Source organism: Mycobacteriales bacterium (genome assembly GCA_035550055.1).
In the GTDB taxonomy this organism is placed as follows: domain Bacteria; phylum Actinomycetota; class Actinomycetes; order JAFAQI01; family JAFAQI01; genus DASZTV01.
This window is the reverse complement of the sequence record DASZRO010000024.1, coordinates 1-51,614: the sequence shown is the minus strand read 5'-3', so window position 1 is coordinate 51,614 and position 51,614 is coordinate 1. Positions and strand designations below refer to the sequence as shown.

Below are 51,614 nucleotides of genomic sequence, written 5' to 3'. Positions count from 1 at the left end.
CATTCAGGGTCCGTGCGCGGAATGGTCGCGCCTGTTAACGTCGCGCGGTTGCGCGCCTAGGAGCGAGGTGCGGCAACCCCGTGGTCGACGACTTCCCCCGATCGGTTGACCCCGCCTCGCTGCGGATCGCGCTGCTGTCCTACCGCAGCAAGCCCCACTGCGGCGGCCAGGGCGTCTACGTCCGCCACGTCTCCCGTGAGCTGGTCGAGCTCGGCCACCGGGTCGAGGTGATCAGCGGCCAGCCGTATCCGGAGCTCGACGCCGGCCCGTCGCTCACCAAGCTGGCCAGCCTCGACCTCTACCGCGAGCCGGACCCGTTCCGGATCCCGCGGCCGAAGGAGTACCGCGACTGGATCGACGTGCTCGAGTTCCTGCACATGGGCACCGGCGGGTTCCCCGAGCCGCTGACGTTCTCGCTGCGCGCCGCCCGTCTCCTGAAAGCCCGCGTGGCCGACTTCGACGTCGTCCACGACAACCAGACGCTCGGCTACGGCATGCTCCAGATCCAGAAGATCCTGCCGCTGATCGCGACCATCCATCACCCGGTCAGCGTGGACCGCGTCGTGGAGATCGAGAACGCGCAGGGGATCCGCCAGAAGCTCGGCAAGCGGCGCTGGTACGGCTTCACGAAGATGCAGGGCAAGGTCGCAAGCCAGCTGTCCTCGATCGTCACGGTCTCGACCAACTCGGGTCAGGACATCGCCCGCGACTTCAAGGTCGACCCGGGCGTCATGAAGGTCGTGCCGATCGGCGTCGACACCTTGACCTTCCGCCCGCCGAAGGCCCCGCGGGTGCGCGGCCGGATCGTGGCGGTCTCCAGCTCGGACTCCCCGATCAAGGGCGTCAAGGTGCTGCTCGAGGCGGTCGCCAAGCTCCGCACCGGGCACGACGTCGAGCTGGTCGTCGTCGGCAAGCCGAACCCGGACGGTCCGGTCGCGCGAGCGGTGAAGGACCTCAATCTCGGCGACACCGTCCGCTTCGTCTCCGGACTGTCCAACGACGCGATCGCCGAGCTGCTCGGGTCGGCCGAAGTGGCCGTGGTGCCGTCGCTGTACGAAGGGTTCTCGATTCCGGCGGTCGAAGCGATGGCCTGCGCCACTCCGCTGATCGCGACGACCGGTGGCGCGCTGCCGGAGGTCGTCGGCACTGACGGCAAGAGCGGGGTGCTGGTCGAGCCGGGCAACCCTGAGGAACTCGCCGACGCGCTCTCGGCGCTGTTCGACGACGACCAGCGCCGCAACGCGATCGGGGCCGCCGGCCGCAAGCGGATCGAGACGTCCTACACCTGGCGCCGGGTCGCCGAGTCGATGGTCGAGGTCTACACCGAGGCGATCGAGCGCAAGGCGGCAGAGGCAGCGCGGAAGTAATGCTCACCGTCGACTTCGAGCAGTTCCCGGTCAACCCCGGCGACCGCGTCCTCGATCTCGGCTGCGGTGGTGGTCGGCACGCCTTCGAGCTGTTGCGGCGCGGCGCCAAGGTCGTCGCGTTCGACTACAGCCTCGACGAGCTGCGCCAGGTGCAGACGATGTTCTACGCGATGGCCACGGGTGGCGAGGCGCCCGAGGGCTCGTCGGCGACGGTCGCCCGCGGCGACATCCTGGCGCTGCCGTTCCCCGACGGCGCCTTCGACGCGGTGGTCTGCGCGGAGGTGCTCGAGCACATCCCGAACGACGAGCGTGCGATGGCGGAGATCGCGCGGGTGGTCAAGCCGGGCGGTCGCGTCGCCGTCACCGTGCCGCGGTGGTGGCCGGAGCAGCTGAACTGGGCGCTGCCCAAGGAGTACCAGCACGTGCCCGGGGGCCACATCCGGATCTACCGCGGGGACCAGCTCAAGGCACGGTTGACCGAGTCCGGGTTGGTGCCGCGAAGCCAGCACCACGCACACGCGCTGCACTCGCCGTACTGGTGGCTCAACTGCACGTTCGGCCGCGAGAGCCTGCCGTCGCGGACCTACAACAAGTTGCTCGTGTGGGACATCATGTCGGCGCCCTGGTTGACGCGTACGGCGGAGAAGCTGCTCAACCCGGTCATGGGAAAGAGCCTCGTGGTCTACGCGGACAAGCCGGCGGCATCCTCGGAGACGGCCCATGCCGCGGCGTAGCGCGACGGCAATCCCGGCGGTGGCCGGCATCATCAGCGCCGAGCAGATCGTGGCGACCGCGGAGTCGATCGCCCGCGCGCAGGAGCCGGACGGCGCGATCCCGTGGTTCGTCGGCGGGCACACCGATCCGTGGGACCACATCGAAGGTGCCATGGCGATGACCGTCGCCGGCCTCACCGAGCCGGTCGCCGAGGCCTACGAGTGGCTGCGCCGTACCCAGCTCCCGGACGGTTCGTGGGTGTCGAAGCGGACCGGCGGGGTCGTCGAGGACGACACGATCGAGACCAACCAGTGCGCCTACATCGCCGTCGGGGCCTGGCACCACTACCTGATCACCGGCGACGACGCCGAGCTCGACCGGATGTGGCCGCACGTGCGCGCGGGCTTGGACTTCGTCACGTCGTACGCGACCGATCGCGGCGAGATCGCCTGGTCGGTCACGAAGGACGGTGAGGAGCGTGACGGCGGTCCGCTGCTGACCGGCTGCTCGTCGACCTACCAGTCGCTTCGGGTCGGGCTGCGTCTCGCCGAGCACTTCAACGAGCCTCAGCCGGAGTGGGAGATCGCGGCGGGACGGCTCGGGCACCTGATCGCCGAGCACCCTGAGGTCTTTGCCGAGAAGGACCGCTTCTCGATGGACTGGTACTACCCGGTGCTCGGCGGGGCGCTGCGCGGCGCCGCTGCCATCGAACGGTTCAAGACTCGCTGGGACCGCTACGTCGTACCGGGTCTGGGCATCCGATGTGTCGACGACGAACCGTGGGTCACCGGGGCGGAGACCGCGGAGTGCGTGATGGCACTCGACACCGTCGACCTGACCGAAGAGGCGCTGCAGATGTTCGCCGACATCCAGCATCTGCGTGCCGAGGACGGGTCGTACTGGACCGGTTGGCAGTTCGAGGCCCAGGTCAACTGGCCGGCCGAGCAGTCGACATGGACCGCCGCCGCCGTCGTACTGGCCGCCGACGCGCTGTCTCGCGCGACCCCTGCCTCCGGGATCTTCCGGGCCGACGAGCTCCCGCTGCCGGTCCGCCTCGAAGCGGTCGCCTGCGGCTGCGAAGAGCGCGCAACCTCGCACTAGTCGCGACCGACTCCTACTTACGCCCTGTCGCCCGTCACTTCGAGGTACGCCGCAGGACTCTGAGGCTGCCGACGTGCCGGACCTCGGTGAAGCCGTCGGTGATCGCGCGCTGGTAGATGTGCAACGGCGCCTGCCCGCCGTCGGCCGGGTCCTCGAACACGTCGTGGATCGCGAGCACGCCGTCCGGCATCACGAAGCCGGACCAGTTCGTGTAGTCGGCCTGCGCGTGCTCTTCGGCGTGGCCGCCGTCGATGAACAGCATCGCCAGCGGCGTCGACCACAGCGCGGCTGCGGTCGGGCTCTTGGTGAGCACCGCGACGACGGTGTCTTCCAGACCAGCCGCGTGCATCGTCCGGCGGAAGAACGGCAGGGTGTCCATCAACCCGGTCTCGGGATCGACCACTTCGGCGTCGTGGTGTTCCCAGCCGGCCTGGTTCTCCTCGGACCCCCGGTGGTGGTCGATCGTGACCACGGTGCCGCCGCGCGCCGCTGCCGCCGCGCCCAGCCAGGTGGCGGACTTCCCGCAGTAGGTCCCGATCTCGAGGATCGGACCGTACGGCGCCACCGCCCACGCCGCGTCGTACAACGCCTCGGCCTCGTCCAGGGGCATGAAGCCCTTGGCTTCGTCGGCGACCTGCTTCAGGCGAGGATCAATGCGTTCGGGCGCAACGGCCGCGGGATCTTCCACGCTGTAGACACTAGGGAATCACTGATCAATGCATGTCCTGCTGCGCGTCGCCCGCTCGCGACGGACGGCATTGATCAGTGATTCCCTAGGGCCAGCCAAACCGCCGACGGCGGCGTCAGATGCCCGCGCAGCGGATGCCTGACCCCGCCCCTGATGACGGTCTACCCGTGACTGTGGACCGCGTTGCCGGTCACGTGGACACCCTCGGCGAACGCCACGATCTGGGCGTCGGTCCAGTGCAGCGCCGGCGGGGCTTGGATGTCGACGCCGAACCCGTTCGGGTCGTTGTAGCGCAGCAGCAGCGTGCCGTCCTGCAGGTCGACCCGGCCGGGCTGGCCGTTGACCGTCACCGGGTCGCCGCTGCCGAGGCCGTGCTCGTCGACCGAGGAGGTCAAGACGGCAAGCTTGCCCACGAACGCGTCCGGATCGTCGTCCGTCGACCCGTCGGGGGTGATGAGCAACGCGTACTGGGTGGACGTCGACAGGTGCCAGCCGGCCGGGACCTCGTCGACGGTGAAGCCGTTGAGCTGTGCCCCGGTCCAGTCGACGAGCTTCACCGCGCTCGCGTGGTGGGCGCTCACGATGGGAGCCGGTCCGCGCGGGGCAGCGTTGGTCGTCGGGCTGCTGCCGCCGAGCTGGGTCGCGGTCACCGCGACAACCGCGGCCACGACCAACCCGCCGGTCGCGACCATCGAGCGGCGTACGACGGAACGCCGGTGTGCCCTGACGAGGGCGGCATGGCCCCGCGTCAGGTCCCCGTCGACGGTCGCGTCGGCGGCGATGCTGGTGCCGTCCGGGCCGATTCGCCGGAACAGGTCGGTGATGTCACTCATGAAGTCCTCGCAGTCGCTGGTACGTCGTGATCGCGGGCGCCGAGCGGCAACCCCGCGGCGGTCAGTGACTCCCGTAGCTGATCCAGGGCTCGGGAGGTCTGGCTCTTCACGGTGCCCTCGCTGCAGCCGAGTGCCTCCGCGGTCTCAGCAACCGTCAGTTCGCTCAGGTGCCGAAGGATCACGGCTGCCCTCATCCGCGCCGGCAGCGCGGCGAGGGCGGCGAACACGGCGTGCTCGGTGTCGGTCGGCGCCGGTGGTTCCAGCGCCGCGACGTCGGGAAGCTCAGCTCGGGAGTGCTCGTGGCGCGCGAAGCCGCGACGCTTGGTGTCGATCAGCGCGTTGACCAACGCCTTGCGGGCGTAGGCGTCCACGGTGTCCTGGCGCACCCGCGGCCATGCGACGTACATCCGCATGAGCGCGGTCTGGACGAGATCTTCGGCGACGTGATGGTCGCCGCAGGCCAGGAAGGTCGCCGTGCGCACGAGCGAGGCCCGTCGGGCCACGACGTACGCGCGGTACTCCTCGTCGCGGTCGGTTGCCACCAGCTACCTCCGTCTGTCTTCCCCGTCCTGGTACGACGACGAAGCCGCCAAGGTTGCCTCCCCGTTCGAAGTAGCACACAACCCGAGCCGATCTGTACGGGTTCCGCGCTTCCTGTCCGGTTCCGGTGGGTGGTTGTGTGCTACTTCGAACCGGGGGAGGGCTTGTCCGGGCGCTGGCCGACCAAGGCCAGCTGGCGGGACTGGGCGACCAGGCGGCCGGTCGAGTCCCACACCGACGCCTCCTCGTCGAACCAGCCGTCGGACATCATCCGGGTCGTCGACTCACAGCGCAGCCAGCCCGGCGCCGGCAGGCCCCGCAGCAGGACGGTCAGCTCGACGGTCGGCGCCCAGCCGTAGCGCTGCAGGTTGAACACGGTCGGGGGTGCTGCGTCGACGGCGACGAGCAGCGAGAACGGATCGGGCTCGGAACCGTCGTGCAGCCGGAACCAGTAGCGGATCGTCGGGTCGCCGGTGAACTTCGGGAAGGGCGAGGTCGCCGGGTCGATACGCAGGTCGACGCGGTCGAAGATCTCGAGGACGAACTTCTCCGTCCCGGGCGGTACGCACTCCTCCGGCGGGGGCATGTCCGGTGCCTGGCGTGCGGCGTACTCGGCAGGGCCGGCATGCAGCTCGCCGGTGCTGACCAGCGCGTCGATCTGCGGCTTGTCGCCTTGCCACAACGTCGCCCTCGCCGTCGACACCCGCCGACCGGTCCGCACCACCTCGGTGCGCACCTCGGCTGCCGCGGAGTCGGGCGCTCGCAGGTAGTGCGCGGACACCGCCATGGGGTGTGCGGCACCGACCGCGTCACATGCGGCGCGGGCGATGATCGACAGCGTGTAGCCACCGTTCGGCTTGCCACCGATCGCCCAGTGCGGGCTCAGCGAGGCGTCGTACGCCGGGCCGTCCGCGCGTCGCTGGACCGCCGATTCGGCCTGGAACTGGCTCACAGCGACAACAACGCCGGGGCGAGCTCGGTCCACTCCCGCCGCGGCAGCCCGCGGCGGTCGTCGACCAGGATCTGCAGCGCCACATGGTCAGCGCCGGCGTCGAGATGGGCCTTGACGCGCGCGGCGATCGCGTCGGGCGAACCCCAGACGCAGATCGTGTCGACCAGCCGGTCGTTGCCACCGTCGGCGAAGTCGGATTCCTCGAAGCCGAACCGCTGGAGGTTGGCGGTGTAGTTGGACAGTCGCAGGTACGACGAGGTGTGGCGTCGTGCGATCTCCCGGGCGACCGACGGATCCTCGCTGACCACGCACACCTGCTCGGGCACGAGCAGACGCTCCGGACCCAGGACCTCGCGCGCGAGCGCCGTGTGCTCCGGCGGCACGAAGTAGGAGTGGACGCCGTCGGCGCGTTCGGCGGCGAGCGCCAGCATCTTCGGACCCAGTGCCGCGAGTAGTCGCGGCGGCCGCTCTGCGGGCAGCACGGCGCGATACACGCCGTACGCCGAGTCCATCCCGTCGAGGTAGTCGCGCATGAAGGTCAGGGGCGTGCGGTAGTCCTCGCCGCGTACGTCGAGCAGCGGCTTGTGCGAGACGCCGATGCCGAGGACGAACCGCTGCGGATAGGCCTCGCCGAGCGCCAGCTGGCCCGCCGCGGTGGCCAGCGCGTCGCGCGCCCAGATGTTGGCGATGCCGGTCGCGACGACGAGCGACGACGTCGCGGACAGCAGGAGCTGGGCGGCGCTCAGCACCTCGCGCCCGACCGCCTCGCCCGTCCACAGCGCCCGGTAGCCGAGCGCCTCGACTTCGCGGGCGACGTCGCGGACGACCTCGGCGCTGGAGAAGTCGAGCTGTCCGGTCCAGATGCCCACCCGGCCCAGCCGCGCGGGCCAGTCGCTCAGGTCCGAACCGGCGTCAGCCACGAGCCGACGCTACCGGCCCGACTACTCGGACTTGGTGAAGCCCTCTGTGATCTTCTGCATGGCGGTCGTGAGCTCGCTCGGCACGATGATCGTGGTGTTGCCGTACGACGCGACCTTCTGCAGCGACTCGAGGTACTGGTAGGCCAGCAGCGACGCGTCCGGGTTGCCGGCGTGGATCGCGTTGAACACCGTCTCGATCGCTTTCGCCTGACCTTCGGCGCGCAGGATCTCCGACTCCCGCTGCCCCTGCGCCGACAGGATGGCGGCCTGCTTCTCCCCTTCCGCGTTGAGGATGGCGGCCTGCTTGGTGCCCTCGGCAGTCAGGATCGCCGCGCGCTTCTCCCGGTCGGCGCGCATCTGCTTCTCCATCGACTCCTGCACGCTGGCCGGCGGGTCGATGGACTTCAGCTCGACCCGGTTGACCCGGATGCCCCACTGGCCGGTCGCCTCGTCGAGCACGCCGCGCAGCTGGCCGTTGATCTGGTCGCGGCTGGTCAGCGTCCCTTCAAGGTCCATGCCGCCGATCACGTTGCGCAACGTGGTCACGGTCAGCTGCTCGATCGCCTGCAGGAAGTTGGCGATCTCGTACGTCGCGGCGCGAGGGTCGGTGACCGTGAAGTAGATGACCGTGTCGATGTTGACGACGAGGTTGTCGGAGGTGATCACCGGCTGCGGCGGGAAGCTGACCACCTGCTCACGCAGGTCGATCAGCGGCCGGAGCCGGTCGATGAACGGTACGACGAGCGCTACGCCCGCGTTGACCGTGCGGTTGTAGCGCCCGAGTCGCTCGATCACGCCGGCCCGCGCCTGCGGGACGATCCGCACCGAGCGCGCCACAACGATGATGAGCAGTACCGCGACGACGATGCCGACGACTGCGCCAGCGTTCATTCCTGTCCCCCTAAGCGATCGGTTCGGTGGTCGGATGCACGATCGCGGTAGCACCGTCGATCTTGACCACGTTGACCCACTGGCCGGCCGGGATGACGTAGCCGTCGATGTCCGGCCGAGCGCTCCAAGCCTCTCCGTTGATCCGCACCCGTCCGCCCTCGGCGGTGGTGATCGGGCTGATCGACATCACCCGGGTGCCGACGATGCGAGCCGCGCCGCTGCGGATCGCCGGCGGCGTACGCAGGTGTCGCCTCGCGATCGGCAGCACCGCCACGAGCAGAACGACCGCAGTCGCACCGAAGATGATCCACTGCCCGATGGCGGGGACACCGGCCGCCGCGGCGATCGCGGCGGCGAGCGCACCCACCGAGGTCATGGCAAGGACGAAGGTGAGCGTGAGCACCTCGGCGATCGCCAGCGCCACCGCGACGATCGCCCAGATCACCCAGGCGTCCACGGCGGAAGCGTAAGGCGTACGGCGCGTCGCGTCACCGTTGGTGACTTCGGCACCCGCCGGAGGGCCGCGGGTGTGGGATGCCCACATAGTCATCACGTGTGATGCGTGTCACGATGAAGCCGGATTCCCACAAGGAGTGCACGTGACAGAAGCGCTGCTACCGCAGCCATCAGAAGGCCCAGAGTTCGTACAGCTGCTGACCCCTGAGGGTCAGCGCGTCGAGCATCCCGACTACGCCCTCGACGTCTCCGACGAGGAGATCAAGGGCCTCTACCGCGACCTGGTCCTGGTCCGGCGCATCGACGTCGAGGCGACCGCGCTGCAGCGACAGGGCCAGCTCGGCCTGTGGGCCAGCCTGCTCGGCCAGGAAGCGGCGCAGGTGGGCGCCGGTCGCGCACTGACCGATCGCGACTTCGCCTTCCCGACCTACCGAGAGCACGGCGTCGCGTACTGCAAGGGCGTCGACCCGGTGACTCTGCTCGGGTTGTTCCGCGGCGTCAGCCAGGGCGGCTGGGACCCGCAGGCCAACGGCTTCGCGCTCTACACGATCGTCATCGGCTCGCAGACGCTGCACGCGACCGGCTACGCGATGGGCATCCAGCGCGACGGTGGCGACGCGGCGGCCATGGCTTTCTTCGGCGACGGCGCCTCGAGCCAAGGCGACGTCAACGAGGCGTTCGTCTGGGCGGCGTCTTACAACGCACCCGTCGTGTTCTTCTGTCAGAACAACCAGTGGGCGATCTCCGAGCCGGTGGCCCGGCAGACCCGCATCCCGCTGTATCACCGCGCGGAAGGGTTCGGGTTCCCCGGGGTGCGGGTCGACGGAAACGACGTCCTCGCCGTCCTCGCGGTCACCCGCGCCGCACTCGCCCGGGCACGGGAGGGCAGCGGTCCCACGCTGATCGAGGCCTACACCTACCGGATGGGCGCGCACACCACCTCCGACGACCCGACTCGCTATCGGCTTGCGGCCGACCTCGAGATCTGGAAGCTGAAGGACCCGGTCGAGCGGGTGAAGGCCTACCTGTCCCGCTCCGGCGCCGCCGACGCGACGTTCTTCGAGGAAGTCGACCAGGCCGCCGACGCCCTCGCCGCGCACATCCGCGCGGGCTGTCTCGCGCTGCCCGATCCGCAGCCGCTGTCGTTGTTCGACCACGTGTACGCCGACGGGTCGGCGTTGCTCGACGAGGAGCGCGAGGAGATGGCCGCCTACCTCGCGTCGTTCGACTCCGACGTCGCGCCCGAGACGGTGGCCCGCTGATGACCGCGACCCTCACCCTCGCCAAAGCCCTCAACGAAGGGCTGCGCAAGGCGATGGAAGCCGACTCCAAGGTCCTCGTCATGGGCGAGGACGTCGGCGCGCTCGGCGGGGTGTTCCGGGTGACGGACGGCCTGGCGAAGGACTTCGGCGAGGAACGGGTGATCGACACGCCGCTGGCCGAGTCCGGCATCATCGGCACCGCGATCGGGCTGTGCATTCGCGGCTTCCGGCCGGTGTGCGAGATCCAGTTCGACGGGTTCGTGTTCCCGGCCTTCGACCAGATCGTCACCCAGGTCGCGAAGATGCACTACCGGTCGTCGGGCAACGTGAAGCTGCCGATCACGATCCGAATCCCGTACGGCGGCGGGATCGGTGCGGTCGAGCACCACAGCGAGTCACCCGAGGCCTACTTCGCCCACACCGCCGGGCTGAAGGTCGTGACGTGTTCCAACCCGGCGGATGCCTACTGGATGATCCAGCAGACGGTCGCCTGTGACGACCCCGTCGTCTTCTTCGAGCCCAAGCGCCGCTACTGGGACAAGGCCGAGGTCGACACCGACCGCGCGCCCGATCCGCTGTGGTCGGCACGCGTCGCGCGCGCCGGGTCCCACGCCACGCTCATCACCTACGGACCCAGCGTGCGGACCTGCCTCGAGGCTTCGGCGGCCGCCGCCTCCGAAGGCCATGAGCTCGAAGTGGTCGACCTGCGCGCGCTCTCGCCGATCGACTGGGAGACCGTCTACGCCTCAGTGCGCAAGACCGGCCGAGCGATCGTCGTCGCGGAAGCGCCGGTGTTCGCCTCGCTCGCCGCCGAGATCGCAGCGCGCGTCACCGAGCGCTGCTTCTACTCCCTCGAGGCGCCGGTGCTGCGGGTCGGCGGCTACTCCACGCCGTACCCGGCCTCCCGGATGGAGGAGGACTACCTGCCGGACCTGGATCGGATCCTCGACGCCGTCGACCGGACGGCGGGCTTCTGATGGCACTCGAGACGTTCCTGCTGCCCGACCTCGGTGAGGGGCTGACCGAGGCGGAGATCCTCAACTGGCTGGTCGCCGAAGGCGACACCGTGACGCTGAACCAGCCGATCGTCGAAGTGGAGACCGCGAAGGCGGCGGTCGAGATCCCCTCGCCGTACGCCGGGGTCGTCACGAGGCTGCATCACCCGCAGGGCGACACCGTCGACGTGGGGCTGCCGCTGATCAGCTTCGAGGTCGGCGGCGGGGACGCCGCGGCCACCCAAGCGGCTCCCGTCATCCAGGGCGGCGACTTGGTGCCGAACGCGCCGAAGGCGGGCGGCGAAGAAAAGATCCAGGTGCTGGTCGGCAGCGGACCGAAGTCCGGCAATCTGGCGCGTCGCCCGCGCAAGCCGGCCCCAGCGGCCGGCGCTGTCCCAGCCGTGGCCGCGCCGGCTCCGGCGCCGGTCGCGGCCGGCCTGGCACAGGTCCACGTGCTGGCCAAGCCGCCGGTACGCAAGCTGGCGCGTGACCTCGGCGTCGACCTGCGCGGCATCGGTGGCAGCGGCCCGAACGGCTCGATCACCCGCGACGACGTACAGGCCGCAGCGGGTGCCCCGGCACCGACGCGCGGTGCGACCGCGCTGGCGCCGCGGCCTGACTTCGACCCGGCCACCCGCGAGCAGCGGATCCCGATCAAGGGCGTGCGCAAGGCGACCGCCGCCGCAATGGTGTCGAGCGCCTTCACCGCACCGCACGTGACGGAGTGGCTCACCGTCGACGTGAGCGAGACGATGGAGCTGGCACGCCGGCTGCGCGACCATCCGCAGTTCACCGGCACCAAGGTGTCGCCGCTGCTGCTGGTCGCCCGCGCGCTGATCATCGCGATCGGACGGCACCCGATGATCAACAGCAGCTGGGACGAGGCCGCGCAGGAGATCGTGGTCAAGGACTACGTCAACCTCGGGATCGCGGCAGCGACGCCACGAGGCTTGATCGTCCCGAACATCAAGGACGCCGGGGCGCTCTCACTGCCGCAGCTCGCCGCGGCGCTCGACGGCCTCGTGGCGACTGCCCGTGAGGGCAAGACCGCTCCCGCGGACATGCAACGCGGCACCATCACGATCACCAACGTCGGCGTCTTCGGAGTGGACAGCGGGACGCCGATCCTCAATCCCGGCGAGTCCGCGATCCTGTGCTTCGGCGCGGTACGCGACCAGCCGTGGGTGCACGAGGGGCAGCTGGCGATCCGCAAGGTGACGACGCTGGCGCTCTCCTTCGACCACCGGATCGTCGACGGTCAGCTCGGCAGCGAGTTCCTCGCCGACGTCACGGGCATGCTGGTCGACCCCTGGCGGATGGTCGACTTCGGGTAACCGCGGGCTCGGCGTTGGCTGCGCCAACTGGCGGCGAGCGAAGTGCTGCTGCGCTGTAGCCAGCGAGCCGCGGTCAACGCGCCGACAGCGACGAGCGCGGCACGCACCGCGGGGCTGCCGACGGTTGCCGACGCGATCCCGAAGACCGCGACTTGTACGCCGACCGCCACCCGCCACGACACCGGGCGCAACGCTTCGAACCGGGCGTGGAAGCGCCGTGCCGCCGCCGGGTTGTGCTGACGCGATCCGGTGAGCAGGCTCAGCCCCCGAATCGCGCCGAACCCGACGCCCAACCCCCACGCGATGAGCGGTCGGGCCGTGAGGGCGGCGGCGACCACCATCAGGTAGGTGATCGCGGACATGACGTAGGTCGCGAAGCCGGTCCCGATCTGCCAGCCGAAACCGGTCGCGTACACCCACGGCCGGAACCGGTTGACCCAGTTCTCGTCGACCTGGCGGGGGTGGGACGGCAGGCGCAGCCGGACGAGTCGCAGATCCGAGGACAGCGTGACGACGGCGGAGATGGCGCAGACCGTCATCACCGTCGTCGTACCCATCTCTGCCCACCGGGCGAGGAGACTCAGTGTCACGCCGGCGAGGCCGAGGCAAGTGCCGCCGAGGATGCCGCCGACGACGAACCAGGCCGCGGTCGACCAGTAGCGGTGCCCGCGGGCGCGCTCCCCGAACGGCGTGAGTGTCGACAACATCGAGGCGCCGCACGGCGACCACGTCCCACGGACCGCGGCGGTGACGGTCGTCGCAACAGCGATCCCGACGACGGCTGACATCTGCCCCCCCTGTACGGCCGAGTTGGACCGGTTTATATCCCACTGCCGTCTAAGGTTCCGGTTGTGTCACCGCTAGCGGCTCCGATTCTCGGGGCCGCGCTCCTGCTCGTGGCGAGCGGCGTCTCGAAGGTCGCCCGACCGAGCGGAGCGGTCATCGCCTTGCACGGCCTGGGAATCAGCCGCCGAGCGCCCGCCGCCGCAGTCGCGGTAGGCCTCGGCGAGTGTGCGGTGGGTGGCGCTGCGGTGGTCGCGGGTGGTCGTTGGCTCGACGGCGCGTTGGCCCTGATGTACGCCGGGTTCGCCGTGGTGCTCACGGTGCTGCTTCGTCGCGGGGTCTCGTCGTGTGGCTGTACGGCGAACGACCAGACGCCGCCGTCGGAGAGCCACCTGGTCCTCGTGAGTGCGATCGCGGCGGCAGCCGCCGGCGCCGCGATCGCTCGGCCGGTCACCGGCATCGGCGACCTGCTGCAAGGGCACCCCGGAGCGCCTCAGGTCGTCATGCTGGCATCCGCGATGCTCACCGCCTGGTGCGCTTGGGCAGTGATCACGTTGCTTCCCGCGTTGCGCCCTCGACAGGTGCGTTAGCAGTGCTGGCAGCGTTGATCGGCGAAAGCGTCGTGCTGTTGCTCGTCGTCGTACTCGTGGTCGGGCTGCTGCGCTCTCACGCCAGCATCCTGCGCATCCTGCACGAGGCCGGCCTCGACACCGATTCGGCGCCGCCCGCCGCAGCGCAGCCGCGGCTGCTGCAGATCGGCTCGGACGCCCTCGGTCGCGACGTTGCCGGGCTGTCGGTTGCCGGTGACGCGCTCTCCTTCGGGGTGGTCGGGGTCGACCGCGACACGTTGCTTGCGTTCCTGTCGACCACCTGTCACACCTGCGCCCCGTTCTGGGAGGCGTTCCGAGCCGTGGTCGTGGTGCCGGGCGGCGCGAGGCTGATCGTCGTGGTGGTCGAAGAGGACAGCACCGACCGACTCGCGCAGCTGGCGGGCTCGGATCTCGCGGTCGTCCGCTCCGATGCAGCTTGGCGTGACTACGAAGTGCCCGGGTCTCCCCATTTCGTCTACGTCGAGGGTCAGACGGGCCGGATCGTCGGTCAGGGCACCGCGGCCACCTGGCCTCAGGTGTTCGACCTGATGCAGCAGGCGCTCGGACCCGGGGCGACGAGAAGCGCCGCTGCGGACCGGGACAACGCCGAGCGCATCGACGCCGAGCTCGCGGCGGCGGGCATCGGACCCGGCCACCCGAGCCTCTTTCCGGCGACGACGCGGCGCCGCGACTGATGCGGATCAGCGCACACGGCCTTGCCGTCGACGCGCCGAGCGGATGGGACGTCCAGATCTTCAGACGTCCCGCCGGGGCCGGGGAGCAGACCTTCCCCGTCCTGCACGCCGCGAACTTCTCACTACCTGGTGGGCGCGGCGACTACGGTGCCGGGGCGGTCGAGGCGATGGGCCACCGCAACGTCTTCGTCGCTCTCGTCGAGCACGACGAGGAAGCGGCGCACACCCCGCTGTTCCGGCGCGACGGCTTCCCGCGCCCTGCGCCGAGTGACTTCTCCCCGCGCCAGCTGCAACGGCCGCTTCCGGGGCAGTGCGGGGCGCAGTACTTCTTCCATCTGAAGCGCCGGGCGTTCTGCCTCTATCTGGTGCTGGGCAGCAACGGGCGCCGTCGCCAGCTGCTCCAACTCGTCGACTCGGTGCTGCCTTCGGTCCGGGTGGCCTGAGCCGATGACCGCGACCGCGACGGAGCGACTCGTCACCTGGGCGTCTCGAGCGATCGAGCGACGGGTGAGCCGACGTGGCTTCCTCGCGCGGACGACGTTGGTGGGGACCGCAGTCAGCGCCGTGGGCTGGGACTTCATCGTCCGGCCCGGCAGCGCGTACGCCTGGGTGTGTGGCGAAGGGGCGAGCTGCTACTCCGGTTGGACCGCGATGTGCTGCTCGATCAACGGCGGGATCAACCAGTGCCCGCCCGGCAGCTTCGCGGGCGGATGGTGGAAAGCCGAAGGTGCGAGTCTGTGCGGCGGCAGCGCGCGCTACTACGTCGACTGTCAAGCCGAGTGCGTCGACTGCGGCTGCGGCGGAGGGCACTTCTGCGAAGAGGGGTGCTGGAGCTGCCGACCGCACTGTGCTGATGGCGGTTGCGACCGTCGCCGGGTCTGCCACACGGTGTTCCGCTACGGACAGTGCAACCGCCACCGGGAGTGTTCCGGGCCGGTGATGTGCCGCGCCATCTCGTGCACCCCGCCGTGGGAGTGGGCCGAGTGCTCGACTGCGGCGGCGACCAGCCAGGCGACCGTCAGCCACTCCGCGCCCTGCCTTCCCGGCTGGACGGCCATCAACGAGCGCTACACGAAGCTCGGCTCACAAGGGTCGATACTCGGGGCGACCGTCGGCCCGGAGGTCACCGGCGCGTTCGGACGAATGCAGCGTTACGTCAACGGACGGATGTACTCCTCCACCGAAACCGGGCCGCACTACCTGACCGGCGAGGTGCTGCGCTGCTACCTGGCGCTGACCGAGAGCGCGTCTCCGTTGCGGCTGCCGATCACCGACAGCCACCAGTTGCTCGGTGCCGGCGGCGACCTCGTCCTCGGCTCGACGGCGGCGTTCGAGCGCGGCGACATCTATCAACGGCACGGCGCGCCTGCCTTCGCGTTGTGGGGTGCCGTCGACGCCCGCTACCAAAGCGCCGGCGGCCCACGCGGGCCGTTGGGATTTCCCACCGCCACTGTCTCCCCGACCTCGGACGGAAGCGGTGAGTTCGCCACCTTCGACAACGGCGCGATCTATCTCCAGGGCGGCGGACATCCCTACGTCCTGCCCGGCGCGATCGCCGCGAAGTACGCCGACCTCGGTGCGGTGGACGGCCCGCTCGGCTACCCGACGAGCGACGCGACCGACGCGACCGACGCGGTCGGCAACGAGAGATCGCTGGTCAACTTCACCAACGGCGTCGTCGCCGAAGCGAACGGCGCGGCGTACGGCGTCTGGGGTGCGATCTACGCCGCGTGGGTCGAGCAAGGCGGCGCGGCCGGCGTCCTCGGTTTCCCGGTCTCCGACGTCACCACCGAAGGGGAGCTCGACCAGTGCACCTTCGAGTACGGCACGGTCACTGTCGACGACGACACCGGCGAGGTGACCACCACCCTGGATCCCGGCGCGCCGGGATCGGACTAGTGGTAGATCCAGACCGGCGTACCGACCGCGAGCACGTTGTAGTAGCGGTCCACCGCGAGATCGGTGATCCGTACGCAACCGTGGCTCGCGGCGTACGGCGGGACGTTGCTGCCGCTGTTGGTGTTGCCTTCGCCGTGGATCGCGTCGCCTGAGTAGTTGAAGTACGACGGACGCCACAACGTGCCGAGGGTGTCCGTCACGAGGTGGTCGATCTTGTAGCGGATCGTGAAGTGCCCGGTCGGTGTGATGGCGGTCGCGGTCAGGCCAGCGGAGTCGGTGTAGGTGTAGCCGCCGGCCGTGGACGTGTCGAGGATGCGCCACACCTTGCCGTACTTCGCGATCATCAGGATCTGCTTGGTCAGGTTGACCTCGACCGCGACCGGCGCGTTGGGGTACGGGTGCTCGAGATGCGGCACCTTCGGGTTGTCGAGCCGCCGCCACGTCTGCGTGCCGGCGACCCCGTCGCGGGCGATCCCCTGGACCTTCTCGAACGCGGTGACGGCGTGGACCATGTCCCAGCCGTACGTGCTCGACGGCGGCCCGACGTCGTAGTGGAGCTCGCGCAGGCGGCGTTGCAGCGCCCGCACCTCGGCGCCGGACGACCCGTACCGCAGCAGCGCGTGCGTGACCTCGATCCGGATCGCTGGGCTGCTGGCGGCACCGTGCTCGGCATTGGCCGCCTCGACGACCCGGTAGCGCACCGGCCCGACCACCGTCGGGGTGACGGCGAAGGAGAACCGTCCGCTGCCCGCACCCGCCTGTGCCACCGGCCGCCAGGTCGTCCCGTTGCGTCGCTGCAACTGAAGGGTGCCCGCGATCGCCGGTCGGACGGTGCCGGTCAGGTGAAAGGTCACCCCGGCGGCGGCGACCTCGACCGGGTGCAGCGTGAGCACCGGGACGATCTCCACCGACGCGGGCGGGCTCACCGCCGCGAGGTAGTTGCTGGTCGCGGGGGATGAGACGCGGTAGCGCTCGTTCTGTCGCGGCGTCACCGTCCACCGCACCGCGCCGGCGGAGTTGGTGGTGGCTGCCTGCGTCCCGGCAGCCGGCAGCCAGGCCCCCGCGCCGGTCGACTGTTGCAGCTCGGCCGTCACGCCGCCGACGGCGCCGGCCGCATCGGTGAGGGTGCCCGTCACGACCGTGCTGGCGCCGTACGTGACGCTCTGCCGCGAGATCGCGACCGCCCAGGTCGCCGGCTGCGGCGTGGGGACGGTCGTCACGGTGAAGGTGGGCCCGGTGTAGGTCGTCATACCGACCGTCGCCGTCACCGTCCCGCTCGTTGCGGTCGCGGGTACGACGGCGGTCAGCTCGGTCGCGCTGACCAGCGTCACCGTGGTCGCCGCGACGCCGTTGAAGGCGACGCTCGGGGTCACGGGAGCGGGGTCGGTGGGCGCGGGGAACGCCGTCGTCCCGGAGGCGTCAATGGTGACCGTCGTGCCGGCCGGCCCCGACGTGGGCGACAGCGTGAAGTCGGTGCCGTCCGCGGCGGCGGTGCCGACAGCCGTGGCCGAGAGCACGAGGGCGAACACCGCGACGGCGGTGCCGCGAAACCTGCCGGTCATGACGCTCCCGATGAGCTGACGCTACGCACTCGTCACCATAAGGCGCACTGGCCCAGCATTGGTCGAAGTCGGTCAGGTGGCGGTAGCAGGCGTCGCGCCGACCAGCCAGTTGAACGCCTTGGGCGCGCCGGTCACGTACATCGCGGTCCCGATCGCGATCAACGCGTGGTGGGCGAAGTAGGTGGCCGGGAAGCCGATCTGTCCGGGCGCGATCAGGTCGTTGAGGATCGTGCCGGTGGCCAGCGGCAGCACCAGCCCGATCGACACCGCACGGGCGGCGGGCGGGAGGACGGAGTCGGCGAGCAGAGCGGCGACGAGCGTGAACGTGACGGCGTCGCCGAGCCACACCCAGTCGTGGCCGGTCGGGGCGGGATGGCGGGTCACCCACCAGCCGGCCAGCACGATCAGGCACGGCACGACACGCAGGAAGTTCCACCGCGTCGGGCCGGGCTCGGGCCGTTCCGGCATCGCCTTCACCAGCAACCCGACGATCAGCAGCAGCAGCGCCGAGTCGACGATGACGCCGTAGGTGAACCACAGCTGGACCGCCGTCGGCTGGTCCCAGCCCAGCCCGAGTGACGCGCCGTCGTGGAACCCGCCGAGCACATTGGCCGCCGGATACGCCGCGACGACGGCGGCGAGCCAGCGTCGGCCGCCGGCGACCAGGAAGACCGCGACGATCGTCGGCAGCAGGACCGCGGCGACGCTTTCCAGCCCGGCGCGCAGCCAGACGCTGGTGCCGATCGCGTCGAGTCGGACGTAGGTGCTGGGGTGCTCGGTCTCGATCCGCTGGGCGGCGAACGCAGCGGCGGCGTTGAGAGTGTGAGCGGCGTTGCGGCACAGCCAGAACTGCCCCGTCGTCCAGACGGTGAGGATCGCTGTCAGCAGATACAGCGGTCGGGCGCGCAGGTTCTCGGCCACGACATGGCTTCGGCAACCCGTGACCGGCCTTTGACGAGCGAGTGGCCTAGTGGGGATCGACCGGATGGACCAGCGATTTTGGCACTGCCTCGCCGCAATCAGGGCGATGACTACCCGAAACCACCCAACTTCGCCATGGGCATTGTCGTGGCTGCGGCGCACGATGTGCCCATGATCTGGTTCCTGCTCGTGGCGGCCATGGCGGTGGTGGCCGGCCTGGTGTTCGCCGTCAGCGTCGAGTCGAGCCTGACCGGCGAGCCCGCACGTCCGGCCCGCCGGCCGGTGCGGTTGCGCGGGGAGCGCCTCTAGAAGGCGGTCTCCGGCAGGTCCATGACCTCGAGGTTGGCGCCTTCGACCACGACCCGCTCGGCGGCCAGCAGCGGCAGCCGGGTCTGGGCGAAGAACTTCGCGGCGACGACCTTGCCCTCGTAGAAGTCCTTGTCGCGCCCGTCCGCGCCGACCGTCAGGGCGTTGAGGGCGACCTCCGCCTGACGCAGCAGCAGCCAGCCGATGACGACGTCGCCGAGCGAGAGCAGCAGGCGGGAGGTGTTGAGCCCCACCTTGTACATGGACGGGGAGTCCTCGAGCGATGCGGTGAGGTAGCCGACCATCGTCTCGACCATGCCCTGCACGTCGCCCAGCGCCTTGGCCAGCAGCTCGCGCTCGTTCTTCAGCCGGCCGTTGCCTGCCTCGGAGTCGATGAAGCCCTGGATCTGACCGAACAGCCCGGTGAGCGCGGCGCCCTGGTCGCGGACGATCTTGCGGAAGAACAGGTCCATCCCCTGGATCGCGGTCGTGCCCTCGTAGAGGGTGTCGATCTTCGCGTCGCGGATGTACTGCTCGATCGGGTAGTCCTGAAGGAACCCCGAGCCGCCGAGCGTCTGCAGCGACTGCGAGCCGAGCAGCTCGTAGGAACGCTCCGAGCCGCAGCCCTTGACCAGCGGCAGCAGCAGGTCGTTGAGCCGCGTCGCCTCGGTCGCGTCCTCCCCACGTGAGGCCGCGTCGAGGACGGTGTCCTGCTGGCTCGCGGTGAACAGCACGAGCGCCCGCATGCCCTCGGCGTAGGCCTTCTGAAGCATCAGTGCGCGGCGTACGTCGGGGTGATGGGAGATCGTGACGCGGGGCGCGGCCTTGTCGAGCATCTGGGTCAGGTCGGCGCCCTGGACGCGAGTCTTGGCGAACTCCAGCGAGTTGAGGTAGCCGGTCGACAGCGTGGCGATCGCCTTGGTGCCGACCATCATGCGGGCCATCTCGATGACCTCGAACATCTGGGCGATGCCGTCGTGCACGTCGCCGACGAGCCAGCCCACCGCCGGGATGCCGTGCTCACCGAAGGTGAGCTCGCACGTCGCCGACACCTTCAGGCCCATCTTCTTCTCGACGTTGGTGACGAAGGCGCCGTTGCGCTCGCCGATCTCACCCGTCTCGGGATCGAAGTGGAACTTCGGTACGACGAACAGCGACAGACCCTTGGTGCCCGGCCCGGCACCTTCGGGGCGAGCCAGCACCAGGTGGATGATGTTCTCCGGAACGTCCCACTCGCCGCTGGTGATGAAGCGCTTGACGCCCTCGATGTGCCACGAGCCGTCCGGCTGCTGGGTCGCCTTGGTGCGCCCGGCGCCGACGTCGGAGCCGGCGTCCGGCTCGGTCAGGACCATGGTCGCGCCCCAGTTGCGGTCGACCATCATCTGGGCGATCTTGCGCTGGGTCTCGTTGCCGTTGCGGTAGAGGATCTGCGCGAACGACGGGCCGGCGGCGTACATGTGGATCGCCGGGTTGGCGCCGAGCACCATCTCGCCGGCGGCCCAGTAGAACGACGGCGGCAGGCCCGGGCCACCGAGCTCCGCGGTGAGCGAGAGCCGGTCCCAGCCCGAGTCGATCAGTGACCGGTAGGACTTCTTGAACGACTCAGGCAGCGTCACGGTGTGGGCGTCCGGGTCGAACACCGGCGGGTGACGGTCGGCGTCGGCGAACGAGTCGGCAAGGGGGCCCTCGGCGAGGCGGCGCACCTCGTCCAGGATCGACTTGACGGTGTCCACGTCGAGGTCGGCGAACGCGCCCTGCCCGAGGATGTCGCCGCGCCCGAGCACCTCGAAGAGGTTGAACTCGACGTCGCGGAGGTTCGACTTGTAGTGGCCCATGATTGCTCACACTCCCGTGGCGGGACGCAGGGTTGGGTGTCCAGCCAGCTGGGCTACCCACCGGTAACAACGAGAAGGTTACCCCCGGGTAACCGCGAGTAAGCAACTTCCGTTCTTCGCGCGTTTCCGGGCGGGGTGCAGACTGGATCGATGTCCCGAAGCCAGGAGGTCGCGCGTGAGCAGGCTCACGTCGACGAGCTCTACGGCCGGCTGGACGAGCTGCGCGAGCAGGCTCGCGATCGGCTGACCGAGGTACGTCGGCGCGGCGCCTCCGGCACGCCCCAGGCGCGCAGCGAGCGGGACGCGTTCGCCGCGCTCTACGAGGACCGGCTCGCCCAGCTCGAGGCCGTGGAGCCGGGCCTGTGCTTCGGTCGGCTGGACCTCTCCGGGGGCGAGCGGCTGCACGTCGGGCGCATCGGGCTCACCGACGAGCGCCACGACACGATGCTGGTCGACTGGCGGGCGCCGGCCGCGGAGCCGTTCTACCGGGCGACGCCGGCCGACCCGCTCGGCGTCGTGCGCCGGCGGCACCTGCGCACCCGCGCGAGAGCGGTGCTCGACGTCGAGGACGACGTGCTCGACGTCGAGGAGCTGACCGACGCCGACCGCGAGACCCTCGGCGGGGGCGGCGCGCTGCTGGCGGCGCTCACCGAGAGCCGGACCGGCCGGATGCGCGACATCGTGGCCACGATCCAGGCGGAGCAGGACCGGGTCATCCGCGCGGACCCGACCGGTGTCCTCGTCGTACAAGGCGGCCCCGGCACCGGCAAGACGGCCGTCGCGCTGCATCGTGCGGCGTACCTGCTCTATTCCAACCGGGAACGGCTGGCGCGCTCCGGCGTGCTCGTCGTCGGTCCCGGGCAGACGTTCCTGCGCTACATCGAGCAGGTGTTGCCCTCCCTGGGCGAGACCGGCGTGCTGCTGTCGACGCTGTCCGGTCTGATCCCCGGGATCGAGGCTCGCGGCAAGGAGCCGGACGAGGTCGCCCGGATCAAGTCGGACGCACGGATGGCTCAGGTCGTCGCGGCCGCGGTCGCGTCGCGGCAGCGAGTGCCGGACGGACCGGTGACGATCGAGGTCGAGGACTACGACCTGGTCATCGAGCCGTCGGTGATCGCAGCCGCCCGGGCGCGCACCCGCCGCAGCCGGCGCCGTCACAACCGGGCCCGCTACGCCTTCGCGAAGTCGGTGCTGCGCGCCGTGATGGGCGAGCTCGCCGTCGTCGATCCGAAGCTGGCCGCGGAGCGCTGGGTGGTCCGCACCGTCATGGGCTCGGATGCGTTTCGTGCGGTCATCGACGAGTGCTGGCCGCGGCTGTCGATGGCCGATCTGGTCCGCGACCTGTTGACGCCGGCCGGCCTCGCCCGGGCCGGTCGCGACATCTTGAGCCGGCGTGAGCAGGAGCTGCTCGTCCGCGAGCCGGACGCGCCCTGGACACCTGCCGACGTACCGCTGCTCGACGAGGCATGGGCGCTGCTCGGCGATCCGGAAGAAGTGTTGCGAGCGGCAGCCGAACGTCGCCGCCTCCGGCTGGAACGGGCGTACGCGCAGGAGGTCATCGCCGCCAGCGGCTTGCGCGGCCAGGTCGACGCGGATGCGCTGGCCGAGCGGTTCGGCGCGCCGGGGGTGGGCGGGCGCAGCCTCGTCGAACGCGCCGCGGGAGATCCGGACTGGGAGTTCGGTCACGTCATCGTCGACGAGGCGCAGGAGCTCTCGCCGATGGCGTGGCGGATGCTGGTGCGCCGGTGCCCGATGCGTTCGATGACCGTGGTCGGCGACGTCGACCAGCTCGCCGCGCCGTGGGGCACCCGGCGGTGGGCAGACACGCTGGACACGGTCGCGCCGCAGCGTTGGGACCTCCGCGAGCTGACCGTCAACTACCGCACGCCGAGTGAGATCATGGCCGTGGCGGCCGACGTACTCGCTGCCGTCGATCCCGCCGCGACGCCGCCGTCCTCGGTACGCGACGCGGGGCACGAGCCGCAAGCGCACCGGGTCGACGACGCGGCCGGACTCGGGGCGACGGTGGTGGACGTCGTGGTCGCGGCTCGGGCGGCCATCGGTGACGGCCGGCTGGCCGTCCTCGCCGCCGGCGGCGACTTCGCCGCCGTGCAGGCAGCGCTCGACGAGGGCTTCCCGGGAGAGGTCGGGACCGGGTCCGCGGGCCTGGACGCGCCGATCGCCGTCCTCGAGATCGGGGACGCCAAGGGCCTGGAGTTCGACGCGGTCGTCGTCGTCGAGCCCGCGGCGTGGCTGGCCGAGGGTGAGCGGGGCCTGCGCGACCTCTACGTCGCGCTGACTCGTGCGACCCAGCGGCTCGACGTCGTCTACGCCGACCAGCTGCCCGACGTACTGGCCCGGCTGCGTGCCGACACGGCTGGCGCCGGGGTCGATCCCGCTTCGCTCGTCGGCGCCCCGCATTGACCGGCTCCAACGTGTCGTTCCCGCGGCTACGGGCGCGGACGCAGCGTTTCACCCTCGGTGAGCCGCGCACCTTCACGATCTGCGCGGACGGCGAGCGGGTGCTGTTCCTGCGTGCAGCCGCGGGCGACGACCCGCGCACCGGCCTGTGGGTGGTCGATGCGGCCGACGGCGTCGAGCGGCCGGTCGTCGACCCGGCCGCCGACGGCGAGCTGACCGCTACCGAGCGCGCTCGCCGCGAACGACTGCGCGAGGGCGCCACCGGTGTCGTGTCGTACGCCGCCGACGACTCCGGTCGGGTGGTTGCCTACGCCGCGGGCGGCCGGCTGTGCGTCGTGACGGTCGACACGGGCGAGATCCGAGAGGTCGGCTCCGCCAGCGCGTGCTTCGACCCGCGTCCCGACCCGACCGGTGCGCGTGTGGCGTTCGTCGACGGCGCCGCTGTGCGCGTGGTCGACATCGACGGCGGGAACGAGCAGGTGCTCGCCGACGAACCGTCGCCGACCGTCTCGTGGGGGCGCGCCGAGTTCGTCGCGGCGGAGGAGATGAACCGCTTCCGCGGCTACTGGTGGGCGCCGGAGGGCCGGTCGCTGCTGGTGGCGCGGGTCGACGAAGCCCCCGTCGCGCAGTGGTGGATCGCCGACCCGGCGCACCCGGATCGCGAGCCCACCGCGGTGCGCTATCCCGCCGCCGGGACGGCGGACGTCGACGTGACGCTCTGGCACGTCCAGCTCGACGGCTCCAGGCAGGAGGTCGTCTGGGACCGCGAGCGCTCGCCGTACCTCGGCCGGGTCCACTGGAGTGCCGGCGGGCCGCCGCTGCTCGCAGTGGTGAGTCGTGACCAGCGGGAGATCCGCACCCTGGCGGTCGACGTCGAGACCGGTGAGACGGCTGAGCTTGCCGTCGACTCGGATCCGGCATGGGTGGAGCTCTTCGACGGCGTACCGATGTGGTGGCGCGACGAGCTCGTGCGGGTGGCCGACGTGACCGGGGTCCGCGGCCTGTGGGTGGGGGCGCGGCGGGTCACGCCCGACGACATGTACGTCCGCGACGTCGTGGGGGTCCACCGCGGTGGGCTGACCTTCACCGCGTCGAAGGGCGATCCCACCTCGATCAACGCCTACTGGTGGGACGGCGAGCAGGTGTGCGAGGTGGCCGGCGGCACCGGCATCCATCGCGCGCTGGTCGGCGGCGCCACGACGGTGACCGTGGAGTCCGGCCTGACCCAGTTCGGTGGCCAGGCCCACATCCACTTCGACGCCAGGCGGGTCGAGGTGCGCTCGCTGGCGCTGACACCGCCCTTCGAGCCGAAGGTCCGGATGCTCCGGCTGGGATCCCGGTCGCTGTGCGCCGGCTTGGTGCTGCCGCGCGAGCACGTCGCGGGGACGAAGCTGCCGGTGCTCATGGACCCGTACGGCGGGCCGCACTCGCAGCGTGTGCTCTCGGTTCGCTCCGCCTGGCTCGAGCCGCAGTGGCTCGCCGACCAGGGGTTCGCCGTACTCGTCGTCGACAACCGCGGCATGGCCGGGCGTGACCCGGCGTGGGAGCGCGAGGTGCACCTGGACTTCGCCGGGCCCGTGCTCGACGACCAGGTGGACGCGTTGCATGCGGCGGCCGAGGTCGAGCCGGATCTCGACCTGAGCCGGGTCGGCATCCGCGGCTGGTCGTTCGGCGGCTGGCTCGCGGCACTCGCGGTGCTGCGCCGACCGGACGTCTTTCACGCGGCCGTCGCCGGCGCTCCGGTCACCGACTGGGCGCTCTACGACACCTTCTACACCGAGCGCTACCTCGGTACGCCGGACGCGCAGCCTGCGGCGTACCGCGCGAACTCACTGCTCACCGACGCTGACACGCTCTCGCGGCCGCTGTTGCTCATCCACGGGCTGGCCGACGACAACGTCTTCGCCGCGCACACGTTGCGGCTCTCGCAGCGGCTCACCGAGGCGGGCCGGCCGCACAGCGTGCTCCCACTGACCGGCGTGACGCACATGACGCCGCAGGAGACGGTGGCCGAGTACCTGCTCCTGCTTCAGGTCGCCTTCCTCAACCAGCACCTGCGAGCGGATGACACATAGGTACTGCTATATGGCGATACGGGTGTGCCACGCGTACCGCCATGGCGACACCCATGTGCCATTCGCTCAGGGGGCGGCGGCCTTGGCGGCGGCTTTGGCGGCGCGCTCCTTGGCGAACGCCAGTGCCTCGTCCCAGGACGCCTGCGCGGCGAGCATCGCGCGGTACTTCATGATCTGCGAGCGCTGTTCCAGGGCGAGCGCGCCGGAGAGCTTGTCCCCCCGCCGGTACAACGTGACGAACGAGTCGCCGTCGAGGTCGCCGGCGACCGGCAGGACCTCGTCGGCATCCGCGGCGACGCCGACGAACTGGATCCGCTTGCCGTACCAGTCCGACCAGAAGTACGGGACGGTCTCGAACGGGGTCGCCGCGCCCGGGTCGGCGGCGTTGCGGCCGGCGTGACCGCCTTGCTCGGCCGCGATGGTCCAGTGCTCCAACCGCATCCGCCGCCCGAACGTCGGGTTGAGCCAGTTCGCGATGTCGCCCGCGGCGTACACCCCCTCGGCGCTGGTACGCAGGAACTCGTCGCAGACGACGCCGTTGTCCAGCTCGACGCAGCCGCGCAGCCACTCGGTGTTGGGCGTGACCCCGATGCCCACGACCACCAGCTCGGCCTCGATCGTCGTGCCGTCGGCGAGCCGGACGGCGCGGACCTTGTCCTCGCCTTCGAGCGCCTCGACCCCGACGCCGACCCGCAGCGTGGTGCCGTTGCGCTCGTGCAGCGAGGCGAGCACCCGGCCCATCTGTTCGCCGACCGGGCGGGCGAGTGGTGTCGCCATGGCCTCGACGACCGTCACCTCGACACCGCGGGCGCGGGCGGACGCAGCGATCTCCGAGCCGATGAACCCGGCGCCGACGACCACGGTGCGCGCCCCGGAGTCGAGCGCCTCGCGGATCTTGCGCGCGTCGTCGATCGTGCGAAGCACGTGCACGCCGGCCAGCTGCTCGGTGCCCGGGATGGTGCGCGGCGTCGCGCCCGTGGCGATCACGGCCGTCGTGTAGCGAAGCGGCCCGTCGGAGGTGGCGATCTCGCGACCGTCCGGGTCGAGCCCGGTCGCGGCGGTACCGAGCCGGACGTCGATGCCGAGCTCGTCGCGCAGCATCGCCTGCTCGCGCAGCACCGTCGGGGCCGGTACGGCGTCGGCGGTCAGGAACTCCTTCGACAGCGGCGGCCGGTCGTACGGGGTGTGGGGCTCGTCGCCGAGGAGAGTGATCGCTCCGGTGAACCCGCTGCGGCGGGCGCCCTCGGCGGCACGCAGCCCCGCCAGAGACGCGCCGACGACGACGAGGTGGGGCTGCTCGCTCACGCCGGCGACGCTACCGAAGCAGGGTCCGGCACGTGCCACGGATGGGCTTGAATGGACGTCGTGCCCGCACTCGCGATCAGGCCCGGACGGCTCCCCGTCCCGCCACCCGAGCCGTTCCACGCCGGGGGCAGCGGTACGCCGATGGTCCTGCTCCACGGGTTCACCGACACCTGGCGTACCTGGAACCCGGTGCTTGCGGCGCTCGAAGCGCACCATCGGGTCTTCGCGCCGGCCTTGCCGGGCCATTACGGCGGGCCGCCGGTGCCGGCGGGCGGTCCGGCGATGATCACTGCCAGTCTCGACCTGCTGGAGCGCCAGCTCGACGAGCAAGGCATCGGCCAGGCGCATCTGGTCGGAAACTCCCTCGGCGGGTGGGCCGCGCTCGAGCTGGCGGTCCGCGGCCGCGCGCTGTCAGTCGTCGCACTGTGCCCGGCCGGCGGCTGGGAGATCGGTTCCGCCGAAGACCACCGGATCCTGCGCTACTTCCGGTCCGCTCAGCGGCGGCTGCGGGCGAGCGCGCCGATGCTGCCGCGGATCGCGCGGACCCCGGCGCTTCGTCGCGTTGCGTTCCGTGACCTGATGGCTCGCCCCGGCAACGTCACCGCTGAGGCCGCCATGGCGTTCTTCACGGGGGCTGCCAACTGCACCGTGTTCGCCGACGCGGTCGCGCAGGCCGCGGCGGGGAACGCCTTCGACGAGCTCGGCCCGATCGAGGTGCCGGTGCGGATCCTCTACGGCACACGGGATCGGCTGATCCGGTGGCCCGCCTGTTACCAGCGGATGCAGCGAATGGTTCCGCAGGCCGAGTTCGTCCCGCTTCCCGGCCTCGGCCACATGCCGATGTGGGACGACCCGGAGGTCGTCGTACGCCGGATCCTGGAGGTCAGCGCCCCGGCAAACTCTGTGGGTGTCCGTCGGGAGGCGACCGGTGCGGTATAGCGTGCCTTCGCAGCGCTGCTCGAGGACCGGAGGGGGATGTGGCTGAGACCAGCAGGGTCATCCGGCCCGCCGCGGTGCTCAAGCAGGCCGAGGCGCAGCTCGTCGTCGACGAGCTGGCGCGCCTCGACGTCGCCAACGGCGGCGTCTGGATCGTCAACCCCGGACTCTGGCAGCGCTTCGACAAGCCATGGGACGGCCCGGGCGGCATGGCCGGCTCGTCCATGCTGGTCGGCACGATCGCCACGGCCTACGGCGCACCCACGCGGTACGACATCACGATCTACCGCGTCACCGTGACCGACCACGGCAGCAAGCGCGGGTGGACGGTGGAGTCGCTGTGCAACGACGCGCTCGGTTACGCCGGGCTGACGCTGGACACCTGCTCGCGTGCTGAGCTGAAGGACCCGCCGCCCCGCGACCCGTTCCACTAGGTCGGACGAAACCGGACGGCACGCTGCTGCGTCTGAGTTGCAACCGCACCGAGGAGGGGAAATGGCCCTGCACAGCCTGACCAAGGTCGCCGCCGCCACCACGTTGGCGTTCGGAGGGCTCGTGGTCGCGAGCGCGACGCCGGCCGCCGCGGCCCCGTCGACCGACTCCGTCAGCGTCTCCGGCCACGGCAGCGTCAAGGGCACCCCCGACACGCTCATCGCCGACATGGACGCCCACGCGCGGGCCGCCAACGCCTCCGACGCGCTCACCGCCGCCAGCCAGGTGGCGACGAACGTCGTCAACGCCCTCGAAGCGAACGGCGTGGCGCAAAGCGACATCCAGACTTCCGGAGTCTCGGTCGGGGCGACGTACGGCAAGGGCGGCGCGATCGACGGCTACCGGGCCGACGAGTCGATCACCGCCCGGATGCACCCGCTCAGCACCGCCGAGACCGCGCTCGGCGCCGCGTCGCAGGCGGGCGGCAACGGGCTCGACATCGACAGCACCGACCTGACGATCTCCAACCGCGCGCAGTACCAGTCCAAGGCGCGCGCACAGGCGTTCGCCAACGCGAAGGCCGCCGCCGAGCAGTACGCCGAGCTCGCCGGGCGGCACCTCGGCCGGGTGATCAGCATCGTCGCGACATCGAGCGGCGGTGGCGTGGTCCGCTACCCCGTGCCGGTCGCAGCCTCGGGCGGCGCCGGCGGCGTCACCGCGGCGCCGGTGCCGATCAACCCGGGGACGCAGACCATCGGCGCATCGGTTCGGGTGGTCTGGGCCCTCAGGTAGCCGTCCCGGCCATAGGCTGCCGGCATGCGCGACGAGGTGACGGTTCACATCTCGGCGCCGCCGGCGCGGGTCTGGGACCTGGTCAGCGACGTCACCCGGATCGGTGAGTTCAGTCCGGAGACGTTCGAGGCGCGATGGGCCGACGGGGCGAACGGCCCGGCGGTCGGCGCGCGCTTCCGCGGCCACGTCAAGCGCAACGGCAGAGGCCCGGTCTACTGGACCAACTGCCGCGTGACCGACTGCGTGCCCGGCGAGAGCTTCGCCTTCGACGTACTCGGCCCCGGGGACCGGGTGATCAACACCTGGGGTTACCGGCTCGCCGCGGCGGGGGACGGGACGGACGCGACCGAATGGTTCGCGTTGCATCGCAACGTCGGGACTCGCATCTACTGGGCGCTCGCCGGATGGGCGCGGGGCAAGACGAACCGTGACGGGATGCGGACCACGCTCGAACGGATCAAGGCGGTCGTCGAAGCCGGCTGAGGTCGGTCGCGGCGGGCGCGGCTGCGCCTTACGCTGCCCACATGATCGAGGGGCCGGACACGGGCAAGCCCTACGTCGTGGTGTCCGCTGACGCGCACGCCGCTCCGGACGACCTCGACCAGTTCCTGTCCTACGTCGACCCGGGTCATCGCGAGGCGGTGGCTGCCTTCGGTGACCTCTCGTCCACGGCGATGAGCATGCTCGGCGGTCACGACCCGGGTCCGGTCGACGATCCCGATCCGGTCCGCGCGACCGCTGCCCGCCGGCTGGCCGGGATGGGAGTCGACATCGCAGCGGCCGCGACCTGGATCGAGCGCTACAGCACCGACTGGGTGTTCGCCGGCGACCGGGACGGTCGGCGACTCGCCGTCCTCGAGGAGCAAGGCATCCAGGGCGAGGTGTCCTACCCGGGTCCGGTCCTGACCGGCGGGATCTCACCGGCGATGTATCTCGGCTCGGCCACCGCCGACGGTCTCGACGTCGTCTGGCCGGCGCTGCACGGCTACAACCGCTGGCTCGCGGACTTCTGCAACGCGGCGAAGGGCCGCCGCGCCGGGGTGCTCCCGATCGATCTGCACGACATCGACCGCGCGATCGAGGAGCTCGCGTGGGCCAGGGACAACGGCATCTTCGGCGGCGTCATGATGCCGGCGATGTCGGTTCGCGCGAAGCTCCCGGGCTACGCCGCGTCGTACTTCGATCCGTTCTGGTCGGCGTGCGAGGACCTCGGCATCGTCTTGAACTTCCACACCGGCGCGTCGGGCACCGCCACCGACTCGAAGTACCTCTACGACGACGAGCACAGCGGCATGCTGGGCCTGTTCGAGGTCTTCGTGTTCACGAGGCGTTCGTTGTGGTTCATGATCTTCGGTGGCGTCTTCGACCGGCACCCGAAGCTGCAGGTCGTCATGGCGGAGAACGGCGTGCAGTGGTTGCCGTCGCTGGTCCGGGACATGGAGTCCTTCTTCGACACTCACGGCGGCGCGCCCGTGCGGTCGTACCTGAAGCTGCGCCCAGCCGAGTACGTCGCTAAGCACGTGCATCTCGCGGGCTCGCTGATGAAGCGCTACGAGGCCGAGATGCGCGACGAGGTCGGGGTCGACAAGCTGATGTGGGGTGCCGACTACCCGCACCTGGAAGGCGCCGTGCCGGTGCACCGCGAGGTGGTGCGGCACGTCTTTGCAGGCATGCCGGAGCCCGACGTACGCGCAATGCTCGGCGGCAACGCGATGCGGCTGTGGGACTTCGACCGCGATGCGCTGCGCACCGCCGCCGACGCCGGCGGGATGACGGTCGCCGAGGTCGCGACGCCGGTCGAGCTCGCGGACTTCCCGGAGACGTTCAGCTGGAGCCTGGCGAGGCCGGTCCCGCTGACGGCGTCGGTCAGCTAGAGCTGTCGGCGGTCAGGTACGCCGACGTCGGCACCCCGGTGTAGCCGTTCGGGTCGAGATCGATCTCGCTCGGCGTGGTGACGCCGGACAGATACGCGTCGACCCGCAGCAGGTGACCGGTGCGGTCCACCCAGAAGTCCAGCGAGGTGTCCGAGCCGTGACCGGCACCTTTCGCAGACGGGCCCTGCATGACGTCGACGGTCTCGCCGTCGAGCGTCGCGGTCCGCAGCCACCGCGCACCGTCCTGGCGGACCTGCCCGGCGTCGTCCGGGCGGCTTTCGCCGAGTCCGAGCAGCAGCGCGAGCACGGTGTCCACGCCTGACGTCGACGGCGAGAGCGCTCGCTCGCGCGGCGGAGTCACCGGGAGCGCCGCAGGCGCGGCGGTCGGCCTGCCGGAGCTGCGCCAGGCGATCAGCCGGCTGGGGTTCCATTCGATCGTGTACGACGCGGCGTTCTTGCTCGACACCTCGCCGTACCCGGTCAACGTGTGGAAGTCCACGTCGCCGTTGACGGTGACGCTGCCCTGCGCCGCGGCGACGTTCGCGTGGAACGCGACACCGACCGCCTCGAAGTTCGTGACCCGCATGGTGGCGAGCCGCTCCGCCTCGGCCGCCGTCACCGGCCGGGGGCCGCCGGTGTAGCTGCCATCGTTCCCGCCGTGGGTGAGGACTATCGGGATCACGACCGCTGCCGCGACGACAGCGCTACCGGCCACGGCCAGCCACACCCGCGTGGTCCGCGTCGAGGTCACCGGTCGATCCTGTCGCAAGGGCATGAGCGCGGTGTCGCAGGGCTAGCCGGTCGAGGCGAGCTTGGCCTCTTCCTCGTCGATGTCGATGTCGTTCGGCATGAAGACCGCCACGCCGATCACCGCGAGGAAGGTCACCACCAGTCCGACCAGGGACGACAGGTGCATGCCGCCGACGAAGGCGTGGTCGGTCACGGAGGTGACCTTCTCGGCGAGCTGCTTCGGCAGCTGCCGGGCCACGATCGCCGCGTGGCCGATCTGCTCGCTGACCGCCCCGCGCTGACCTTTCGGAACGCCGCGCAGGGTGGTGGCGTACGCCGCATCCACGTGGCCGCGATAGTGCGAGGTCGCGATGCTGCCGACGATCGCGACACCGAACGCGCCGCCGAGCCACTGCAACATCGTTCGTAGGCCCGACCCGATCCCGACCTTGTCGGCGGGAAGCACGCTGACCACTGCGTTGGAGGCGGGGGCGATCGCCAACCCCATCCCGAAGCCGACGCAGCCGAAGGCCACGCCGTTGAGCAGGTAGCCGGTGCCGACGTCGAGGGCGGTCAAGGTTGCCAGCCCCGCGACGACGAGCGTCATGCCGGACAGCAACGTCGGCTTGATCCCGAACCGGTGCATCAGGCGTGGCGAGAGGTTGCTGCCGATCATCGAGCCGAGAGCCAACGGCAGGAACCGGATGCCCACCCCGAAGACGGATGCGCCTCGTACGAACTGCACGTACTGACTGAGCAGGAAGCTGACGCCGAACATCGCGAAGAACATGGCGGTCACCGCCCCGATGCCGCTGGAGAAGCCGGCGTTGCGGAACAACCCGAAGTCGATCAGCGCCTCTGGGCGGTGGCTGTCCCATCGATAGAAGGCGATCAGCAGCACGAGCGACGCGGCGATGAGGCTCAGCACGGTGCGGGACCCCCAGCGGTCGGTGGGGGCGAAGATGACGGCGGCGGTGAGCGCGGACAGCCCGAGAGCCGACAGCAGGACGCCGAGGGTGTCGACGGGCGCCGGGTCGGCCTCGCGCTTCTCCTTGATCGCGATCAGCCCGCCGATCACCGCAATGGCCGCGATCGGCACGTTGATCAGGAACACCGAGCCCCACCAGAAGTGCTGGAGCAGTAGGCCGCCGACGAGCGGACCCGCCGCGCCGCCGACGCCGCCGATGCCCGCCCAGATGCCGATGGCGCGGACCCGGTGGTGCCCTTCGAAAGTCGCAACGATGATCGACAGCGTGGCGGGCATGAGGGCGACTGCCCCCAGCCCGGTGAGCACGCGCATCGCAACCAGCGGCCACGTCGAGTGCACCAGTGCGCAGCCCAGCGAACCGACGCCGAACGTCGCGCTGCCGACGACGAACATCCGCCGGTGGCCGAACCGGTCGCCGAGCCGTCCGCTGAGCAGCGCCAGCACCGCCTGGATCAGCGTGTAGCTGTCGACGATCCACTCCAGGCCGCTGTTCGACGGGTGAAGGTCCTTCACCAGCGTCGGCAGCGCGACGTTGAGCACCGTCTGGTCGAGGCTGATCAGCAGCACCGTGAAACACAGGACGCCGAGGATGAACCACTGCTTCTTCGACAGCGGGGTGTCGATCGTGGGAAGCGCTACGACGCGGGCCGGCTCGGCGGTGGTGGTCACGGGTGGGTGAAGGTCCGAACGTACGGCGGAGCTGACTCCGAGTGAGTGGGCCCGATTAGTTTGCTAGCGCAACCAATCCTACCCGGCGGGTCAGTGGCTCAGCTGATCCGGGTGCGCAGCAGCTCGACCCCCGGCCCGTCCAGCGTGGGGAGCGCGGCCGCCCTGCCGCAGACCGCCATCGCGATGTCGATGCCGCGACCGCGCACCTGTGCGCCGGCACCGATCGTCAGGTCGAGATCGTCGGCGTACAGCTGCAGTCCGGACAGCGTGCCCCGCTTGACGAACCCGATCGGACGGCCGTCGGTCAGGAACTCCAGCGCGGTGCGGACGTGGTCGTCGGGCGCGTCGTGGGGCAGGCCGAGGGGGCGAGTGATGTCGCCGAGATGGATGATCGCGTCGGTCAACGGCGCGCGGGGACCGGTCACCGGAGGCGTGAAACGGCTCTCGGCGTTCGCCCGGATTTTCGCGATCGTCGCGGTGATGCCGTTGCGCGCCTCCTTCACGGCGACCGCCGAGTTGGTGCGGTCGAAGTTGCCGCGGTTGCGGACCAGCTCGACCAGGACGTGCGGAACGCTCGTGGTGATCGCGCTGGCGAGGTGGGCACCGACGGTCTGGACGTCCCACTCGCCACAGAGGCTGGGGCTGGTGAGCTGGTCGGGGGTGAGCGTCTCGAGCAGGTCAGCCATGGCCCGGCGATTGACGGCTGCGGCGGCGTAGATCGCGTTCGCGTCCATGACTTTCAACATACGCACGGGAGCAGCTCGACCCCGGCGCAGGCAGGGTGGGCCTCGTTCGTCGCGAAGACCACTACATGCGACGTACCAAGGCCCGTGCGCTGCTCGTCTCGACGGTTCTCCTCGGCTCAACCCTCGCCGGCGCGACCGGGAGCGCTCTTGCGAAGACTCCACCCGCGGCGCAGCCGCGGCTGATCACGATGACGATCCCGGCTCCGCACGGGGAGATCGGCTCCCAGTGGCTGCCGTACGCCGGCGCGCCTCGCGCGAACGTGTTGCTGCCGGCGGGATACGACCCGGCGAAGCGGTATCCGTTGGTCGTCGCCCTCAACGGATTGAACTGCGACTACGCGTGGTGGGCGCAGTGGAAGCTGGAGCTGCCGTTCGAGACGCTGAACCCGAAGCCGATCGTCGTGATGCCGGAGGGGGCGAGCGGCTGGTACACGGACTGGTGGAACCACGGCCGCCGCGGCGGGCCGTCATGGGAGAGCTACGAGCTCGACACCGTGCTGCCGACGATCCTGCACGACTACCGGATCCTGCCGCAGCGGCGCTACCACGCGCTGGTGGGCATCTCGATGGGCGGCTTCGGTGCGACGTATCTCGGCGGTCGGCTGCCTGGCTTCTTCGGGTCGGTGGCGACCCTGTCCGGCTTTGTCGACCCGCAGTACTACGCCCCGATCCCCGACGCGGCCGAAGGCGTGCTCTCCTTCGCTCCGCTCAAGGGCGACTACCAGCTGTTCCCCGTCGACGGCCGCCCGTACGGCTTCTACATGTCCGGGCACAACCCGGCAAAGCTCGTGATGAACCTGCGCCAGACCCGCGTGTTCGAAAGCACCGGCAACGGCGCGCCGAGCCCGGTCGCGGCGTACAACACACCGGGCTCGGAAGAAGAGGGAATCGTCATCTACCCGATGAGCCAGCGTTTCCACAAGGCCGCGGTCGAGGCGGGAGTCGACATCACCTATCAGCCGCACACCGGCGGCCACGACATCCCTGACTTCCTCGGCGAGGTCGACTCGCTCGTCAAGTGGAACCCCTTCGCGCCGGTGATCACCGATCCGCAGTCGTGGACCAACGACACCGTCGCTACGAGCGGTCAGCTGTGGGACGTCGGCTACCGGTTCGCCGCGCCGCCGACGAAGGTCGTGCAGTTCAGCCGCACGTTGCACCGGCTCTCGATCAGCGACGCCGGGTCCGACGTGACGATCACCACGAGCAACGGCTGCACGATTCGCACGAGCACCCCGACGACGATCGTGTTGGCGAGGCACTGCGCGAGTTGACGGCGGCGAATACTGAGTGCGTGCACGCGCTTCCGGCGTTCGACTGCTCCGCGCTCTTCGACGCGCTCAACGAGCAACGCCGCGCGGCGGGGCTGGACTGGAACCAGCTCGCCGCGGTGCTGTGGCAGCAGTCGTCGGAGCTCAACGCCCGGCGGGGAGACAGCCCGCTGTGCCCAGGGGCGGTGCCACGGTTCGGGCAGCGGGGTGACATCTCGTGTCAGTACGCGATGTTCGTGCTGCGCTGGATCGACCGCGTCCCGGAGGAGTTCCTGACCGGGCCGGTGGTCGACGTCGGCACGAGCAGGCTGCCGAAGGCAGGTCCTGACCGCCGGCTTCGCTGGAGCCTCGACGAGCTGCACGCGGATCTCAACCGGCGGCGGGTCGAGGAAGGTCTGACCTGGGTGGGCCTCGGCCAGGTCATCGGTTGTACGCCGAGCCGGCTGACCAATCTGCGTACCGCTCGGCTGGCCGACATGGATCTCGCGATGCGGGTCACTCAGTGGTTGGGGCGACCCGCTGCGACGTACATCCATCCGGCGCAGTGGTGAGCTGACCGCCGAGGCGGCTCAAGAGGTGGCGACGACCATGGTGTCGATCTCCTCGCCGGCCCTCGCGGCTGATGTTCTCGCCGCCTCGATCAGACACATCCCCGCGGTCGGGCAGGCGACCTGTGGCGTCAGGAGCTCGCCACTGAAGTCGTAGCCGGGCAGGTTGCTCGTCGCGCCGGGCTGTCCTGCGTCGAGCGCTGCGACGTAGGCGGTCTGGTCGGGGTCGGCGTCGTTGGAGTGGTCGAGGCCGACCACACCCAGACAGTCGGTCGCGTTCCAGCACGCGAAGTCGAGGGTCTGCGTGGACCGGATGACGTCGTCCACCTTGCCGTCGGTCACCGCGAGCAGGTTCCAGCCGGAGCCTGATGCGAAGTCCCCGGTGTAGGAGGTGGCGATGCAATGCGTCGCGTCCCCGCAGGCGATCCGGCCGAGGCGCGGCTCGGTGACGGGGGCGACGGTGACCTTGGACCCGGTGACGTGGACGATGCGCTCGCCGCCGTCGACGGCACCGGCGGGGACGAACTCGCTTCGGGCGTCACCCTGGACCGTGACCGGTCCGTGCTTGCTGCCGGTCGCGTAGCAGCTGGTCGGCGAGCCGCAGGAGAGGTCGGCCACCTCGTTGACCGCCGGGATGGGTTCGGCCGTCGCCGTATTCGTGCGCGGTGAGACGAACGCGAGCCGAGCGTGGAAGTTGTAGGTCGTGGCGGTGATCTGCTGAAGCGCCTCGCCGATCGCGACGCACCGACTCGCGGTTGGGCACTCGACGTCGGTGACGAACTTGATCCCATCGATCGTGGTGGTCGAGCGGGGCGTGCCGTTGCGGAGCCACTCGATCGTGTTGCTCCCACCTGACGCCGCCGCCGGAGTCGCATAGACCCCGCACACGGTCGCGGAGGCGCATACGACACGGTCGGCGTCTCGCGCCAGCTCTTGCGGCGCGCTCGGCACCCCGCGGCGTACGAGTGAGAGCGACGGGTAGCGAGGATGCGCCGTCACGTCGATGAGGACCGCGCAGACGCTGGCGGAGACCGGGATGCCCCGAGGGCAGCTGATCGCCAGCGCGTTGGTTCCGGTGTAACCGACCTGATGCGGAGCACCGATGCTGAGCGCGCCCGATCCGTGGGCCGGCGCACTCGACGCGAACGACGCGATCGTCGCCAGCGCTGCTACGACGACGGTGTAACGGTTGCCGCGGTTGTAGTGCATCGTTGTCCCCCCGGATCGGTGCCCGCCGTCGAAGCGGCGCTCGGTCAGCCGCCGAACGGGATCTCGCCCTTCGGCGTACGCCATGTCATCACGTCGACCACGAACAGCCCGGCCTGCACCGCTGGGTCCTGGACTGCGAGCTCGCGCGCCTTCTCGACCGATCCGGTCCGGAAGAGGCAGATCCCGCGCAGCGCATCGTCCGGTTGGTCGCTCAACGGTCCAGCGGCCAGGAGATGCCCGGCGTCCCGCATGTCTGCGAGGTGGCCGAGGTGCTGGGAGAAGAGAAGGTTCGTCGTGTCGTCGTCGTACTCGGGTGGCTGCGCCGGCCGGCGAAGGATCACCAGTTGATAGGTGTCGAACTCGGCGGGCGGCGTCGCGGTTCGCGGCTGTGCCATTCGCTGATTGTCAGTCGAAGGGGCGCCCGATCGCCAGCCGTCGCGCCGACGGATCGCGCCGTCCGCCGTGGTTGCATGAGGCCTGCCACCAAACACGGCGTAAAGGTCAGCCGACATCGGGGAGTCGCCATGTGGATCCAGATCATCAAAGGCCGCCTCAAAGCGGGCAAGGAGGCTGACTTCGTCGGGTTGATGGACAAGCTCATGGAGATCGAACAACCAGGCTCGGGTCTGATCAGCGAAGTCGTCACCCGGTCTCAGCAGGATCCGGACGTGGTCTACGTCATCGCGACGTTCGACAGTGAGGAGGCGGCCCGTGTCCGGGAGGCCGACCCGCGCCGCCAGGCTGGTCTGGTCGAGGTCCGCAAGGGTTTGATGGACGCCTTGGACGGGCCGCCGGAGTTCATCGACCTCGACGTCCTCGCCGAGCACGGCGCATAGGGACTCGGTTGTGGCCAACTCGATCGTGATCGGTGGCAGTGCGGGACTCGGCCGCTTCATCGCGACCCGGTTCGCGTCGCGGGGCGATGACGTTGTGATCACCAGCAGAGATGTCGGCCGGGCGGTCGCGGTCGCTGAAGAGATCGAGGGCAACGTCACCGGCATTGCGGTCGATCTCAGCAAGCCGAGCGGCCTGGAGTCGCAGCTCGCGTCGATCACGGCGGTCGACCACCTCGTGCTGACGGCGATCTCGCAGTTCCCCAACACGCTGCGCGAGTTCGACGTCGAGGAGGCAACTGCTGCGGTCGTGACCAAGCTCGTCGGGTATCCCGAGGTCGTGAGGCTTCTTCACCCGCGGATGGCTGCCGGCGCCTGCGTCGTACTGTTCGGTGGCGTTGCGAAAGACCGTCCCTATCCGGGGTCGACGATCGTCACGACGCACAACGGCGGCATCTCCGCGCTCGCCCGAACGCTGGCGGTCGAGATCGCGCCGCACCGGGTCAACGCGCTGCACCCAGGGGTGGTCGGCGACAGCCCGAAATGGGCGGCGATGCCCGACCATCCCGCGATCCCACGGACCCCGCTTGGTCGACTGGTGACCATGGCCGAGATCGCGGACGCCACTGACTTCCTGCTCAGCAATGGCGGCATCAACGGTCAGGACCTGACGATCGACTTCGGCTTCAGCATCAACTAGCTGCCCGGGCACGGCTGGCCTCGCCGAGGAGAGCGGGCGACGGGAATCGAACCCGCACTGTCAGCTTGGGAAGCTGATGTTCTGCCATTGAACTACGCCCGCGACCGCCGGCCCTGCGGGCTGGCGAACGTGCCGAGGATAGCCGGGCCGATATGTTCTGCGCGTGCTTCTCTCCGACCGGGACATCAAGGCTGAGGTTGCTGCGGGGCGACTCGGGATCGACCCGTACGACGAGACTCTCGTCCAGCCTTCGAGCATCGACGTCCGGCTGGACCGGCTCTTCCGGGTGTTCGAGAACCACCGCTACCCGCACATCGACCCCGCCGAGGAGCAGGAGGACCTGACCCGGTTGGTGGAGGTGGGTGTCGACGAGCCGTTCATCCTGCACCCGGGCGAGTTCGTGCTCGGCTCGACGTACGAGGTCGTCAGCCTCGCCGACGACCTGGCGGCGCGACTCGAGGGGAAGAGCTCGCTGGGCCGGCTGGGGCTGCTCACCCACTCGACGGCCGGCTTCATCGACCCGGGGTTCTCCGGGCACGTCACCCTCGAGCTGTCCAACGTCGCGACACTGCCGATCAAGCTCTGGCCGGGCATGAAGATCGGCCAGGTGTGCGTTTTCCGGCTCACCTCGCCCGCCGAGCACCCGTACGGTTCGTCGATCTACGGCTCGCGCTACCAGGGGCAGCGCGGCCCGACACCGTCACGCTCGAGCATCAACTTCCGCCGCGGCAACCTCACCCTCGCCGAGCCCAACGTTGTTGGTCTCTCAGACCCCCCTGAAAGACCAAATACGTAGGGCTCGACGGGGGGGTGGTGGGCCGACTACTCGATGGGGCCTTCGTGCTCGTCGGGCGTCGGGCCGGACGGGTCGACCGGCGGGGTCTGCGCGTTGGACGTCGACTCCTCGAGCGGCTGAGCCGGAGTTGGTGCGGACGCGGTGGGGTCAGTCGGTGCACCCGCTTCCGCGGAAGCGGTGTCGGCTTCGGCTTCGGCTTCGGCGGCCGGTGCGCCGGCCATCGCCGGCTGCAGCTTGCGCAGCCCGATCGAGTCACCGATCACCTGGGCGATGTCGATGACGCGCACCTGCTTCGCCATGCCCTCGGCGCGCTTCCCGTTCACCGCGTCGTCGAGCATGATCAGGCAGTAGGGGCACGACGTGGCGATGATGTCGGCGCCGGTGTCGATCGCCTCCTCGGTGCGCTCGACGTTGACCCGGGTGCCGATCCGCTCCTCCATCCACATCCGCGCGCCGCCGGCCCCGCAGCAGAAGCCGCGCTTGCCGTGGCGGTGCATCTCGACCCGCTCCAGGCCCGGTACGGCGTCGAGCACGGTGCGCGGCGCGTCCATCACGTTGTTGTGGCGGCCGAGGTAGCACGGGTCGTGGTAGGTCAGCTTCGCGACGATCGGGTCCTGCGGCGCCAGCTTGCCTTCGGCGACCAGCCGGCCGAGCAGCTGCGAGTGGTGCACGACCTCGTAGTTGCCGCCCAGTGACGGGTACTCGTTGCCGATCGTGTTGAAGCAGTGCGGGCAGGACGCGACGATCTTCTTCGCCCCGACGCCGTCGAGGATCTCGATGTTGGCCTTGGCCATCTCCTGGAACAGGTACTCGTTGCCCATGCGCCGCGCCGGGTCGCCGGTGCAGGCTTCCTGCGGGCCGAGGATCGCGAACTTCACCCCGGCGGCGTGGAACACCTTGGCGATGGCCTGGGTGGAGCGGCGAGCACGGTCGTCGAGCGAGCCCGCGCAACCGACCCAGTAGAGCCACTCGACGTCGTCGGGGATGGTGTCCTCGACGATCGGGATCTCGAAGTCGATGCCGTCGAGCCACTCCGCGCGCATGTCCGCGCGCAGCCCCCACGGGTTGCCCTGGTTCTCGATGTTGCGCAGCATCGTGCCGGCCTCGCTCGGGAACGAGGACTCCATCAGCACCTGGTAGCGGCGCATGTCGACGATGGCGTCGACGTGCTCGATGTCGACCGGGCACTCCTCGACGCAGGCGCCGCAGGTGGTGCAGCTCCACAGCACGTCGGGGTCGATGATGTCCGGGACGAGCATCTTCGGCTCGGCCTCGCTGTCACCGCCGAGCAGCCTCGGCGCCTCGGCGAACAGCGCGTCGCGGATGCCGGTGATGACCAGCTTCGGGTTGAGCGGCTTGCCGGTGTTCCACGCCGGGCACTTGTCCTGGCAGCGGCCGCACTCGGTGCACGCCAGCGTCTGCAGCAGCTGCTGCTGGTGGAACTGCTCGACCTGGCCGACGCCCAGGACCGCGTTCTCGTCCTCCATCAGCTTCTCGAGATCGGGCGTCGTACCGAGCGCGCCGAGCCCCTTCGGGTGACGCTTGAGGGACGCGTTGAGCGGCGCAGTGACGATGTGCATGTGCTTGCCGTAGAGCAGGAACACCAGGAAGCCGACCACCACGGCGATCTGGGCGACGATGAAGGCCGACTCGAAGGCGATGCCGTTCGGCACGATGTAGCTGACCGCCTTCGAGGCGAACGGCCACCACCCGTCGTGCTGGTACGGGAAGTAGCCGTTGGACAGCTGCGCGCCGCGGTAGAGGACCAGCGTCGCCATGACCAGGAAGATCAGCCCGAGCACCAGGTAGGCCTGGTCGACGTGCGAGCCGTAGAAGCGTGACTTGCGCCCGATCCGCTTCGGCGAGCGCGCCAGCCGGATGCAGGTGAAGACGATGATCGCAAGCGTGACCGCGACGGCGAAGATGTCCTCGATGAGGCCCAACGCCCGGCTCCTGCCGATGTACGGGATCGCGAAGTCGCGCTGGAACAGCGAGCCGTACGCCTCGATGATCGTGAGGAACAGCACCGTGAAGCCCCAGAAGGTGAAGGCGTGGGCGGTGCCCGACCCCTTGACCTTGAACAGCTTGCGCTGAGCGAGGACGTCCGTCAGCTGAGCCTTCACCGCGCCGAGGACGTTGGGCTTGCGCTCGGGCGGGATCGGGGCGCCGGCGAGCACGAGTCGGCCCAGCCATTGCATCCGATAGAGCGCGACGGCGAAGGCGATGAGCGAGACGGCGATGCCGGCAATCAGGCGAACAGTCACCTGCGCACTTTACTTATCTGCCGGATCGATCTGGCGGGCCTGGCTAGAGCAACTGGTGGGTGACCCACCCGATCACCGGGATCACAACCAGGGGCGCGGTCAGCACGATCAGCCCGACGATCACCAGCGCGGCCGTCGCCCGGGTCCGTAGAGCGGGCTCGCCGCGCCTGTCCTGGAGGCGTCCCAACACACCGCAAACGGTACGCCGCAGGGCCATCCACTGTTAGATTCGCGCGCGATGGGCGGGCTCTCTGCGCGGGTCGCCGGACGGTTGAGGCACACCTTGCCGCCCGCGGTCATCGACGCGGTCGCCGGACTGCGGCTGACGCTCGATCCGCAGCGTCGCCGCCGGATGCGGGCCGACGCCACGAAGTGCGTGAGCGTGCAGGACTGGCTGGACTTCGGGCGGCGCCATCTGCCGCCGGGTGCGGTCCAGCGCGACGTGGAAGCGGTGGGCTTCTTCGAGTACGCCGCGCAGAGTGCGCCGCGGCGGGTCTGCGAGCTCGGCACGCAGTACGGCGGCAACAACCTGATCATGTCGCAGGTGCTGCCCGCCGAGCAGGTGATCGGCGTCGACCTGCACGTCTGCAACCGGGGCCCGTTGCGTCTGCTGGCGCCGGCCGGCCAGCGGCTGAGCTACCTGAACGGCTCCACGACCGACCCGAAGACCCTCGCGGCGGTCGAACGCCTGCTCGGTGGTGAGCTGCTCGACCTGCTGTTCATCGACGGCGACCACAGCTTCGAAGGCGTGCGCTCGGACTTCCTGACCTACCGCCACCTGGTGCGTCCGGGCGGGATCATCGCCTTCCACGACATCCAGACCGACGGCCGTGAGCTCGGCGAGGTCAACAACGCCTACGCCGGCGGGGTCCCCGTCATGTGGCGGCTGGTGCGTGACCGCTACCCGTCGCGGGAGTTCATCGCCGACCCGGTCAACCAGCGCGGCTTCGGGATCGGGGCGATCACCTACTCCCCGGACATCGTCGTGACGCCGGACGACCTGCGCGAGAACCTCGCCGCGTAGGGCTCCGACCCCGCTGCCAGCGGAGTCACCCCTGCTGACCTGCATGAATGCGGGTCGCAAGGGGCATTCAGCCTGCGTCCAGAAAAAAGTTGAGCCGAATCCGCTCAATCCGGAATGACAACGCCCCTCCTCACGGTTAACCTGAGCGAGACCGGCTCAACCTGAGACGGACGCAGCCCAGAGGGCACGGAAGAAGGAGCACGCACATGGGACGAGCGGTCGGCATCGACCTCGGTACGACGAACAGCGTCGTCACCGTCCTCGAGGGCGGGGAGCCCAACGTCATCGCCAACGCCGAGGGCTCGCGGACGACGCCGAGCGTCGTGGCGTTCGCCAAGAACGGCGAGGTCCTGGTCGGCGAGGTCGCCAAGCGGCAGGCGGTCACCAACCCCGACCGCACGATCCGTTCGGTCAAGCGCCACATCGGCACCGACTGGACCATCGACATCGACGGCAAGAGCCAGACGCCGCAGCAGATCTCGGCGTTCATCCTGTCCAAGCTCAAGCGCGACGCGGAGGCCTACCTCGGCGAGCCGGTCACCGACGCGGTGATCACGGTTCCGGCGTACTTCTCCGACGCTCAACGGCAGGCCACGAAGGAAGCCGGCCAGATCGCCGGCCTCGAGGTGCTGCGAATCATCAACGAGCCGACGGCGGCCGCTCTCGCCTACGGTCTGGACAAGGAAGCCGACCAGACGATCCTCGTCTTCGACCTCGGTGGCGGCACCTTCGACGTCTCGCTGCTCGAGATCGGTGACGGCGTCATCGAGGTGAAGGCCACCAGCGGCGACAACCACCTCGGTGGTGACGACTGGGACCAGAAGATCGTCGACTGGCTGGTCGAGCGGTTCAAGGCCGGGCACAACATCGACCTGTCCGTGGACAAGATGGCGATGCAGCGCCTGCGCGAAGCCGCGGAGAAGGCGAAGATCGAGCTGTCCAGCTCCTCCGAAGCCACGATCAACCTGCCCTACATCACCGCCAGCGACGCCGGCCCGCTGCACCTGGACGAGAAGCTCTCCCGCACCGAGTTCCAGCGGATGACCGCCGACCTGCTCGAGCGGACCAAGGGCCCGTTCCAGCAGGCGATCCGCGACGCGGGTGTCAACGTCGGTGACATCCATCACGTGGTGCTCGTCGGCGGCTCGACCCGGATGCCCGCGGTGGTCGACGTGGTCAAGGAGCTGACCGGCGGTCGCGAGCCGAACAAGGGCGTGAACCCGGACGAGGTCGTCGCCGTCGGCGCCGCCCTGCAGGCCGGCGTGCTCAAGGGCGAGGTCAAGGACATCCTGCTGCTCGACGTCACTCCGCTCTCGCTCGGCATCGAGACCAAGGGCGGGATCATGACCAAGCTCATCGAGCGCAACACCACGATCCCGACCAAGCGCAGCGAGATCTTCACGACGGCTGACGACAACCAGCCGTCGGTGCTGATCCAGGTGTTCCAGGGCGAGCGCGAGATCGCGTCGTACAACAAGTCGCTCGGCAACTTCGAGCTGACGGGCCTGCCGCCCGCACCGCGCGGCGTCCCGCAGATCGAGGTCACCTTCGACATCGACGCAAACGGCATCGTGCACGTCGGCGCCAAGGACCTGGGCACCGGCAAGGAGCAGTCCATGACCATCACCGGCGGTTCGGCGCTGCCGAAGGAAGACATCGACCGGATGATGCGCGAGGCCGAGCAGTACGCCGAGGAGGACCGCAAGCGTCGCGAGTCGGCGGAGGTCCGCAACCAGGCCGAGGGCTTGGTCTACACGACCGAGAAGTTCCTCACCGACAACGCCGACAAGGTCGCCGACGACGTGAAGAACGAGGTCACCGCTGCGGTCGCCGAGGTCAGGACCGCCCTGGAGGCGGACGACATCGACGCGATCAAGTCGAAGTCGGAGGCGCTGGCGACGATCAGCCAGAAGATGGGCCAGGCGCTCTACGACGCCAACGCCGCGGCATCCGCGGGGGCGTCGAGCCAGGCCGGCCCGGCCGCTGACGACGACAACGTCGTCGACGCCGAGATCGTCGACGACAGCGACACCGAGGCAGGGTCATCCCAGTGAGCGAAGAGTTCAGCGCTGCCCCGGACGGCGAGGGCGAGGCCCCCGTCGTCCGGGACAAGCGTCGCTTCGATCCCGCCACGGGCGAGCGTCGCGCCGAGATCCCGGACCTGGCGGCGCCCGCCGCGTCGGGTGAACCCGAGGCACCGGCCGCCGGTGGCGACGACCTGACCGCCGAGCTCACCGCTGACCTCCAGCGGGTGCAGGCGGAGTACGCCAACTACCGGCGTCGCGTCGAGCGCGACCGGCAGGCGGTCGGTGAGGCCGCGCTCGCGTCGGTGATGATCGGCCTGCTCCCGGTACTCGACGACCTCGACCGCGCTCGTGCCCACGGCGAGGTCACCGGCGGGTTCGCGCTGGTGGCCGACGGCTTGGACGCCACGTTGACCAAGCTCGGGTTGTCCCGATTCGGCGACGCCGGCGAGCCGTTCGACCCGACCATCCACGAGGCGCTCACCCACGGCCTGTCCGGTGAGGTCAGCGAGCCGGTGTGCTCGGAGATCTACCAGCCCGGTTACCGGGTCGGCGAGCGAGTGCTCCGCCCGGCGCGGGTCGCCGTACTCGAGCCCGACACCGCCACCCCGGCCGCACCCGACGCGCAGCCGGAGTGATCGACGACCACCACCAACGATGAGGAAGGAGGGACGCCGGCATGAGTTCTCGTGACTTCGAGAAGGACTACTACGCCATGCTCGGCGTCCCGAAGGACGCCTCGGCGGCCGACATCAAGAAGGCCTACCGCAAGCTGGCGCGCACCCACCACCCCGACGCCAACGCCGGCGACGCGAAGGCGGAGGAGAAGTTCAAGGAGATCTCCGAGGCCTACGACGTTCTCTCCGACGCGACCAAGCGCAAGGAGTACGACGAGGCCCGCGCGCTGTTCGCGAACGGCGGCTTTCGGATGCCGCCCGGTGCCGGCCGACCCGGGCCCGGCGGCGCGACGACGTTCGACCTGGGCGACCTCTTCGGCGGCGCAGGGGGCGGCGCCGGTGGGCTCGGCGACCTCTTCGGGGGGCTGTTCGGCGGTGGCCGGGCCAGGTCGGCCGCGCCGCGTCGCGGTGGCGACGTCGAGGCCGAGGTCACGCTGTCGTTCACCGATGCCGCGGCCGGCGTCACGCTGCCGCTGACGATCTCCGGTCCGCACAGCTGTCCGACTTGCCGTGGCTCCGGCGCCAAGCCGGGTACGGCGACCCGGGTCTGCCCCCGCTGCTCCGGCACCGGGATGGAGTCGACCAACCAGGGTGGTTTCGCCGTACTCGGTCAGCCGTGCCGCGAGTGCCGCGGCCGCGGGCTGCTGATCGACGACCCGTGCCCGACGTGCTCCGGCACCGGGGAAGCGATCACGACCCGCACGCTGCGGGCTCGGATCCCGGCCGGGGTCGCCGACGGCAAGAAGATCCGGCTCAAGGGCAAGGGCGAGCCTGGTGAACGAGGTGGCCCGGCCGGGGACCTGATCGTCTTGGTCCACGTCGGCACGCACGAGCTGTTCGGGCGCAAGGGCGACAACCTGACGCTGACCGTCCCGGTCACCTTCCCGGAGGCCGCGCTCGGCACCACGGTCAAGGTGCCGACCCTCGACGGGCCACCCGTGACGGTGAAGATCCCCGCCGGCACCGCCAGCGGCCGGGTGCTGCGGGTGCGCGGCAAAGGTGTCACTCGCCGCGACGGTTCCAAGGGTGACCTGCTCGTCACGGTCGACGTCGCCGTACCGGCTCAGCTCAGCGACGAGGCTAAGGCCGCGCTCGAGGCGTACGCCGCGGCCGTTCCCGACAACCCACGCGCCCACCTCGAGTCGATGGCGGGCGCGGCGACAACCTCAGCAAACGAGGAGGCGAACCATGGCTGACGACTTCGGCTTCGTCGCGGGAAACGTCGCGGACGACGCACCCGTGTTCGTGATCTCGGTCGCCGCAACGCTTGCTGGGATGCACCCGCAGACGCTGCGCACCTACGACCGCATCGGGCTGGTCTCCCCCGGCCGGACCAGCGGCCGGGGTCGGCGCTACTCGGCGCGTGACATCGCGATGTTGCGCGAGGTCCAACGTCTCTCGCAGGACGAGGGCATCAACCTCGCGGGCGTGAAGCGAATCCTCGAGCTCGAGCAACACGTCTCCGCACTGCAGCAGCGACTGGCCGAGGTGCTCGCCGAGGTCGAGGCGTTGCACGGCGAGATCGCCCGTCGGGAGCAGGCCGTACACCGCTCCTACCGCCGCGACCTGGTCCCGTTCACCCCGCCGGACGTGGTCGTCTGGCGCCCCCAACCACCCCGCTGACCCCGCGATCGCGGCGTTGTCGACCCACTCGCCCGGCGGTTGCGGCCACAACACCACGATCACGCGAAATGGACTGTGATGGACAGCTACCGATTCACCACGCGAAGCCAGCAGGCGCTCAGCGACGCGGTCGGGGCCGCGGCCGCGGCCGGCCACCCGCATGTCGAGCCGCTGCACCTGCTGTCGGCGCTGCTCGGCCCGGCTGACGGCGTACCGCGCCCGCTGATCGAGGCGGCCGGCGGTGACCCGACGAAGATCGCCGCCGAGGTCGCCGCGGCACTCGACCGGCTGCCTTCCGCCACCGGCTCGACGGTGGCCGCTCCTGGCCTGTCGCGACCGGCGATCGCCGTCGTCAACGCCGCGGCCGACCTGGCGAAGTCCCTCGGCGACGAGTACGTCTCGACCGAGCACCTCGTCGTCGGGCTGGCCTCCGCCGGCGGCGCGCCGGTCGCGGACCTGCTCCCCTCCGCGTCGCAGCTGCAGGATGCGTTCAGCGTCGTGCGCGGGTCGGCGCGGGTCACCAGCCCCGAGCCCGAGGGCACCTACCAGACCTTGGAGAAGTACGGCGTAGACCTGACGGCGGCCGCCCGTGACGGGAAGCTCGACCCGGTCATCGGTCGCGACACCGAGATCCGCCGGGTGATCCAGGTGCTGTCCCGGCGTACCAAGAACAATCCCGTGCTCATCGGCGAGCCGGGCGTCGGCAAGACCGCTGTCGTCGAAGGTCTGGCGCAGCGCATCGTCGCCGGCGACGTGCCGGAGTCGTTGCGCGGCAAGCGTCTGGTGTCGCTCGACCTGGCGGCGATGGTCGCGGGCGCGAAGTACCGCGGCGAGTTCGAGGAGCGGCTCAAGGCCGTCCTCGCCGAGATCAGGGACAGCGACGGACAGGTCGTCACCTTCATCGACGAGCTGCACACCGTCGTCGGCGCCGGCGCGACCGGCGAGGGCGCCATGGACGCCGGCAACATGCTCAAGCCGATGCTGGCTCGTGGCGAGCTGCGGCTGATCGGCGCGACGACCCTCGACGAGTACCGCGAGTCGATCGAGAAGGACCCGGCGCTCGAGCGGCGCTTCGCCCCCGTCATGGTCGGCGAGCCGAGCGTCGAGGACACCATCGCGATCCTGCGTGGACTCAAGGGCCGTTACGAGGCGCATCACAAGGTGGAGATCACCGACGCGGCGCTGGTCGCGGCGGCGACGCTGTCCAACCGTTACATCACCGCCCGCTTCCTGCCGGACAAGGCGATCGACCTCGTCGACGAGGCCGCGTCGCGGCTACGCATGGAGATCGACTCGCGGCCGGTGGAGATCGACGAGCTCCAGCGCGCGGTCGACCGGTTGCGCATGGAGGAGATGGCCCTCGAGCGTGAGGACGACGTCGCCTCGCGCGAGCGGCTCGAGAAGCTACGCGCCGAGCTTGCCGACAAGAACGAGCAGCTCGCCGCGCTCAACGCGCGATGGGAGCGGGAGAAGACCGGTCTCAACCGGGTCGGTGACTTGAAGCAGCGCCTCGACGCGCTGCGCACCCAGGCGGAGTCGGCGCAGCGCGCCGGCGACCTGGAGACGGCGGGCCGATTGCTCTACGGCGAGATCCCGGCGGCGGAGGCCGAGCTCGCGTCCGCCGCGGCGGCAGAGCAAGCCGCGGACGCCGCCGTCCTGCCGATGGTCAAGGAGGAGGTCGGGCCCGACGACGTCGCCGAGGTGGTCGCGTCGTGGACCGGCATTCCGGCCGGGCGGCTGCTCGAAGGTGAGACCGAGAAGCTGCTGCGGATGGAGTCCGCGCTCGAGGCTCGTGTGGTCGGGCAGGACGATGCGGTGCAGGCGGTCTCCGACGCCGTCCGCCGCGCGCGGTCCGGCATCGCCGACCCCGATCGCCCGACCGGTTCGTTCCTGTTCCTCGGCCCGACCGGTGTCGGCAAGACCGAGCTGGCGAAGGCGCTCGCGTCGTACCTGTTCGACGACGAGCGCGCGATGGTCCGCATCGACATGAGCGAGTACGCCGAGAAGCACTCGGTGGCCCGACTGGTCGGCGCGCCTCCCGGCTACGTCGGGTACGACGAGGGCGGCCAGCTCACCGAGGCGGTGCGCCGGCGGCCCTACACCGTCGTGTTGCTCGACGAGGTCGAGAAGGCGCACCCGGACGTGTTCGACGTGCTGCTACAGGTGCTCGACGACGGCCGGCTGACCGACGGCCAGGGACGTACGGTCGACTTCCGCAACGCCATCCTGCTGCTGACGTCGAACATCGGCTCGTCGTTCATCAACGATCCGGCGCTCGACGACGCCGCGAAGCGGGAAGCCGCGCTGGGTGCTGCCCGGGCGCACTTCAAGCCGGAGTTCCTGAACCGGCTCGACGACATCGTGGTGTTCCACTCGTTGGGCACCGAGCAGCTCGGCGCGATCGTCGACATCCAGGTCGCCCGGCTCGCGGCGCGGCTTGCCGACCGGCGGCTGACCCTCGACGTCACCGACGCGGCGCGAGAGTGGCTGGCGCTGTCCGGCTTCGACCCGGTCTACGGCGCCCGGCCACTGCGCCGGCTGATCCAGAGTGCGATCGGTGATCAGCTCGCGAAGGGCCTGCTGTCGGGTGAGATCAGGGACGGCGATCAGGTGGTGGTTGACACCACGGACGACCGGAGCGCACTCGCCGTGCAGGCGGCCCAGCAGGCGACCGTCTGACGTCGCACTCGGTCACGCCTGGCCGGGCCGCACGATCCCTCGCTCGTAGGCAAGGACGACGGCTTGCGTGCGGTCCCGCACCCCGAGCTTCGCGAGGATCCGCGCGACGTGAGTCTTCACGGTGCCCTCGCTGACCAACAGCTCCGACGCGATCTCGGCGTTGGACTGGCCTTTGGCGACCAGCCGCAGCACGTCGAGCTCGCGGTCGGTGAGGTCGAACGACTCGGCCGTGGCATCTGGGTGCGCCCCAGAGACGAACCGCTCCACCAGCGCGCGGGTCACGGCGGGCGCAAGCATCTGGTCACCACTCGCGATCACGCGTACGCCGTCGACGAGCTGCTGCGGCGAGTCGGTCTTCAGCAGAAAGCCGGATGCTCCCGCGCGCAGCGCGTCGTACACGTTGCCCTCGAGCCCGTACATCGTCAGGATGAGAACGCGGGACTTGACGCCCGCAGCCGTGATCTGACGGGTCGCTTCGATGCCGTCGATGCCGGGCATCCGAATGTCGAGCAAGGCGACGTCTGGCTGGTGGGTGAGCACCTGGTCGACTGCGACCAACCCGTCGTTCGCCTCGGCGACGACGCAGATGTCGTCGTGAACCTCGAGGATCAGCCGAAGCCCGGCACGCACGACGTCCTGGTCGTCGGCGATGACAACGCGGATCATGACGAGAGCGGCAGCGAAGCGCGCAGTGCCCACCCGTCGCCCGCCGGTCCAGCGTGTACATGGCCGCCGAACACCGCGACCCGTTCGCTGACGCCGACGAGCCCCTGGCGGTTGCCGCTTCGAGCTCGGGGTCCCCGCCGCCCGGAGTCGGTCACGTCGATCTCCAAACTGTGCTCGGTGCATGAGACCGCGACGTGTACAGCTGAGCCGGCCGCGTACTTCAGCGCGTTGGTGAGGCCTTCCTGGACGATCCGGTACGCGGACAGCTCCAGGGCGGCGGGTAGTGAACGGTTCAATCCGGCGATGTCGAGGTCGACGGCGAGGCCGGCCTCGCGCATGCGCTCGACGAGCGGGCCGAGGTCAGCCAGCCGCGGCGCCGGGGTGAGCTCGTCCGAAGGCTCGGCTCGGACCAGCGCCAGAAGAGTCCCGAGCTCGTTGACGGCTGCTAGGCCGGTGACTCGGATCGACTCGAGCAGCTCGCGGGTCTTGGCGGGGTCGCGCTCGACGACTGACTGCGCGGCGCCTGCCTGCAGCACCATCACCCCGACACTGTGCGACACCACATCGTGGAGCTCACGCGCAATGCGGCGGCGTTCCGCTTCGACCGCTGCCACTGCGAGCTCCTCGCTTTGACGGGCCTCCAGCTCAGCTTGGTCCTCGCGCTTTCGCATCGTTCGCGCGATCAGAAAGATCGGGAGTACGAATGCGGCTCCGAATACGAAGTTGCCGAAGCCCTTGTGCTGGTCGATCACCTGGACGGCGAAGGCCAGCGCCAGGCAGAGCAAGCCGATGACGGCGCGGTCCAGCCGAGCGCGCGACACGAGCGTGTAAGTCGCGATCATCATCGCGGCCAGCGGAACCCACGGTTGGTCGATCGGAACGCCGCCAATCGCCTCCGCGGCACCCGACGCTGACACCGCGATGACCGTCGACAGTGGGTAGCGCCGCCTCGCGGCGAGCACGGTCGCAGTGAAGAGCTCGCAGGGGAGGGCGGCGGCCTTGGGGGAGATCAGGTGGTTGCTCAGTACCTCCGATACGGCGGCGCCGGCGACCACGATCGAGATCGCGACATCGAGGGGCCACCCACGTAGCTTGTCGAGCGACGAGGCGGGCACGGCAAAACGCTAACTGGCCGAATCGGCTTCGCACATCGCTCTTGAGACAGACGGCTGAGTGCTCCCGCGGCGTACCGAAGTTCGGCGTCGCGGGTGATGTGTCGACGCCTCACCCCCGCCTAGCGTCGGCGCCCCAAAGCACCGTCAGGAGGGCAACTATGAAGCTTCGACACAATCGGCGACTCGGGTGGACGCTGGCCGCGGCTGCGGTCGCGAGCGGACTCAGCGCGACGTTGGCCGCGACTGCGACTGCGACTGCGGCTGCGAGCGGCGGCGCGCAGACCGAGCACTTCACGCTCTACAGCGGCAACCTGAACAACAAAGATCTCGTCGACGTGTTTCAGGCGGCCGGACCGATCCGCGGTGTGGGGACCGCACGCGCCGATGATGAGGCGAAGGGGGCCGTGCCCGTGCATGTGTCGCTGCCCGGAGGCACCCTGCTCATCAAGGCAGTGGTGCCCTTCCATTGGCGTGCCGACCTCACCACCTGTACCGCTACTGCGCATGACACCGGGACCTACCGCGTGGTCAGCGGGACGGGCAGCTACGCAGGCGCTACTGGGCACGGCACGTA

General features: G+C 70.1%; 50 protein-coding genes, 1 tRNA gene and 1 pseudogene. 30 read left to right on the top strand and 22 right to left on the bottom strand.

Annotation, left to right across the window (positions count from 1 at the left end):
- The first annotated feature begins 119 nt into the window (after positions 1–119).
- The 3 genes from VG899_04075 to VG899_04065 are packed head-to-tail and all read left to right on the top strand — an operon-like array spanning position 120 to position 3,182.
- Positions 120–1,367, top strand: coding sequence for a glycosyltransferase family 4 protein (locus VG899_04075; GenBank protein HWA65530.1), 1,248 nt, complete (start codon positions 120–122; stop codon positions 1,365–1,367).
- Positions 1,367–2,101 carry a class I SAM-dependent methyltransferase gene (locus tag VG899_04070; protein HWA65529.1) on the top strand — a complete coding sequence of 245 codons (735 nt, stop codon included), beginning with the start codon at positions 1,367–1,369 and terminating at the stop codon, positions 2,099–2,101. The genes VG899_04075 and VG899_04070 overlap by 1 nt, the downstream gene beginning before the upstream one ends.
- The gene (locus tag VG899_04065; GenBank protein HWA65528.1) at positions 2,088–3,182 is read left to right on the top strand and encodes a prenyltransferase; all 1,095 of its coding nucleotides are present in this window, start codon (positions 2,088–2,090) and stop codon (positions 3,180–3,182) included. The genes VG899_04070 and VG899_04065 overlap by 14 nt, the downstream gene beginning before the upstream one ends.
- Before the next feature lie 34 nt (positions 3,183–3,216).
- On the opposite strand, the gene VG899_04060 is transcribed toward VG899_04065, so the two are convergent.
- From VG899_04060 to VG899_04030, 7 genes and pseudogenes are all read right to left on the bottom strand, one after another.
- Entirely contained in the window at positions 3,217–3,792 is a 576-nt protein-coding gene (locus VG899_04060; protein HWA65527.1) for a class I SAM-dependent methyltransferase, read from the bottom strand.
- Between the two features lie 239 nt (positions 3,793–4,031).
- The gene (locus VG899_04055; GenBank protein HWA65526.1) at positions 4,032–4,703 is read right to left on the bottom strand and encodes a hypothetical protein; all 672 of its coding nucleotides are present in this window, start codon (positions 4,701–4,703) and stop codon (positions 4,032–4,034) included.
- Positions 4,700–5,245, bottom strand: a complete 546-nt coding sequence (locus tag VG899_04050) for a SigE family RNA polymerase sigma factor (GenBank protein ID HWA65525.1) — start codon at positions 5,243–5,245, stop codon at positions 4,700–4,702. The genes VG899_04055 and VG899_04050 overlap by 4 nt, the downstream gene beginning before the upstream one ends.
- A 140-nt stretch (positions 5,246–5,385) precedes the next feature.
- The gene (locus VG899_04045) at positions 5,386–6,195 is read right to left on the bottom strand and encodes a thioesterase family protein (GenBank protein HWA65524.1); all 810 of its coding nucleotides are present in this window, start codon (positions 6,193–6,195) and stop codon (positions 5,386–5,388) included.
- Positions 6,192–7,115, bottom strand: coding sequence for an LLM class F420-dependent oxidoreductase (locus tag VG899_04040; GenBank protein ID HWA65523.1), 924 nt, complete (start codon positions 7,113–7,115; stop codon positions 6,192–6,194). The genes VG899_04045 and VG899_04040 overlap by 4 nt, the downstream gene beginning before the upstream one ends.
- Positions 7,116–7,145: 30 nt before the next feature.
- Positions 7,146–8,006 (bottom strand): annotated as a pseudogene (locus VG899_04035) (SPFH domain-containing protein).
- 10 nt (positions 8,007–8,016) lie between these two features.
- Entirely contained in the window at positions 8,017–8,463 is a 447-nt protein-coding gene (locus VG899_04030) for an NfeD family protein (GenBank protein HWA65522.1), read from the bottom strand.
- Between the two features lie 142 nt (positions 8,464–8,605).
- Here VG899_04030 and pdhA point away from each other — a divergent pair, with 142 nt between their 5' ends.
- The 3 genes from pdhA to VG899_04015 are packed head-to-tail and all read left to right on the top strand — an operon-like array spanning position 8,606 to position 12,053.
- Entirely contained in the window at positions 8,606–9,724 is a 1,119-nt protein-coding gene (gene pdhA / locus VG899_04025) for a pyruvate dehydrogenase (acetyl-transferring) E1 component subunit alpha (GenBank protein HWA65521.1), read from the top strand.
- Complete coding sequence (locus tag VG899_04020) at positions 9,724–10,701, top strand: alpha-ketoacid dehydrogenase subunit beta (GenBank protein ID HWA65520.1); 978 nt, start codon at positions 9,724–9,726, stop codon at positions 10,699–10,701. The genes pdhA and VG899_04020 overlap by 1 nt, the downstream gene beginning before the upstream one ends.
- Positions 10,701–12,053 (top strand): dihydrolipoamide acetyltransferase family protein, encoded by a 1,353-nt coding sequence (locus VG899_04015; protein HWA65519.1) that lies wholly within the window; start codon positions 10,701–10,703, stop codon positions 12,051–12,053. Before VG899_04020 ends, VG899_04015 begins: the two co-directional genes overlap by 1 nt.
- Here the strand turns inward: VG899_04015 and VG899_04010 are convergent.
- A complete protein-coding gene (locus VG899_04010) occupies positions 11,978–12,841 on the bottom strand; it encodes a hypothetical protein (GenBank protein ID HWA65518.1) in 864 nt (287 codons plus the stop codon). The genes VG899_04015 and VG899_04010 overlap by 76 nt on opposite strands.
- 63 nt (positions 12,842–12,904) lie before the next feature.
- On the opposite strand from VG899_04010, the gene VG899_04005 reads away from it, so the two are divergent.
- From VG899_04005 to VG899_03990, 4 genes are read left to right on the top strand one after another with little or no spacing between them, the layout of a single operon-like run.
- On the top strand, positions 12,905–13,426 hold the full coding sequence (locus VG899_04005; protein HWA65517.1) for a MauE/DoxX family redox-associated membrane protein: 522 nt from the start codon (positions 12,905–12,907) through the stop codon (positions 13,424–13,426).
- 2 nt (positions 13,427–13,428) lie between these two features.
- On the top strand, positions 13,429–14,121 hold the full coding sequence (locus tag VG899_04000) for a hypothetical protein (protein HWA65516.1): 693 nt from the start codon (positions 13,429–13,431) through the stop codon (positions 14,119–14,121).
- The gene (locus VG899_03995) at positions 14,121–14,564 is read left to right on the top strand and encodes a hypothetical protein (GenBank protein HWA65515.1); all 444 of its coding nucleotides are present in this window, start codon (positions 14,121–14,123) and stop codon (positions 14,562–14,564) included. Before VG899_04000 ends, VG899_03995 begins: the two co-directional genes overlap by 1 nt.
- 4 nt (positions 14,565–14,568) lie before the next feature.
- Positions 14,569–16,020, top strand: a complete 1,452-nt coding sequence (locus tag VG899_03990) for a hypothetical protein (protein ID HWA65514.1) — start codon at positions 14,569–14,571, stop codon at positions 16,018–16,020.
- Here the strand turns inward: VG899_03990 and VG899_03985 are convergent.
- Together VG899_03985 and VG899_03980 are read right to left on the bottom strand one after the other, a co-directional pair.
- A complete protein-coding gene (locus tag VG899_03985) occupies positions 16,017–17,582 on the bottom strand; it encodes a peptidoglycan-binding protein (protein HWA65513.1) in 1,566 nt (521 codons plus the stop codon). The two genes, VG899_03990 and VG899_03985, sit on opposite strands and share 4 nt — an antisense overlap.
- Before the next feature lie 72 nt (positions 17,583–17,654).
- Complete coding sequence (locus VG899_03980) at positions 17,655–18,503, bottom strand: hypothetical protein (protein HWA65512.1); 849 nt, start codon at positions 18,501–18,503, stop codon at positions 17,655–17,657.
- Positions 18,504–18,674: 171 nt separating this feature from the next.
- On the opposite strand from VG899_03980, the gene VG899_03975 reads away from it, so the two are divergent.
- Positions 18,675–18,812: a hypothetical protein gene (locus tag VG899_03975; protein HWA65511.1), complete on the top strand. Its 138-nt coding sequence runs from the start codon at positions 18,675–18,677 to the stop codon at positions 18,810–18,812.
- On the opposite strand, the gene VG899_03970 is transcribed toward VG899_03975, so the two are convergent.
- Positions 18,809–20,644 (bottom strand): acyl-CoA dehydrogenase, encoded by a 1,836-nt coding sequence (locus VG899_03970; protein ID HWA65510.1) that lies wholly within the window; start codon positions 20,642–20,644, stop codon positions 18,809–18,811. The two genes, VG899_03975 and VG899_03970, sit on opposite strands and share 4 nt — an antisense overlap.
- A 150-nt stretch (positions 20,645–20,794) precedes the next feature.
- Between VG899_03970 and VG899_03965 the strand changes: the two genes are divergently transcribed.
- Positions 20,795–23,068: an ATP-binding domain-containing protein gene (locus VG899_03965; protein ID HWA65509.1), complete on the top strand. Its 2,274-nt coding sequence runs from the start codon at positions 20,795–20,797 to the stop codon at positions 23,066–23,068.
- On the top strand, positions 23,065–25,140 hold the full coding sequence (locus VG899_03960; protein ID HWA65508.1) for a prolyl oligopeptidase family serine peptidase: 2,076 nt from the start codon (positions 23,065–23,067) through the stop codon (positions 25,138–25,140). The genes VG899_03965 and VG899_03960 overlap by 4 nt, the downstream gene beginning before the upstream one ends.
- 66 nt (positions 25,141–25,206) lie before the next feature.
- On the opposite strand, the gene VG899_03955 is transcribed toward VG899_03960, so the two are convergent.
- Complete coding sequence (locus tag VG899_03955; GenBank protein ID HWA65507.1) at positions 25,207–26,445, bottom strand: FAD-dependent oxidoreductase; 1,239 nt, start codon at positions 26,443–26,445, stop codon at positions 25,207–25,209.
- Positions 26,446–26,496: 51 nt separating this feature from the next.
- Here VG899_03955 and VG899_03950 point away from each other — a divergent pair, with 51 nt between their 5' ends.
- The 5 genes from VG899_03950 to VG899_03930 all read left to right on the top strand — a co-directional run bounded on the left by VG899_03950 (position 26,497) and on the right by VG899_03930 (position 30,479).
- The gene (locus VG899_03950) at positions 26,497–27,384 is read left to right on the top strand and encodes an alpha/beta fold hydrolase (protein ID HWA65506.1); all 888 of its coding nucleotides are present in this window, start codon (positions 26,497–26,499) and stop codon (positions 27,382–27,384) included.
- Positions 27,385–27,422: 38 nt separating this feature from the next.
- Positions 27,423–27,815 (top strand): hypothetical protein, encoded by a 393-nt coding sequence (locus VG899_03945; protein ID HWA65505.1) that lies wholly within the window; start codon positions 27,423–27,425, stop codon positions 27,813–27,815.
- Between the two features lie 61 nt (positions 27,816–27,876).
- The gene (locus VG899_03940) at positions 27,877–28,605 is read left to right on the top strand and encodes an SIMPL domain-containing protein (GenBank protein HWA65504.1); all 729 of its coding nucleotides are present in this window, start codon (positions 27,877–27,879) and stop codon (positions 28,603–28,605) included.
- Between the two features lie 24 nt (positions 28,606–28,629).
- Positions 28,630–29,088: an SRPBCC family protein gene (locus VG899_03935; protein ID HWA65503.1), complete on the top strand. Its 459-nt coding sequence runs from the start codon at positions 28,630–28,632 to the stop codon at positions 29,086–29,088.
- A gap of 41 nt (positions 29,089–29,129) precedes the next feature.
- Positions 29,130–30,479: an amidohydrolase family protein gene (locus VG899_03930; protein HWA65502.1), complete on the top strand. Its 1,350-nt coding sequence runs from the start codon at positions 29,130–29,132 to the stop codon at positions 30,477–30,479.
- Here VG899_03930 and VG899_03925 read toward each other — a convergent pair.
- From VG899_03925 to VG899_03915, 3 genes are all read right to left on the bottom strand, one after another.
- The gene (locus VG899_03925) at positions 30,472–31,230 is read right to left on the bottom strand and encodes a hypothetical protein (GenBank protein ID HWA65501.1); all 759 of its coding nucleotides are present in this window, start codon (positions 31,228–31,230) and stop codon (positions 30,472–30,474) included. The two genes, VG899_03930 and VG899_03925, sit on opposite strands and share 8 nt — an antisense overlap.
- A 42-nt stretch (positions 31,231–31,272) precedes the next feature.
- Positions 31,273–32,865 carry an MFS transporter gene (locus VG899_03920; GenBank protein HWA65500.1) on the bottom strand — a complete coding sequence of 531 codons (1,593 nt, stop codon included), beginning with the start codon at positions 32,863–32,865 and terminating at the stop codon, positions 31,273–31,275.
- 98 nt (positions 32,866–32,963) lie between these two features.
- Positions 32,964–33,599: a maleylpyruvate isomerase family mycothiol-dependent enzyme gene (locus tag VG899_03915; protein HWA65499.1), complete on the bottom strand. Its 636-nt coding sequence runs from the start codon at positions 33,597–33,599 to the stop codon at positions 32,964–32,966.
- 47 nt (positions 33,600–33,646) lie between these two features.
- On the opposite strand from VG899_03915, the gene VG899_03910 reads away from it, so the two are divergent.
- Together VG899_03910 and VG899_03905 are read left to right on the top strand one after the other, a co-directional pair.
- Positions 33,647–34,885 (top strand): alpha/beta hydrolase-fold protein, encoded by a 1,239-nt coding sequence (locus tag VG899_03910; protein ID HWA65498.1) that lies wholly within the window; start codon positions 33,647–33,649, stop codon positions 34,883–34,885.
- A 20-nt stretch (positions 34,886–34,905) separates the two neighbouring features.
- The gene (locus VG899_03905) at positions 34,906–35,433 is read left to right on the top strand and encodes a hypothetical protein (protein HWA65497.1); all 528 of its coding nucleotides are present in this window, start codon (positions 34,906–34,908) and stop codon (positions 35,431–35,433) included.
- A gap of 18 nt (positions 35,434–35,451) precedes the next feature.
- Here VG899_03905 and VG899_03900 read toward each other — a convergent pair whose 3' ends face one another.
- Both VG899_03900 and VG899_03895 read right to left on the bottom strand, forming a co-directional pair.
- Positions 35,452–36,639 (bottom strand): hypothetical protein, encoded by a 1,188-nt coding sequence (locus VG899_03900; GenBank protein ID HWA65496.1) that lies wholly within the window; start codon positions 36,637–36,639, stop codon positions 35,452–35,454.
- 44 nt (positions 36,640–36,683) lie between these two features.
- Positions 36,684–37,034: a YciI family protein gene (locus VG899_03895; protein HWA65495.1), complete on the bottom strand. Its 351-nt coding sequence runs from the start codon at positions 37,032–37,034 to the stop codon at positions 36,684–36,686.
- A 129-nt stretch (positions 37,035–37,163) separates the two neighbouring features.
- Between VG899_03895 and VG899_03890 the strand changes: the two genes are divergently transcribed.
- The gene (locus tag VG899_03890) at positions 37,164–37,475 is read left to right on the top strand and encodes an antibiotic biosynthesis monooxygenase (protein HWA65494.1); all 312 of its coding nucleotides are present in this window, start codon (positions 37,164–37,166) and stop codon (positions 37,473–37,475) included.
- Positions 37,476–37,485: 10 nt separating this feature from the next.
- Positions 37,486–38,172 carry an SDR family oxidoreductase gene (locus tag VG899_03885; GenBank protein ID HWA65493.1) on the top strand — a complete coding sequence of 229 codons (687 nt, stop codon included), beginning with the start codon at positions 37,486–37,488 and terminating at the stop codon, positions 38,170–38,172.
- Positions 38,173–38,203: 31 nt separating this feature from the next.
- On the opposite strand, the gene VG899_03880 is transcribed toward VG899_03885, so the two are convergent.
- Positions 38,204–38,274, bottom strand: a tRNA-Gly gene (locus tag VG899_03880).
- Positions 38,275–38,335: 61 nt separating this feature from the next.
- On the opposite strand from VG899_03880, the gene dcd reads away from it, so the two are divergent.
- Entirely contained in the window at positions 38,336–38,968 is a 633-nt protein-coding gene (dcd, locus tag VG899_03875; protein ID HWA65492.1) for a dCTP deaminase, read from the top strand.
- Between the two features lie 26 nt (positions 38,969–38,994).
- On the opposite strand, the gene VG899_03870 is transcribed toward dcd, so the two are convergent.
- Together VG899_03870 and VG899_03865 are read right to left on the bottom strand one after the other, a co-directional pair.
- Positions 38,995–41,232, bottom strand: a complete 2,238-nt coding sequence (locus VG899_03870; protein HWA65491.1) for a (Fe-S)-binding protein — start codon at positions 41,230–41,232, stop codon at positions 38,995–38,997.
- Between the two features lie 43 nt (positions 41,233–41,275).
- Positions 41,276–41,422 (bottom strand): hypothetical protein, encoded by a 147-nt coding sequence (locus tag VG899_03865; GenBank protein HWA65490.1) that lies wholly within the window; start codon positions 41,420–41,422, stop codon positions 41,276–41,278.
- A 48-nt stretch (positions 41,423–41,470) separates the two neighbouring features.
- Here VG899_03865 and VG899_03860 point away from each other — a divergent pair, with 48 nt between their 5' ends.
- The 6 genes from VG899_03860 to clpB all read left to right on the top strand — a co-directional run bounded on the left by VG899_03860 (position 41,471) and on the right by clpB (position 49,259).
- Entirely contained in the window at positions 41,471–42,256 is a 786-nt protein-coding gene (locus VG899_03860; GenBank protein ID HWA65489.1) for a class I SAM-dependent methyltransferase, read from the top strand.
- Between the two features lie 206 nt (positions 42,257–42,462).
- Entirely contained in the window at positions 42,463–44,310 is a 1,848-nt protein-coding gene (gene dnaK / locus VG899_03855; protein ID HWA65488.1) for a molecular chaperone DnaK, read from the top strand.
- The gene (gene grpE / locus VG899_03850) at positions 44,307–44,918 is read left to right on the top strand and encodes a nucleotide exchange factor GrpE (protein ID HWA65487.1); all 612 of its coding nucleotides are present in this window, start codon (positions 44,307–44,309) and stop codon (positions 44,916–44,918) included. The genes dnaK and grpE overlap by 4 nt, the downstream gene beginning before the upstream one ends.
- 41 nt (positions 44,919–44,959) lie before the next feature.
- A complete protein-coding gene (dnaJ, locus tag VG899_03845) occupies positions 44,960–46,153 on the top strand; it encodes a molecular chaperone DnaJ (GenBank protein ID HWA65486.1) in 1,194 nt (397 codons plus the stop codon).
- Complete coding sequence (locus VG899_03840) at positions 46,146–46,580, top strand: helix-turn-helix transcriptional regulator (GenBank protein HWA65485.1); 435 nt, start codon at positions 46,146–46,148, stop codon at positions 46,578–46,580. The genes dnaJ and VG899_03840 overlap by 8 nt, the downstream gene beginning before the upstream one ends.
- Positions 46,581–46,658: 78 nt before the next feature.
- Positions 46,659–49,259 (top strand): ATP-dependent chaperone ClpB, encoded by a 2,601-nt coding sequence (clpB, locus tag VG899_03835; GenBank protein HWA65484.1) that lies wholly within the window; start codon positions 46,659–46,661, stop codon positions 49,257–49,259.
- A gap of 12 nt (positions 49,260–49,271) precedes the next feature.
- Here clpB and VG899_03830 read toward each other — a convergent pair whose 3' ends face one another.
- Positions 49,272–49,925: a response regulator transcription factor gene (locus VG899_03830; GenBank protein ID HWA65483.1), complete on the bottom strand. Its 654-nt coding sequence runs from the start codon at positions 49,923–49,925 to the stop codon at positions 49,272–49,274.
- Positions 49,922–51,040, bottom strand: a complete 1,119-nt coding sequence (locus tag VG899_03825) for a histidine kinase (GenBank protein HWA65482.1) — start codon at positions 51,038–51,040, stop codon at positions 49,922–49,924. Before VG899_03825 ends, VG899_03830 begins: the two co-directional genes overlap by 4 nt.
- 158 nt (positions 51,041–51,198) lie before the next feature.
- Here VG899_03825 and VG899_03820 point away from each other — a divergent pair.
- On the top strand, positions 51,199–51,614 hold a 416-nt coding region (locus VG899_03820), incomplete at its 3' end, for a hypothetical protein (protein HWA65481.1).

What these genes read in the sequence shown, in the direction of transcription:
- VG899_04070 (HWA65529.1), top strand. Translation starts at nt 1,367, where the DNA reads ATGCTCACCGTCGACTTCGAGCAGTTCCCGGTCAACCCCGGCGACCGC.
- VG899_04065 (HWA65528.1), top strand. Translation starts at nt 2,088, where the DNA reads ATGCCGCGGCGTAGCGCGACGGCAATCCCGGCGGTGGCCGGCATCATC.
- VG899_04060 (HWA65527.1), bottom strand. Translation starts at nt 3,792, where the DNA reads ATGCCCCTGGACGAGGCCGAGGCGTTGTACGACGCGGCGTGGGCGGTG.
- VG899_04055 (HWA65526.1), bottom strand. Translation starts at nt 4,703, where the DNA reads ATGAGTGACATCACCGACCTGTTCCGGCGAATCGGCCCGGACGGCACC.
- VG899_04020 (HWA65520.1), top strand. Translation starts at nt 9,724, where the DNA reads ATGACCGCGACCCTCACCCTCGCCAAAGCCCTCAACGAAGGGCTGCGC.
- VG899_04015 (HWA65519.1), top strand. Translation starts at nt 10,701, where the DNA reads ATGGCACTCGAGACGTTCCTGCTGCCCGACCTCGGTGAGGGGCTGACC.
- VG899_04010 (HWA65518.1), bottom strand. Translation starts at nt 12,841, where the DNA reads ATGTCAGCCGTCGTCGGGATCGCTGTTGCGACGACCGTCACCGCCGCG.
- VG899_03995 (HWA65515.1), top strand. Translation starts at nt 14,121, where the DNA reads ATGCGGATCAGCGCACACGGCCTTGCCGTCGACGCGCCGAGCGGATGG.
- VG899_03990 (HWA65514.1), top strand. Translation starts at nt 14,569, where the DNA reads ATGACCGCGACCGCGACGGAGCGACTCGTCACCTGGGCGTCTCGAGCG.
- VG899_03985 (HWA65513.1), bottom strand. Translation starts at nt 17,582, where the DNA reads ATGACCGGCAGGTTTCGCGGCACCGCCGTCGCGGTGTTCGCCCTCGTG.
- VG899_03975 (HWA65511.1), top strand. Translation starts at nt 18,675, where the DNA reads ATGATCTGGTTCCTGCTCGTGGCGGCCATGGCGGTGGTGGCCGGCCTG.
- VG899_03970 (HWA65510.1), bottom strand. Translation starts at nt 20,644, where the DNA reads ATGGGCCACTACAAGTCGAACCTCCGCGACGTCGAGTTCAACCTCTTC.
- VG899_03965 (HWA65509.1), top strand. Translation starts at nt 20,795, where the DNA reads ATGTCCCGAAGCCAGGAGGTCGCGCGTGAGCAGGCTCACGTCGACGAG.
- VG899_03950 (HWA65506.1), top strand. Translation starts at nt 26,497, where the DNA reads ATGGACGTCGTGCCCGCACTCGCGATCAGGCCCGGACGGCTCCCCGTC.
- VG899_03940 (HWA65504.1), top strand. Translation starts at nt 27,877, where the DNA reads ATGGCCCTGCACAGCCTGACCAAGGTCGCCGCCGCCACCACGTTGGCG.
- VG899_03935 (HWA65503.1), top strand. Translation starts at nt 28,630, where the DNA reads ATGCGCGACGAGGTGACGGTTCACATCTCGGCGCCGCCGGCGCGGGTC.
- VG899_03930 (HWA65502.1), top strand. Translation starts at nt 29,130, where the DNA reads ATGATCGAGGGGCCGGACACGGGCAAGCCCTACGTCGTGGTGTCCGCT.
- VG899_03915 (HWA65499.1), bottom strand. Translation starts at nt 33,599, where the DNA reads ATGGACGCGAACGCGATCTACGCCGCCGCAGCCGTCAATCGCCGGGCC.
- VG899_03900 (HWA65496.1), bottom strand. Translation starts at nt 36,639, where the DNA reads ATGCACTACAACCGCGGCAACCGTTACACCGTCGTCGTAGCAGCGCTG.
- VG899_03895 (HWA65495.1), bottom strand. Translation starts at nt 37,034, where the DNA reads ATGGCACAGCCGCGAACCGCGACGCCGCCCGCCGAGTTCGACACCTAT.
- VG899_03890 (HWA65494.1), top strand. Translation starts at nt 37,164, where the DNA reads ATGTGGATCCAGATCATCAAAGGCCGCCTCAAAGCGGGCAAGGAGGCT.
- VG899_03860 (HWA65489.1), top strand. Translation starts at nt 41,471, where the DNA reads ATGGGCGGGCTCTCTGCGCGGGTCGCCGGACGGTTGAGGCACACCTTG.
- dnaK (HWA65488.1), top strand. Translation starts at nt 42,463, where the DNA reads ATGGGACGAGCGGTCGGCATCGACCTCGGTACGACGAACAGCGTCGTC.
- dnaJ (HWA65486.1), top strand. Translation starts at nt 44,960, where the DNA reads ATGAGTTCTCGTGACTTCGAGAAGGACTACTACGCCATGCTCGGCGTC.
- VG899_03840 (HWA65485.1), top strand. Translation starts at nt 46,146, where the DNA reads ATGGCTGACGACTTCGGCTTCGTCGCGGGAAACGTCGCGGACGACGCA.
- clpB (HWA65484.1), top strand. Translation starts at nt 46,659, where the DNA reads ATGGACAGCTACCGATTCACCACGCGAAGCCAGCAGGCGCTCAGCGAC.
- VG899_03830 (HWA65483.1), bottom strand. Translation starts at nt 49,925, where the DNA reads ATGATCCGCGTTGTCATCGCCGACGACCAGGACGTCGTGCGTGCCGGG.